A 56,506-nucleotide genomic window follows, 5' to 3' on the forward strand; every position below is an offset into this window, starting at 1 on the left:
CCGCTGGTCGACCTCTACCGGCAGGCCGGCGCGCGGGCCGGGCACGCCCCCGAGCGGCTGCAGGTGGGCCTGCACGTGTTCGGCTACGTCGCCGACAGCACCCGGGCCGCCGCGGACACGATCTACCCCGGCTGGCACGAGATGTTCACGAAGGTCTCCCGCGAGCGCGGCTTCCGGGCGCCCACCCGTGCCCAGTTCGACGCCACCAGCGGGCCCGACGGCGCCTTCTTCATGGGCGACCCCGACACCGTGGCCGAGAAGCTGCTGCGGATCTCCGCCCAGCTCGGCGGGGTGGACCGGGTCTCCATCCAGATGACCAACCCGCGGCTGGCGCACGAGGACCTGCTGCGCGGCATCGAGCTGCTGGGCACCGAGGTCGCCCCGAAGGTCGCCGCGGGCTGACCAGGGTCGGGTCCGGGTGCGCTCTCCGGGCCTTCCCCGATGTGCCGCGGGCCCGGCGGCGGGAGCCTGGTGCCATGACGATCCCGACCTCGTACACCGGCAACCGGCCGCCGCTGCGACGCAGCTCCACCGAGCGCATGCTCGGCGGCGTCTGCGGCGGGCTGGCCGCCTACACCGGCGTCGACGCGGTGCTGTGGCGCGCCGCCGCCGTCGCCCTGACCCTCGCCGGCGGCGCCGGCCTGGTGCTCTACGCCGTGCTGTGGGTGCTCACCCCCGCCGAGCCCCTGCCGCCCGGCGAGCAGCCGCGCCCGGTGGACCGGTTCGTCGACCGGCTGGCCGGCCGCCTCGACCGGGCGGGCTGACCCGCCCTCAGCCCGCGGGCGGGAACAGCGCCGCCAGCCCGACGCGCGAGCGCAGCCCGCGCTTGCGGTAGACGCTGCTCAGGTGGTGCTCGACGGTCTTCGGGCTGAGGAACAGCGCCGCGGCGACCTCCGCGTTCGAGGCGCCCCGCGCCGCCAGGACGGCGATCCGCGTCTCCTGCGCGGTGAGGGGCTCCTCGGGCAGCGGCCGGCGCGGGCGCGCGGTCCGCCCGGTGGCGCGCAGCTCGTCCTCGGCGCGCTGCGCCCAGGCCGTGAGGTCCAGCGCGGCGAAGGCGTCGGCCGCCGCGGCGAGCTCCGCCCGCGCCCGCGTCCGCTGCCCCGAGCGGCGCAGCCTCGCCCCGAACAGCAGCCGCGTGTGCGGGGTCTCGAAGGCGTCCGGCGCGAGCGCGTGGGCGGCGAGCGCCCCCTCGAACAACGCCGTCGCGGCGTCGTCGTCCGGGCAGGTCAGCGCCCGGCAGCGGGCCACCAGCGCGGCGGTCGGCGGCAGCGGCGACCGCGACACCCGCTCGTACTCCCCGGCGAGCTCCGCGGCCTCGGCGGCCCGGCCCAGCCCCGTCCACGCCTCGACCAGCAGCGGCGCCACGCCCAGCGGCTCGCCCAGCGCGCCGACCCCGCCGTCGGCGGCCAGCCGCCCCTCCAGCAGCCGGGCCACCGCGGCGAGGTCGCCGCGGCACAGCGCGCAGAACGCCTCGGAGAGGGTCAGGTGGGCCGCGACGGCGGCCGTGCCGGCCCGGGCGACCAGCGCGCGGGCGCGGTCCAGGTGCGCCGCCGCCTCCCCGTGCCGCCCGCGCGCCGCGGCCTCCTCCGCCAGCAGCTCCAGGGCCGGCGCGGCGTCGGCGACGTAGCCCAGCTCCTCGGCGAGCTCGACCGCCTCGCCGGCGTCGGCGTAGGCGCCCGGGTGGTCGCCCAGCAGCTCCGCCCGGCCGCGGGCGGTCATCGACAGGACGGCGACCAGCACCCCCAGGGCCCCGAGCTCCCGGGCCTCGCGCAGGCGGCGCTCCACCACGGGGACGGCGGCCGGCGGGTCGGGCAGCCAGCCCACCGCGAGGACGAGCAGCGGCAGCAGCCGGGGCTCGGCGCGCAGCCCCGGCTCGCCCTCCGCCGTCTCCAGTGCCCGGTGCAGGAGCCGCCGTCCGCGGTCGGGGTCGCCGGCGTGCAGGGCGGCGACCCCGGTGACCCACGCCGCGAGCACCTGCTGCAGGGGGTCGCCGGCGTCCGCGGCGGCCGCGATCCGCCGCGCCGTCGTCTGCACGCCCGTCACGTCACCGAGCCGGTGCTGGACGACGGCGAGGTCGGTGAGCACCCAGGCGGCGGTGCGGCCGGTGGCGAGGTCGGCGGCCGCGCGCAGCAGGTCGCCCGCGGCCGGCACCGAGCCGGTGTCCTGCTCGACCCGGCCCAGGACGTGCAGCACCTCCGCCCGTGCGGCCGCCGGCGCCGCGCCGCGCACGACGGCGCCGGCCAGCGCGCGCGCACGGACGGCGTCCCCGCCGACGGCGGCGTCCCGGACGGCGGCGGCGAGCAGCTCCGCGGCGCGGGCGGCGTCCCCGGTCAGCGCGGCCGCGCGCTCCAGCGCCGCCGACGACGCCGCGTACCCGCGCCGCGCCCGGGCCCGGCCGGCGGCCGCGGCCAGCTCGCCGGCCAGCGTCTCGTCGGGACCGGCGGCCGCCAGCGCGCGGTGCCACACCGCGGCGAGGTCGTCGCCGGTCCGGGCGGTCCCGGCCAGCAGGCGGTGCGCCCGCCGGCGCTCGGCGGGCGTCGCCCGGCGCCACACCAGGCTGCGCAGCAGCGGGTGCCGGAACGCCAGGGCGTCCCCGTCGCGCACGACGACGCCCCGCTCCTCCGCGGCGTCCAGGGCCGCGGCCGGGTCGGTGCCCGACCCGGCCAGCGCCGCGGCCACGGCGGCGGCGCTGCCGTCGTGGGCCGCGGCCAGCAGCAGCACCGCCTCCCGCGCCCCGGCCGGCAGCGCGGCCAGCTCCGGCTCGAAGGCCCCGGACAGCGCCGGGCCGACCGGCAGGTCCGCAGGCAGCGGCTCGGTGCCCGCCCGCTGCGCCGGCGACAGGGCCGCGGCCACCTCCAGCAGCGCGAGCGGGACCCCGCCGACCCGGCCGGCCAGCCGGCGCGCCACGGCGGGTGCGACGGTCCCGGCCAGCAGCGTGCGGGCGTCGTCGGCGGGCAGGGCGGTCACCGGGAGCACCTCGGCGCCGGGCAGCGGGCCGGCCCCCGGCCGCCGCGCCCCCAGCACCGCGACCCGGTCCCCGTGCACCCGGCGCGCGGCGAACAGCAGGGCGGCCGCGGACTCCGCGTCGGCCCACTGCAGGTCGTCGACCAGGACGAGCACCGGCGCGGCCGCCGCGGCAACGGCCAGCAGCGAGAGGGTCCCGGCCGCGACCAGGTGCCGCTCGCCCGGGACGTCGGCCGGCCCCCAGCCCAGCGCCGCGGCGAGCGCGGCCGCCTGCCCCGGCGGGACCTCCGGCAGCAGGGGGCGCAGCGGGCCGAGCAGCTCCAGCAGGACGGCCTGCGGCAGCGTCGCCTCGGACTCGATCCCGCGGGCGCGCAGCACCGTGCACCCGGCGGCCCGCGCGGCCGCGGCCTCCAGCAGGGCGGTCTTGCCGACGCCGGCCTCGCCCTCGACGACGAGCAGGCCCGGCCGGCCCGCGCGGGCGTCGTCGAGGAGCCGGTCGACGCGCGCGAGCTCCGCCGCCCGGCCCACCAGGTCGCGGGTTTCCCCCGACGCGAGGGCGCCGCCGCCGGCCGGAGGCTCGTCCGGCAGCCGCTCCGAGGGAGGACGCCATGACCCCGACCCCGACCCCGACCCCGAGTCCGGCCCGGCGGCCGTCGCCGACCGGCGCCCGGCTGCGGTGGATGGCCTGCTGGTTCGGGGCTCCGCTGGACCCCCGGCTGCTGCCCTGGCGGACACCGCGCTGACCCCCCCCCCGCTCAGCCGGCCGGCACGGCGGGGGCGGGCAGGATGCCCCGGCGCTGCGCCTCGAGGACCGCGGTCAGCCGGTCGTGGACGCCGAGCTTCCGGTACAGCCGCGCGGCGTGCGTGGTGACCGTACGGGTCGAGCAGCCCAGCCGGTGCGCCGTCGCGGTCGCCGTCAGCCCCTCGGCCAGGCACAGCAGGACCGCCGTCTCCCGGCAGGTGAGGCCCGCCGCACGGGCGTGCGCGCCGCCGTCCCCGTCGCCGTCCTGCCAGGCCCGCACCGTCCGCACGTGCCGGTCCAGCGCCCGCAGCACCGGCGCGACGCCGTCGAGCAGCTCGAGGTCGGCCGCGGTGAAGTCGCGGCGGGGCCGGCCGAAGGCGAAGCCGCAGACCTCGGCCGGCCCGCCCCGCAGGGGCAGGCTGACCAGCTGGTCCCAGCCGCACACCGAGGCGATGACGCCCCGGGCGGGGGACCGGCGCCAGCTCTGCCAGCCGCCGGCCGCCTCCTGGGCCGTCGCGGGCGTGAGGTCCCCGGCCGCGGCGGCGGTCAGCAGGGGGTGCACCGAGCGCATGCGGTGCGTGGCGTCGACCAGCAGCTCGAGCTGCTCGCCGGCGAGGCCGGTGGCGGTGATCTCCGTGGCGCCGGTGCGCCAGTCGGTGCGCTGCAGCACCGCGGCGGGCGCCTCCAGGCGGGGGCACAGGACGGCGAACACGGGGCCGGCGGGCAGCTGCGGGCCGACCATGGCGTCGAGCAGGCCCACCACCAGGTCGGTGAGCTCCCGGACCACAGGCTCCATCGCCGGCCTCCGACGATCCCGCGGGTCCCCGCCGGTCCCGCGTCGGTCGCGTGCGCAGCCCTCTGTGCAGGACGAGCGTGGCCGCACCCGCGGGTCGGCGTCAACGGAGATCCCCGCGCCGTCAAGGGGGCGCCGCACCCCGCCGCATACGCACAAGTGCGTACAGACGGTGCCGATCGGCCGTCCCTAGCGTCCGTGCCGCACCTACGGACCGACTACCAGGGGGAACCGTGTCTCTCCTCGTGCTGCACCTGCGGTGGAACGACGTCGAGCCGGCGCAGTACGAGGTGCTGCGCCGCGCCCTGCCGGAGGACGTCGACCGCCCGCCGCACTGCCTGTCCCGCCGGCACGTCCGGCAGCCCCGGTCGGTGATGGTCTACGAGGTGTGGGAGGACGCCCGGGCCGCAGAGGACGAGCTGGCCCGCATCCGCGCCCTGGTCGACGCCGGCCCCGAGCAGCCGCAGCGCGTCGTGTTCGTGCTGCCGGACGTGTTCGCCGCCGGCTTCCCGCGCCGGCCCGCCCGCCCGGCGGCCGTGCCGGAGGCCGTCGGCGCGCCGGTCGTCCCGGCCCCGCGGCAGCCGGAGTCCCCCGTCACGGTGCCGACGGCCTGAGCGCCGGGACCTCCGCCGGGGGCCGCCCCCGCAGGTGCTCGGCGAACCAGGCGTCGGTCCGGGCCCAGGCGTCGGCCGCGGCGGCGGGGTCCGGCCGGATCCGCAGCACGTCCCGCAGCAGGGGGCGCAGCACCCGCGGGCCGACCGGGGCGTCGTGCAGGAAGCCGTGGCCGGCGCCCGGGTACTCGCGGACGTCGTGCCGGACGCCGACCCGGGTCAGCACCGTCGTGAGCTCCGCGGCGGCGCCGCGCAGGCCCGGGTCGCGGCCGCCGTAGCCGGCCACCACGGGGCAGGCGCCGAGCAGCGCGGTGTGCGGGTCCCGCGGCAGCCGCGCGTAGAACACCGCCGCGGCGTCGAAACCGCGGGCCGCCAGGTGCAGCGCCAGCCCGCCGCCGACGCTGGACCCCAGCACGCCGACCCGGCCGGTGCAGTCCGGTCGCGCGGCCAGGTGCGCGCGGGCCGCCTCGGCGTCGGCGAACGGGCGCCCCTCGCCGGCGTCCACCGCGCGGAACGTCGGGACCACGGCCCGCCGCGCGCCGCCGTCGGTGAACAGGTCCGGCACGAGCGTCAGGGAGCCGGCGGCGGCCATCCGCTGCGCCTGCCGCCGCACCACACCGTCGACGCCGAAGGCCTCGTGCAGCAGCACCACACCCGGCCACGGCCCCGGGCCGTCGGGCACGGCGAGCAGCCCGCGCAGCCCCGGCGTCCCGCCCGGACCCGGGGGGATCGCGACGCCGGTCAGGGCGATCCGCTGGGCGTCGGTCACGGGCGGCCTCCCCGGGTGCTGCGGTCGGTGCCGGCCGATGCTGGCAGACGGGAGGACGGCAGGGGGTTGGCGCGCGCCGCCGGGTGTGAGGCAATCCCGGGCATGACGCGCGCGATCGTGGTCGGCGGCGGGGTCGCGGGGCCGGTGACGGCCATGGCGCTGCAGCGGGTGGGGATCGAGGCGACGGTGCACGAGGCCCACCCGGCTCCCGAGGGGGACGTGGGGACCTGGCTCGGCGTGCAGGTCAACGGGCTGGACGCGCTGCGCGCCGTCGGCGCCGAGGACGCCGTCCGGGCGGCGGGGTTCCCCACGCACACCATCGAGTTCCGCAGCGGGACCGGCCGGGTCCTGGGCTCGTCCACCACCGGGGACACGGAGGGACGGCGCGACGCGGGCATCTCGGTGAAGCGCTCGGACCTGTACCGGACCCTGCACGCGGAGGCGCTCCGGCGGGGCGTGGAGATCCGCTACCGCTCCCGCCTGACCGGGGCGGAGGACACCGGCGCCGGGGTCACCGCGGAGTTCGCCGACGGCCGGACGGAGACCGCGGACCTGCTCGTCGGTGCGGACGGCGTGCGGTCGGCGGTGCGGCCGCTGGTCGCCCCGGACGCCCTGCCGCCCCGGTTCGTGCCGGTGCTGGTCACCGCCGGGTACTCCTCGCACGTGCCGGCCGGCGCCGAGGTGGGCCGGCTGACCATGGTGTTCGGCCGCCGCTGCTTCGCCGGGTACCTCGCCGCGCCGGACGGCGGCACGTGGTGGTTCGCCAACCCGCCGCTCACCCGGGAGCCGGCCGACGGCGAGGTCGCCGGCACGCCCGACCCACGGTGGCGGGCGCTGCTCTACGACCTGCTCCGCGGCGACCGGTCGCCGCTGGTGGACCTGGTGGAGGCCACCCCCGGGCCGCTGCGCGGGTGGACGACGTACGACGTGCCCACCGTGCCCCGCTGGTCCCGCGGCCGCACCGTGCTGGTCGGCGACGCCGCGCACGCGACCTCGCCGGCCTCGGGCCAGGGCTCGTCGCTGGCGATGGAGGACGCCGTCGTCCTCGCCGCGTGCCTGCGCGACCTGCCGCTCGGCGACGCCCTGCGCGCCTTCGAGGAGCGGCGGCGGGCGCGCGCGGAGCGGGTGGTCGCCCAGGGCTTCCGCCGGAGCAGCGCGAAGCCGCCGCCGGCCGTGGGCCGCGCCGTCCGCGACGCCGTCCTGCCGCTGGTGCTGCGCCGCCACGACCCGGCGGCGTGGGTGCGGACCCACCGGGTCGAGCCGCTCGTCGGGACCGGGTGACCGCCGTCACCCGCTCGGGCCGGCGTCGTTGACCCCGGCGACCTGCCCCCGGCCCCGATGGAGTGGTCCGTGCGCCGACTGCTGACCGTCCTGCTCGCCGCGCTCGCCGGCGTCCTGCTCGTCGTCCCCCCGGCCTCGGCCGCGCCCCCGGGACCGCTGCGCTACGTCGCGCTCGGCGACTCCTACAGCGCGGCCTCCGGCGTGCTGCCCCCGGACCCCACCGCCGCGCCGCAGTGCCTGCGCTCCACCCGGAACTACCCGCACCTGATCGCGCAGGCGACCGGCGCGCAGCTGACCGACGTCACCTGCGGCGGCGCGGACACCTCGGACCTCACCACCGCGCAGCACCCCGGCGTGCCGCCCCAGCTCCAGGCGCTGTCCCCGGACACCCAGCTGGTCACCATGACCATCGGCGGCAACGACAGCGGGGTGTTCATCGAGTCGGTCCTGCGCTGCGGCACCGCCGGGCTGCTGACGCTGGGCCGCGGCAGCCCGTGCCGCGACACCTACGGCACCTCGTTCGAGGACACCGTCCGCACCACCACCCACCCGGCGCTGGTGCAGGCGCTGTCGGCGGTGCGCGAGGCCGCGCCGCGGGCCCGGGTCGCGATCCTCGGTTACCCCGCGATCCTCCCGCCGACCGGCGGCTGCTTCGACCGGATGCCGATCGCCGAGGGCGACGTCCCCTACCTGCACTCCCTGCAGACCACGCTCGACGACGCCGTCCGGCGCGCGGCCGCGGCCACGGGTGTCACCTACGTCGACCTGTCCCGCGCCTCGGCCGGGCACGACGCCTGTCAGCCGCTCGGCGTCCGCTGGGTCGAGCCGGTGCTGCAGGGCAGCAACGCGGTGGTCGTGCACCCGAACGCACTCGGCGAGGCGGAGATGGCCGCCCGGGTGATGTCGGTGCTGCGCCTGGGCTGACCCGGCTCCCGCACCCCGCCGGCGGCGTGGCCCGCCGCCGGCGGGGTACGGGGCGGGACACCACCAGACCCGGAGGAGGACCGATGAGCGAGACCGACCCGACCCCGCAGGCCGGCCCGGAGGACGAGGGCTCGCACGCGAGCGTCGGCCCGGACGTCGCCCACGCCGGCGGCGGTCGCACCGAGGGGGAGACCTCGGTCGACGACGCGATGGGCGCGGAGGCCGACCCGCCGCGCTGAGCCGCCCGCGGTGGGTCGGGCGCCGACGGAGGGGCCCGCCCACCGGGCGGGCCGGGACGGGGGCGGGGACGTGGACGTGCGCAGGCTGGTGATGGGCGACTGGACGCCCGTGCTCAGGGACGGCATCGACGTCCTGCGGCTGGTGCTGCTCGTGGGCGGGCTCGCCTACGCGGCGGCGGGGCGGGCGGGGGACGCGGCGGTCCTGCTGTTCCTGGGGGCGGTCACGGTCCTGGCGCGGCTGGTCGACCTGCCGCGGGTGTACGACCTCGCGCTGACCCTGGGGATGGTCCTGCAGGGCTTCGGCGAGACGCTGGGCCTCTACGACCGGTTCGTCCGCTTCGACGACCTGGTGCACGTCACGCTGCCGATGCTGACCGCGCCCGTCGTCTACATCGCGCTCGCCCGCCTCGACGTCGTCCCCGACCCCCGCGACGAGACCCACCTGCGCCACTACGTCGGGATCGCGGTCGTCACGACGGCCCTCGGCGTCACGATCGGGGCGCTGTGGGAGGTGTACGAGTGGCGGTCCGACGCGTGGTTCGGCACGCGTCTGTCGGAGGGCAACGACGACACCAACGGCGACCTCGTCCGCGACACCCTCGGCTCCCTGGTCGGTGCGGCGCTGCTGGTGGCGTGGGCCCGCTTCGGCTGGGGGTCGGTCCGCCGGATCCCGGGGGTGAACACCCACGAGGAGGTCAGTGCCTGAGCGGCCCCCGTGCACCGTGCTCACCCGCCGGCGGCTGCTCCTGGCGGCGGGCCGGGTCGCCGGGGCGGCCGTCCTGACCGGCTGCGCGGTCCGGCTCCCCGGCGCACCCGGCGGCGAGGGGGCCGCCGTCCTGACCGCCCGCCCGACCGCGCCACCGGACCTCCCGCCGCCGCCACCGGGCACCTCCGCGCTGGGCCTGGAGGAGACGCGCGACCCCCTGCTGCACGTCCCGGCCGCCGGGGTCCCCGGCCCGGCGCCGCTCGTCGTCGTCCTGCACGGCGCGGGGGGTGACGCCGCCGCCGGCCTCGGGCTGCTGCAGTCCCTCGCCGACGAGCGCGGCCTGGTGCTGCTCGCCCCGGCCTCCCGGGGCTCGACCTGGGACGCCGTCCTGCGCGGCTACGGGCCCGACGTCGCCGGGATCGACCGTGCGCTGACCGCCGTCCTCCGGCGGGTGCCGGTCGACGCCGGCCGGGTGGCCGTCGCCGGCTTCTCCGACGGCGCGTCCTACGCGCTGGGGCTGGGGCTGGCCAACGGCCTGCTGTTCCGGCGGGTCGTCGCCTTCTCACCGGGGTTCGTGCCCCCGGCGGCGCGCACCGGGCGGCCGCCGGTCTTCGTGTCCCACGGGACCGGCGACGACGTCCTGCCGGTCGAGCGGGCCAGCCGCGAGATCGTCCCCGCGCTCCGCGACGACGGGTACGACGTCACCTACCGCGAGTTCGCCGGCGGTCACGTCGTCCCGCCCGAGGTCGCCCGGGAGGCGGTCGACCGGCTCGGCGGGACCGGCGACTGACCGACCGTCAGCCGACCTCCCCGGCGAGCCGGCGGAGCGGGCCGGACCACGCCCCGGGGTGGGTCCAGACGAAGCTGTGCGCCCCCGGCACGGACGCGAACCGGCCGTCCCGGGCCAGCCGGCACAGTGCGCGGGCCCACTCCGCGGTGCACAGCAGGTCGTCCGCGCCGTGCAGCACGAGCACCGGGACGGCCAGCCGGGGGACGACGTCCTCGAGCCGGTCGGCCAGGTGGGCCCGGACGGCGTGCAGGACCCGGCGCGTGCCGGCCCGCTGCCGTTCCGGCCGGTGGGCCTCGTCGAGGTCCGGCGGCTCCCGCCGGTGGTTGCGGTACCAGGCCCGCAGCACCCCGCCGAGGCTGCGGAACGCCGGGTCGACCGTCGGGCTGGCCAGGACCAGGCCCCGCACGCCGGCCGGGCGGTGGAGCGCGGCCCGTGCCGCGACCTGGGTGCCGCCGGAGTGTCCGACCAGCACCACGCGGTCCAGTCCCGCGCCGGCGAGCCAGGCCACCAGCGCGTCCCCGAACTCGGCGACGTCCAGCTCGTGCGGCGGCTCCCCGCTGCCCGAGAAGCCCGGCAGCTCCACCAGGTGCGCCCGCGTCCACGCCCCGAGCGCGCGCAGGGCGGGGACGAGGTAGTCGCTCACGCCGATGCCCTGCACCAGCACCACCTCGGCGACGCCGTCGCGCGGCGTGCCCGCCGAGCGGCTGTGCATCCGCCCGAGCGGGGTCTCCCGGTCGGCCGGGAGGAGGTCGGTCGACAGCTGGCACCCCCGGTGGCCGGACGGCGTGCGCGAGGACTCGGCGCCGTCGCGGACCAGTGTGACCGCGCCCCCTCCCGCGTGCGCGACGTGCGGGCGGCTGGTTGGCTCGCGGCAGGCGGCCCAGCAGGCCGGCCGCCGGGGTCGGGGACTGGAGACCACCGTGGCCAGGACCATCGCAGGGATGTCCAAGCAGACGGCGGCGCGGGCGCTCGGCGGCGCCGGCATGGCGTTCGGGGCGGTCAGCGTCCTCGCCCCGCGGGCCGTCGCCGCAGGGTACGGCGTCCCCCCGACGCCGCAGGGGCTGCAGCTGCAGCGGCTGTTCGGCAGCCGCGCGCTGGCCCTCTCGGTGGCGGGGTTGACGGCGCGGACCCAGGAGGAGGTGGACCGGGGGCTGCTGCTGGTCGCCACGGCGAACCTCCTCGACGTGCTCACCGCGCTGGTCGCGGCCCGCGGCTCGGGCCGGTCGACCACGGTGCGGGCGGTGGCCAGCTCGGTCGTCTACGGCGGGGCCGCGCTGGCGGTGCGGGCGATGGAGCCCTGACCGGGGGAGCGGGCAAGCCGCTGCCCGACGTCGTCGCCCCCGGCCTCGACGTCCTGTTCTGCGGGATCAACCCGTCGCTGCTGTCGGCCGAGCGCGGCCACCACTTCGCCCGCCCGGGCAACCGGTTCTGGCCCGCACTGCACCTGGCCGGGCTCACGCCCCGCCGGCTGACGCCGGAGGAGGACCGCGAGCTGCCCCGCTACGGGCTGGGGGTGACCAACCTCGTCGACCGGCCCACGCGGACGGCGGCCGAGCTCACCCCGGAGGAGCTGCGGGCGGGCGCGGCGGCGCTGGCCGGCCTGGTCGCGCGCTGCCGGCCGCGGGTGCTGGCGGTCCTCGGGCTCACGGCCTGGCGGCTCGCCACCGGCGCGCCCCGCGCGGGCTGGGGCCGCCAGCCGGTGTCGGTCGGCGGCGCCGAGACCTGGGTGCTGCCCAACCCGAGCGGGCTGAACGCGCACTTCCAGCTGCCCGACCTCGCCCGCCTGTACGCCGGGCTGCGGCCGCCCGGCGGCTAGGCGACCGGGTCGGCGGTGCGGGTCTCCGCGGCGAGCCTGCCCACCATGGCCACCGCCTCGCCGCGGTCGAGGACGGCGCCCTCGGCCAGCGCGGTGTCGTACTCGACCTCGGCGAGGGCCTCGCGGGTGGCGGTGACGTAGCGCTGCCCGTCGACCGGGTCCATCCGCAGCGGGTCGTAGCCGACCTGCCGGGCGACGGCCTGCACCGCGCCGAGCAGCACCGCGGCGGTGCGGGGCCGGCCCGACGCGGTGACCGCGCCGACGGCGGCCAGCAGCCCGGCGAGGGTGCCGGTGGCGTCGCCCTCGCGGTGGGTCAGCTCGACCATCGCCCACAGGTCGGCCAGCGCCTCCGCGGCCCGGCCGACGTCGGTGAGCGCCTTCGCCCGGATCCACAGCACCGACGAGTGCGCCCACGAGTGGCCCAGCCGCAGCGCGAGCCGCTCGGCGCGGCCGAGGTGCTCCAGCGCGCCGTCGAGGTCGCCGGCGGCCCGCGAGAACTGGCCGAGGGTCATGGCGATCTCGACCTGCACCCACTCGATGCCCGACGCCTGCGCCAGCGCCAGGCCGCGGGCGATGTCCGCCCCGACCTCGCCGTCGGGGTCGGGCTGGCCGAGCAGCGCCCGCACGAAGCCGCGCAGCACCAGGGCGAGGGGCAGCACCGGGTCGGCGTCGTCGGCGGTCCCGGCGATCTCGCTGGTCCGCGCCCACAGCGAGGGCACGTCGCCGGACAGGTAGGCCAGCAGCGCGTCGGCGAGCAGCGCGCCACTGCGCACGCCGGCCGGCGCGCCGGGGGTGGCGTCCAGCGCGGCGGCCAGCCAGCGGCGGCCCTCCTGCACGTGGCCGCGCCGGTACCAGTACCAGCCCAGCGCCCCGCCGATCCGCAGCGCCGCCTCGCCCTGCCCGGTGGCCAGCGCGTGCCCGAGCGTCGCCCGCAGCGCCGGCTGCTCGGCGTCGAGCCGGCGGGCGCTCGCGGTCCACAGCGGGCTGCGCAGCGTCGGCTCCAGCCGTTCGGTGAGCGCGACGGCGAAGCCGGTCAGCCGGTCGCGCAGCCGCCGGGACGCCGGCTCGTCCAGCGCCTGCTCGGCGTACTGCCGCAGCGTCTCGAGCATCCGGTAGCGCCCGGCCGCGTGGTCGAGCTCGACCAGCGACTTGGCCACCAGCACCCGCAGCAGCTCCAGCGCCCGGCCGTCGACCTCCGGTCCGGCCACCGCCTCGACCAGGTCCGGGCCGAAGGTGCCGGGCAGCACCGAGACGGCCTGGAAGACGGCCAGCTCGGCGGGGGCGAGCAGGTCGACGCTCCACTGGACGGTGGCCGCGAGCGTGCGCTGGTGCGGCACGGCGGTGCGCCAGCCACCCGACAGCAGGGCGAACCGGTCGTCGACCCGGCCGGCGACCTCGGCCAGCGGGAGGGTGGTGAGGCAGGCGGCGGCCAGCTCCACGGCCAGCGGCAGGCCGTCGAGGGCGGCCACCAGCTCCCGGACGTGGGCCAGGTCCTCCGCGGAGGGGTCGGCCAGGTGCGGGGCGGCCAGCCGGGCGCGGTCGAGGAACAGCCGCTCGGCGTCGCTGCCGGGAGCGTCGGCGGGCATCGGGCCGCAGGGCAGCACCGCCTCACCCGGCAGCCCGAGCGGCTCGCGGGAGGTGGCCAGCACCCGCAGCTCGGGGCAGCGGGGGAGCAGGGCGGCGCACACCGCGGCGGCGGCGTCGACGACGTGCTCGCAGTTGTCCAGGACCAGCAGCAGCGGGCGGTCCTCCAGGGCGGTGGCGACGGCGCCCAGCGGGTCCCCGCCCGCCAGCGTCACGCCCAGCACGGTGGCCACCTGCCCGGCGACCAGCTCGGGGTCCTCGACGCCGGCCAGCTCGACCAGCGCGGCCGGCGGCGACCCGGCCGGCCGGCGGCGCGCGGCCTCCAGCGCCAGCCTCGTCTTGCCGCTGCCGCCGGGCCCGACCAGGGTGACCAGCCGCTGCCCGGACAGCGCGGCGGCCAGCCGGGCGAGCTCGGCGCCGCGGCCGACGAAGGCGGTGAGCGGGACCGGCAGGGGGCCCGGGGCGCGCACCGCCGGCGCCGGGGGAGCCGGCGCGGGCTCCGGCACCGGGGCGGGCACCGGGGCGGGCGCCGCGGCGGGCACCGGGACGGGCCCGGCCAGCGCCGGGTCCTGGCGCAGGATCTGCTCGTACAGCGACTGCAGCGGCCGGCCCGGGTCGACGCCCAGCCCGTCGGCGAGCAGCCGGCGGCCCTCGTCGTAGACCTCCAGCGCCTCGGCCTGCCGGCCGCTGCGGTACAGCGCCAGCATCAGCGAGGCGCGCAGGCCCTCGCGCAGCGGCTCGGCGCGGAGCAGCTCCCGGACGTCGTCGACGATCTCGGCGTGCCGGCCCAGCCGCAGGTCGAGCTCGGCGGCCAGCTCCCGGGCGGCCAGCCGCAGCTGCTCGAGCCGCTCGGACTCCTCGGCGGCGAAGGTGGCCGCGACGTCGGCGTAGGCCGGGCCGCGCCACAGCGCCAGCCCCTCGGCCACCGTCGCCCGGGCGCCCTCGGCCTCCCCGCGGGCGGCCAGGTCGCGGGCGGTGCGCAGCAGCTGGACGAACCGGACGGCGTCGACGTCCTCGGGGGCGACCTCGAGCCGGTAGCCGGGCTCCCGGGTGACCAGCAGCGTCCAGCGGCCGCCGGTGACGTCGGGCTCCAGCTCCCGGCGCAGCCGGGACACGATCGACTGCAGGGTGGCCGACACGGCGGTGGGCGGCCGGCCGCTCCACACGCGGTCGACGAGCAGGTCGACGGGGACGGTGCGCCCGGCGTCGACCAGCAGCGCGGCCAGGACGGCGCGGTGGCGCGGGGACTGCGGCGCGAGGAGCTGCCCGTCGCGCCAGACCTCCACGGGTCCGAGCACGCGGTACGAGGTGGCGGTCATCGCCGGGCAGGGTAGGGGCCCGGACACGCCCGCGGGGGCGCCCGCGACGCCGCGTGACCTGCCGGTGACCTCCCGGTCGCGGCCGTGACCTGCTGCCCAAGCGGCCGCCAAGGGCGCACCAAGGACCGCCGACGACCCTCCGGGTGGCACCGACCCCCGCACCTGGAGAAGCCCCGTGAGCACCCTGTCCGTCCCCTCCACGCCCGCGGCCCGCGCCGCGGACCCGCGGCCGGCCGTCCTGCCGCCCGACCTGACCGCCGCCCTGCGCGCCCGCCTCTCGCCGGCGGCCGTGCTGGCCGACGGGGCGGTGGTGCGGGCGGCGGAGGACGCCGACGTCGTGGCCGCGCTGCGGCTGGCCGGCCGGCACGGGGTGGCCGTGGCCGTCCGTGGGCCCGGCCGCACCGGCGCCGGCGCCCGCGCGCTGCAGGTGGACCCCGCGGGGCTCGCCGGGGTGCGCGTGTCGCCCGCCGGCTGGGCGCGGGTCGGCGCCGGCGTGCGCTGGCGGGACCTGGCCGCGGTGGCCGTCCGGCACGGGCTGACCCCGATCACCGGGTCCTCGGCCGCCGAGCGGGTCGCGGACACGGTCACCGGCGGCGGCGTCGGCCCGCTGGCCCGGACCTACGGCCTGGCCGGGGACCGGGTGCGGGCGGTGGAGGTGGTGACCGGCGACGGCGTGCTGCGCCGGGTCACCCCCGCCGACGGCGCCGGCCTGTACTGGGGCGTCCGCGGCGGCGGCGCGGCGCTCGGCGTCGTCACCGCCGTGGAGCTGGAGCTGCTGGCCGCCGGGCCGCGCTACGGCGGCGAGCTGCGCTGGCCCGCGGCCGACGGCGCGCGGGTGGCGGAGGCGTGGCGGACCTGGTCGGTGGCGCTGCCGCCGCAGGCGGGCACCTCGCTGGTGCTCACCCGGCCGGCGCGGGGCGAGGGGACGGTGGCCGTCCGGTTCGCCTGGACCGGCGAGGCCGACGACGGCGACGGGCTGCTCGACGTCCTGCGCGGGGCCGCACCGCCCGGAGCCGCCGACCTGGCGCCGCGCGGACCGGCGGGCCTGGCCACGCCCGCGCTGGAGGCGGGGGTGGAGTCCTCGCTGCTGCTCGACCGCCTCTCCGACGGCGCGGTCGCGGGGCTGCTGCGTGCGGCCGGCGGGAGCCGGCCGCGCACGGTCGAGGTGCGGCTGCTCGGCGGCGCGCTCGGCTGGGTGCCGCAGCGGCCCAGCGCCGTCTGCCACCGGGACGCGCGGCTGGCGGTGCGGGTCGTCGGCGGCGCCGGCGTCGAGGACCGGGCGGCCACCCGTGCCTGCGCCGAGGAGCTGGCCGCCGCGCTCGGCGGCGACCTCGGCGGCCGCGCGCCCGCGCACGGCTGGGGGGCGGCGCCCGACGTGCTGGCCCGCACCCCGACGCCCGCCGTCCGGGACCGGCTGGCCGCGCTGGCCGCGGCGACCGACCCGCACCGCATCCTCGAGGGCGCGGCGGGCCGGCGGGCGTGACCGGCGGGGCGGGGAGGCGGGGCCTCCCCGCCCCGGTCGGTCAGCGGGTCCCGGGCCGCGCGGGCGTCCCGGCGTTGAACACCTGCAGCGTGTAGGCGTCGAAGCGCCGCAGCCAGCTGCGGAGGGTGCGGCGGGGGGTCGTGCTCGTGGTCGTGCTCATGGCGTCTCCTCGAGGTGGGTCCGGGGGGACGTCGTCGTCCGTCGGCCGCGGGTGCGGCCGTCTCCCACGGTCCCCGCCGCGTGTGAAGCCCAGGTGAACGCGGGCCGTGACGCTCGTCGCGTCAGGCCGGCCGCCCGGACAGCGACCGCCGCACCGGCTCCGACGGGCGCAGCACGACCTCGAGACCGCGCCACGCCGCCGCCTCGAGGACGTCGGCGACGAGCTCGCGGCCGGAGGCCGACAGGGTGGTCACCGAGCGGGCGTCGACGACGTCGACGCGCACCGGCTCCGGGCCGTAGCAGCGCCAGAACGCCTCGACGGCGTCCGCGTCGACGACCCCGGCCAGGCAGAGGACCCGCCCGGCGGAGGTGTTGAGCAGGCGGACCACCCCGCGGCGGGCGGCTGCGGTCGGGGGCACCCGCCCAGTGTGCCGCCCGGGACGGCTACCGGCCCGCGCCCGCCGGCTCCGCCGTCGCGCCCGGCGCCGGCTCGGAGGCGAAGTCGGCCTGCCACAGGTCGGGGCCGAAGACCTCGTACTGGACGTCGCGGGCGGGCACGCCGCGGTCGATCAGGCCGCTGCGGACCGCGCGCATGAACGGCAGGGGCCCGCAGAGGTAGTACGCGGCGCCCTCGGGCAGGTCGACGTCGTCGAGGTCCATCGTCCCGTCGTGCACGCCGTCGACGGGCAGCGAGGTCTCCGCGCCCCGCTCGAACCAGACGTGGGCCGTGGCGTCCGGCAGCGTGCGGAGGTCCTCGAGGACCTGGTGACGCAGTGCGAAGGACTCCTCGTCCAGGTCGGCGTGCAGCAGCGTGACGGGCAGCGAGGAGCCCGCCGCGGCCAGGTGGGACAGCATCCCGGCCATCGGGGTGATCCCGATGCCGGCGCTGGCGAAGACGACCGGGCGGCCGGAGTCGTCGAGGACGACGTCGCCGAAGGGCGCCGACAGCGTCAGCCGGTCGCCGACCTGCACCCGGTCGCACAGGTGGTTGGAGACCTCGCCGTCGGGCTTGTCCCCGCCGCGCACCCGCTTGACCGAGAACTGGCGGTGCTCGCCGTCGTCGGCGCGGGTGAGGCTGTACTGGCGCGGCTGGCGCACGCCGTCGGGGAGCGGCACCTGCACGGTGACGTACTGGCCGGGCAGCGACGTCTTGACCAGCCGGTGGTCGATCCGCCGCACCCGGAACGTGACGACGTCGGGGGTCTCCTCGACCTTCTCGGCGACCTCCCAGTCCCGCCACACCGTCTCCGGGCGCACCCCCCGGGCGCTGTAGAGACCGCGCTCCTGGTGGATCAGCGCGTAGGCCATCAGCCAGTAGACCTCGTCCCAGGCCGCGGCCACCTCGGGGGTGACCGCGTCGCCGAGCACGTCGACGATCGCCCAGAACAGGTGCTCGTGGACGACGTCGTACTGGGCGGGGGTGATCCCGAGCGAGACGTGCTTGTGCGCGATGCGCGACAGCAGCTGCTCGGGGAGCTGCTCCGGCGTCTTCACCAGGGTGCCGGCGAACACGGCGACGGAGCCGGCCAGCGCGACCTGCTGTTCCCCGGTGGCCTGGTTGCCGCGGTTGAAGACCCCGTCGAACAGCTCGGGGTGGGCGCCGAACAGGTGCCCGTAGAAGCGCCGGGCGATCTCCTGGATGTGGTCGGCGACCACGGGCAGGGTCGCCTCGATCACGGGACGGGAGCGGTCAGACAGCATGCGGTCCTCCTCGGCCGGCCGACGGGCGCGGTGACCTGCTGAGTCCCCGTGTCCGTGCCCGCCCGTCGTCGCCGTCCGCGGGGCCGGGGTGCCCCCACCGGCGCGCCCCTGCGACCGACCCTGCCAGGAGCGGGTCCGGAAATCGACCGGAGCGGTGCCGCAGAGGGCTAGCCGCCGTCCGGAGGGCTCGCTAGTGTGCGCCAGGTCACACGGCCGAGCGGACGGCCCACGGGGGGCGACTGTGGACATTCCTGCGATGCGCGCGAACTTCGCCAAGGCCGCGGCTGCCGGCGACGAGGCGCCGCTGTGGTTCTACTCCCACCTGTTCCTCGCCCATCCCGAGACCCGGCAGATGTTCCCGGTCTCGATGGCGCACCAGCGCGACCGGCTCTTCGCCGCGCTCGGCGAGGTGGTGGGACGGGTCGACGACCTCGACTCCCTCGTGCCGATCCTGCAGCAGCTGGGGCGCGACCACCGCAAGTTCGGGACGGTGGCCGAGCACTACCCCGCGGTGGGAGCGAGCCTGCTCGCCACGCTGCAGCACTTCGACGAGGACTGGAACGACGCGCTGGCCGCGGACTGGGCGGCGGCCTACGAGCTGGTCGCCTCGGTGATGGTCGCGGCCGCCGACGAGATGGCCGACGAGCCGCCGTGGTGGGACGCCGAGGTCGTGGCGCACGAGCGGCGCACCGTCGACACCGCCGTCCTGCGGCTGCGGACCAAGATCCCGCTGTCCTACCGCCCCGGGGCGTCGATCTCGCTGGAGACCGAGCTGCGGCCGCGGCTGTGGCGCTACTACTCGCCGGCCAACGCCTGCCGGCCCGACGGCGAGATGGAGATCCACGCGCGGGCCCAGGCCGGCGGGCCGGTCAGCACCGCCCTCGTGCGGCAGGTCGACGTCGGGGACGTGCTGCGGCTCGGGCCCCCGGTGGACCACCTGCGCTTCGATGCCGACTCCGACCGCGACCTGCTGCTGGTGGCGGGGGGCACGGGGCTGGCGCCGCTCAAGGCGATCGTCGACCACGTCGCCCGGAACGGCACGCCCCGGCGGGTGGACCTGTTCGTCGGCGTCCGCGCCGAGAGCGACCTGTACGACCGGGCGGACCTGGAGCGGCTCGAGCGGGAGAACCCCTGGCTCACCGTGACCGTCGCCGTCTCCGAGGACGGGAACTCGCAGTGGGCGCACGGCGACGTCGGCGAGGTGGTGGCGCGCTCCGGGCCGTGGGGCAGTCGCGAGGCCTACGTCGCCGGTCCCCGGGCGATGGTCGACGACACCGTCGAGCGGTTGCTGCGGCACGGCCTGCCCCGGGACCGCATCCGCACCGAGGTGTTCGCCCCCAGCCGTCCCGGACCCGATGTCGATGGAGAGGTGACGTCATGACGACCGAGCAGGTGGCCTCCAACGGCCGGCGGCTGACGCCCGCGGACGTGCGCGAGGTGCGGTTCGCCCGGTCGTCGATGCTGCACCCCGGCTACAGCGACGCCGAGGTCGACCGGTTCCTGGACCGGGTGGGCGAGGAGCTGGCCCGCCTGCACGCGGAGAAGGCCGAGCTGCGCGGCCGGGTGCAGGAGCTGCAGGCCCAGGTGGGCGAGGAGAAGCCCCGGGAGGAGCCGACGGCGCAGGCGGTGAGCCTGCTCGCGGTCGCCCAGCAGACCGCCGACCAGTACGTGGCGGAGGCGGAGACGTTCAGCCGGGTGATGGTCAGCGAGGCGCAGCAGCAGTACGACGAGCAGCTGCAGTCCGCGCGCGAGAAGGTCGGCGCGATGATCCAGGCCGCCCACGAGGCCGCGGCCCGGATCGTCGCCGAGGGCGGCGCACCGGCCGCCGCGGGGGACGCTCGCACCGCCGAGGAGCTGCAGGAGCAGGTCGCCTACCTGCAGGCGTTCGGCCAGGCGTGCCGGACGCAGCTGCGGTCCTACCTGGAGGCGCTGATCGGCGAGGTGGAGCGGGCCTGGGGCCACGCCGACCCGACGGCCGTGCCGGTGCTGGACTCCAGGGCCCCGGTGACCCGGCCGGCCCCGCCACCCAGGGGCCCGGCGGCCGGGGCCGGGCCCGCCCCGGCCCAGGAACCACCCACGGTCGAGGCCGCCGCGGTGCTGCTCGGCGAGCAGTCGCTGGGGCCCGGGTCCGCCGACGGCGCACCCGCCCAGGTGGCCGCGGAGGGTGCCGGCGACCGGTCCTGACCCCCGCGGCGGTCCGCGGGACCGTCGGCCCGGTCGGGGAGACTGCGGCGGTGGACCGGGTCCTGCTGCGCCGCCGCGGGGACGCGGTGGCGGTGCACGAGGCCGACGGCGCCGTCGCCGAGGTCCCCGCGGACGGGCTCGCGGCGCTGGTGCGGGAGCGCGAGCGGGCCGGCGTCCGGTGGGTCTGGGACGACACCACCCGCTGGTACCCGGCGCTGCTGGCCGCCGGTGTCCGCGTGGCGCGCTGCACCGACCTGCGGCTGTGCGCCGCCGTGCTGCGCGGCTCCCCGCTCGCCGGTCCCGGGCCGGCGGCGGACCCGGGCTGGGCGGCGCTGGAGCCGGTGACCGCGGACGACCCGGCGCTGTTCCACCTGGCCGACCCCGCCGACGCGCTCGACCCGGTCGCCGAGGACCGCCGCCAGCAGGCCGTGCTCGCCGCGTCCCCGCAGCGCGCGCGGCTGGGCCTGCTGCTGGCCGCCGAGTCCTCGGGCGCGCTGGCCGCCGCGGAGATGACCCACGCCGGGATGCCGTGGCGGGCCGACACCCACGACGCGCTGCTCACCGGGCTGCTCGGCCCGCGCCCGCCCGCGGGCCTGCGGCCGGCGGTGCTGGAGGCGCTGGCGGGGGAGGTCCGCGCCGCGCTCGGCGCCCCCGAGCTCAACCCGGACTCCCCGGCGGCGCTGCTGAGAGCGCTGCAGGTCGCGGGGCTGCCGGTCGAGGACACCCGGTCGTGGACCCTGGAGCGGGTCGAGCACCCGGTCGTCGCGCCGCTGCTGGAGTACAAGCGGCTGGCCCGGCTGCTGGCGGCCAACGGCTGGAGCTGGCTGGACGCCTGGGTGCGCGGCGGGCGGTTCCGGCCGGTCTACCTCCCCGGCGGGGTGGTCACCGGGCGGTGGGCGTCGTCGGGCGGGGGCGCGCTGTCGGTGCCGGTGCAGGTGCGCCCGGCCGCGGTCGCCGACGGCGGGTGGGTCCTGGTGGTCGCCGACGTCGCCCAGCTCGAGCCGCGGGTGCTCGCCGGCATGAGCGCCGACACCGCGCTGGCCGCCGCGGCCCGCTCACGGGACCTGTACGCCGGGATGGTCGACACCGGGGTGGTGGCCACCCGCGCCGAGGCCAAGGTCGGGGTGCTGGGGGCGCTCTACGGCGGGACCCGCGGCGAGAGCGGGCGGATGGTGCCGCGGCTGGCCCGCCGCTACCCGCGGGCGATCGGGCTGGTGGAGGAGGCGGCGCGGGCGGGGGAGCGCGGCGCGGTCGTGTCCACGCTGCTCGGCCGGGGCTCCCCGCCGCCGGGCGCCGCGTGGGCCGAGCGCGACGCCGACCTCGGCGAGGCGCCCGAGCCCCGCGGCCGCGACTCCGACCGCGCCCGCCGCGCGTGGGGCCGGTTCACCCGCAACTTCGTCGTGCAGGGCACCGGCGCGGAGTGGGCGCTGTGCTGGCTGGCCGACCTGCGCAACCGGCTCTGGCAGCTGGGGGAGGGGCGGCTGGAGGAGCGGCCCCACCTGGCGTTCTTCCTGCACGACGAGGTCGTCGTCCACACCCCGGCCGGCCTCGCCGACGACGTCGTCGCGGAGGTCCGGGCCGCCGCGGCCACGGCCGGGCGGCTGCTGTTCGGGGAGTTCCCGCTCGACTTCCCGCTCGACGTCGCGGTCGTGCGGTCCTGGGCCGACGCGGGCTGAGCCGGCCGCGTGACGGGCGCGCGGCGGGCAGGGGTCCGGGATCGTCCCCAGGAGGTCCCGTGTCCGACGAGTGCTGAGCGTCAGGCGGTGGCTGAGCGTCAGGCGGCGGTGGAGGTCTCCAGCAGGCGCCGCAGCGCCTCCTCGAAGTACTCCTCGTAGAGGTCGCGCACGAGGTCGGTGCGGTCCTCGGCGACGGCGGCGTTCACCCGCCGGACGTAGTGCTCGTGCAGCGTGGTCATCGAGGTGTCCACGGCGGTCTCCCTGGAGGTCGGCTGCCTCCAGTGTCCGCCGGTCCGGGGCGGCGGGGGCGCAGGCCGGACTGCTCGTTCGGTCACACGCGCGGCCCTCCCGCCGCGCCCGCCGCGGTGGCAGGGTGGGTCCGCCCCGGACAGCGCCGTCCGCCCCGCCCGCACCCGAGGAGCCCCACCGTGGACCGCGACCTCTACGGCACCGACGGCACCGACCCCGAGGAGGCCACCGGCCTGCTCGAGGCCGAGGACACCCTCGAGGACCCCCGCCGCCCGCGCGACCTGGACACCGGCTGGTCGCCGCCGGAGCGGCCCTGGGGGGTGGACGACTGGGGCACCACCGAGCGGGAGGAGGCCACCGGCGAGAGCCTCGCCGGGCGGCTCGCCCGCGAGCTGCCGGACCGGTCCTGGGACGACGCCGACGGCGACGGCCTCGGTGACCTCACCGGCAGCGACGGCGAGCTGCTCGACGACGAGGTCGGCGACGCCCGCGCGGGCCGGCTGGCCGAGGTCGGCGACGACGGCGTCGTCGACCGGGAGGACGAGCTGCTGGGCGAGGACCTCGGCATCGACGGCGGAGCGGCCTCGGCCGAGGAGGCGGCGGTGCACCTGGTGCGCCGCGGCGACGACTAGCGCCCGTCCGGCGGCTGCCGCGCGCCGGACCCCTGCCTACGCCCCGCTCCTCGGCTCGGGCGGCGCCGCGGGCGGAGTGCCCCGGGACGGTCCCTGGTCCTCCCGCTCCCGCCACGGGGATCGGCGCAGCTGCTCGGCGAGAGCGTGGACTGCGGACGGTCCGAAGCGCTTCGCCCAGCGGTCGAGCCAGTCGTGGTCGTCCAGGAAGAACTTCCAGTCGCTGAGGACCCCCTGCCTCACGAACACGAACGGCACGGGCGACCGGAACGGGCGGAAGCCGGCGTTGTGGATGGCGGTCCCCTCGTGGCCCCGGTAGAACGGTCCGAACACGATCCCGTCCCGGGTGTACGCCGGGACGGCGAGCTGCCGCAGGGCGTCGTCGAAGACGCTCCCCGCACGGTCGGCCGGCAGGTCCGGGAAGACGACGACGATCACCTTGTGGTCCACCTCGTCGCCGTCCGTGGGGGCGGTGTCCAGGAACCGACGCCGGTAGCCGCTCAGGACCTCGACGACTCGTGACCCGTCCCCGTCGGCGATCCGCTCGGGCGCGAGCCAGAGCGTCCTGCGCGACAGGGCTCCCGGCACGAAGGGACAGACGGGCCCGGGGCGGCCGAGGTCCTCGTGGGGCTGGTGATGAAGGTCCGGATCCACTGCGCGACGGCGCGGAGCGCGTCCAGGTCGGCCTGCGCGAGCCGACTCGTCCTCCCGGTGTCCTCGAGGTCCTCGAGGAGGAACAGGTCAGTGGTCTGGGTGGTCATCACACGTCCTCCTGGAGCGGACTCCGACGACGGCGTCACGGGGGCGGCGGGTCGAACGCCGCCGCGACGCCACCGGACGGGCCCGACGGCGCCGTGGCGGCCACGGTCGAGCTCGTCGACGTCCGTGAGGTGTCCGGGTGGACCGTCTCCACCCGGCCGTGCGGGGACGGCGCAGACCGGTCGGACCCGGGAGCGCACCGCGGGCGCGATCCGGACCCCGGGACGGAACCCACCCTGGACCCGGTCATCGCGAGGCAGCAGGGACGAAGGGCCTGCCGTGGCATGTCAGGACCCGGAGTCACGCCTCTGCTCCCGGGAGGCACTCCCGAGCCCGGGCGGATCCGGTCCGGCACCGGAGGCGCGCAGGCGGGCCGCCAGGACCTCCTCGGGCAGGACCGCCTGCTCCGTGGAGCCGCGGCCGAGCTCCCGGCCGTTCGCGTCGACGGCCCGGCACGCGCAGGTCAGCCGGTTGCCGCGGACCGCGGTGCAGCGGGCGGTCACCCGGACCCGGTCGCCCACCCACGCCGGCGCCCGGTGCTCGACCGACACCGCGGTGCCCACGCCGGCCTCGCCCGGCTCGAGGTGGCCGAGCAGCAGCTTCCGCCCCGCCTCCTCGAAGTGCTTGGCCATCGCGTAGGTGGCGTAGACCGGGTGCACCGGGCCGAGCTCGTCGAAGTGCACGGTCATCGCCGCGGTGACGACGACGTCGAGGACCGCGGTCTCGCCGACGGCGACCGGGCGCACGGCCGTCAGGCGTCGAAGTCGACGGTGACGGCGTCCGACCGTGGCAGCGACTGGCAGGTCAGGACGTATCCGGCGTCGACCTCGGCGGGCTCGAGCGCGTAGTTGCGGCGCATCTCGACCTCGCCGTCGGTCACCCGCGCCCGGCAGGTGCCGCACACGCCGCCCTTGCAGGCGAACGGCAGGTCCGAGCGCACGCGCTGGGCGGAGTCCAGGACGGGGACGTCGCGGGGCAGCGCCAGCCTCGTCGAGCGGCCGTCCAGCACCACGGTGACCTGGGCGCTCGGGCCCGTGACCGTCTCCTCGTCGCCGCGCACCGGCTCGGGCGGGACGTCGTCGACGTAGAACAGCTCCTGGTGCACCTTCTCGGCGGGGACACCGAGCTCGGCCAGCAGCGCCCTGGCGTCGCTGACCATCCCGTGCGGGCCGCACAGCCACCAGTGGTCCACGTGCGGGGCGTCGACGAGGGCGCCGACCAGCGTGCGCAGCCGGTCCCGGTCGAGCCGGCCGCTGGTGAGCTCGGTGTCGCGCGGCTCGCGGGACAGCACGTGCACCAGCTGCAGCCGGGGACCGAAGCGGTCCTTCAGGTCGGCGAGCTCGTCGGCGAACATCACCGTGTTCGTGCGCCGGTTGCCGTAGAACACGGTGACGGTGGACTCGCCGTCGCGCAGCACGGTGCTCGCCAGGCTCAGCGCCGGGGTGATCCCGGAACCGGCGACGACGAACACGTGGTCGGCCGGCTGCGACAGGTCGGCGGTGAACGTGCCCGACGGCGGCAGCACCTCGACCGTGTCGCCGGGCCGCACCTCGTGCACCAGCCAGGAGGAGAAGAAGCCGCCGGGCACCTCGCGGACGCCGACGCGCGGAGCGGCGCCCACCGGCGCGCAGATCGAGTAGGAGCGGCGCTCGTCGCGGTCGCCGTCGACCCGCCGCAGGGTGAGCGCCTGACCGGGGCGGAACGCGTAGTCCTCGGCCAGGTCCTCGGGGACGTCGAAGGTGACCGCCACCGCGTCGTCGGTGAGCCGCTCGACGCCGGCGACCCGCAGCGGGTGGAACCGCGGACGCCGGCGGGCCGGTGCGCTCACTCAGATCTCCTTCACGTGCTCGAACGGCTCGCCGCAGTCCCGGCAGCGGCGCAGCGCCTTGCACGCCGTCGCGCCGAACTCGCTGATCTCGACGGTGTCGGGGGAGCCGCACAGCGGGCAGGACGCGGTCCGGCGGGTCGGGCCCAGCTGCAGCGGGATCGGCCCGGCGGTGCGCTCGGGCGCCCTGCCCGGGGGCGCGATGCCGGCCGCGGCGAGCTTGCGGCGGCCCTCCTCGGTGATCCAGTCGGTGGACCAGGCGGGGGAGAGCACGGTGCGCACCTCGACGTCGTCGAACCCGGCGGCGTGCAGGGCGTGCAGCAGGTCCGCGCGCATGACGCCCATCGCGGGACAGCCGGAGTAGGTCGGGGTGATGTCGACGACGACGGTGTCCTCGTGCACGCGGACGTCGCGCAGCACGCCGAGGTCGGCGAGCGTGAGCGTGGGCAGCTCCGGGTCGGTCACGGTCTCGGCGACCGCCCGGGGGTCCACGTGCGCGGTGGCGGCCATCCCCGTCACCAGGTCGCCGCCGGGTGCCGGCGGGCGAGGCCCTGGAGGCCGGCGAGCAGCTCGGTCAGCTCGGGGCCGTGCTCGCCGACCCGGCCGCGCGGCGGCGCGTCGGCCGGCCAGTCCGGGACCGTCAGGGTCGCCCGCTGCAGCACGGTGGTGAGCACGTCGCGCACCTCGTCGCGGACGGCGGCCGGGTCGACGGCCACCCCCGCCGCGACCAGCCGGGTCTCGACGTCGGTGGCGGTGGACAGGTCCGCGAGGTGCGGCCACACGGCGTCGACGCCGGCCTGCGCGCGGCGGTGCGACTCGGCGGTGCCGTCGCCCAGGCGCAGGACCCAGCGGGCGGCGTGGTCGCGGTGGTAGGTCAGCTCGTGCACGCCCTTGGCGGCGATCGCGGCGAGCACCGGGTCGCGGGAGTCCCGCAGCCGGGCGAACACCGCCAGCCGGACGGTGGACGCTGCGAGCAGCCGGACCATGGTCCGTGCGAAGTCGCCGTTCCCGGCCGCGACCAGGCCGGTGCAGCGGAACTCGTCGGGGTCGCGGAAGTAGGCGAGCGCGTCCTCGTCGGGGATCGACGCGCCGGCCCGCTCGCGGGACCGGCCGAGGACGCCGGCCGACCCGGCGCGGGCCAGCAGCAGCCGGGCCTGGCCGAGCAGGTCCAGGCCGACGTTGCCGAACGCGACCTCCTCCTCGAGCTCGGGTGCCGCGGTGATCCACTGGGTCAGCCGCTGGGCGAGCACCAGCGCGTCGTCGCCGAGCATCAGGCAGTAGGCGCCCAGGTCGGCGGGGTCGACGCCGTCGGGGACGGTGGTGTCCACCCCGGCCAGCGGGTCGTCGAACCCGGTGCCGAACGCCCAGTGCCCGGCGTCGTCGTGCGCGTTGGTCAACGCGTCGTACACCGTCTCCTCGTGCGCCATGCCGACGGAACCCCTCCCTGAGTTCGTGCGCAGCGGTCGGCCCCCGCCCTGGAGGGGGTCCTTCCTACATGTGCGGGACGTCCTCCGGGATCTCGTAGAACGTCGGGTGGCGGTAGACCTTGTCGCCGCTCGGGGCGAACATCGGGTCCTTCTCGTCGGGGCTGGACGCGGTGATGTCGGCGGCCCTGACCACCCAGATGCTCACGCCCTCGTTGCGCCGGGTGTAGAGGTCGCGGGCGGCGTGCACGGCCATCTCGTCGTCGGGCGCGTGCAGCGAGCCGACGTGCACGTGGTTGAGGCCGCGCTTGCCCCGCACGAACACCTCGTACAGCGGCCAGTCGCGGCGGCTGACCGACGGCGCCGGCGTCGTCGGCACCTCCGGCCCGGTCGGGACCGCGCCGTGCCCGCCCTCGGCGGTCAGGTCGGTGCTCACGCGTGCTCCTCGGCCGGTCGCCCGCCGCTGTGCTTGCGTGCGTAGGCGGTGGCCGCCTCGACCACCCACGCGTTGTCGTCGCGGGCGGCGCGGCGGCGGGCGATCCGGACGGCGTTCACCGGCCCGTCCCCGCTGATCACCCGCTTGAGCTCCGACCAGTCGATCGGGCCGTACCGCCAGTGCCCGGTCTCCTCGTCGAGCGCCAGGTCGGGGTCGGGCAGCGTGACGCCGAGGACCTGCGCCTGCGGCACGGTCATGTCCACGAACCGCTGGCGCAGCTCGTCGTTGGTGTGCCGCTTGATGCCCCACGCCATCGACTGCGCGGTGTTCGGGCTGTCGTCGTCGGGCGGGCCGAACATCATCAGCGACGGCCACCACCACCGGTCGACGGCGTCCTGCACCATCGCCCGCTGCTCGGGCGTGCCGCCCATCATCGTCATCAGCAGCTCGTAGCCCTGCCGCTGGTGGAACGACTCCTCCTTGCAGATGCGGATCATCGCCCGGGCGTAGGGCCCGTAGGAGGAGCGGCACAGCGGCACCTGGTTGCAGATCGCCGCGCCGTCGACCAGCCAGCCGATCACGCCCACGTCGGCGTAGGTCAGCGTCGGGTAGTTGAAGATCGAGCTGTACTTCTGCTTCCGCTCGATCAGCTTGTCGGTGAGGTCGGCCCGATCGGCGCCGAGCGTCTCGGCCGCCGAGTAGAGGTACATGCCGTGGCCGGCCTCGTCCTGCACCTTGGCCAGCAGGATCGCCTTGCGGCGCAGGCTCGGGGCGGCGAGCAGCCAGTCGCCCTCGGGCTGCATCCCGATGATCTCCGAGTGCGCGTGCTGGGCGATCTGGCGCACCAGCGTCCTGCGGTAGCCCTCGGGCATCCAGTCGCGCGGCTCGATCCGGCGGTCGGCGGCGATCGTCGCGTCGAACTGCTGCTGCAGCGCGGTCTCGTCGACGGCGGCGCGGTCCCCGACGGGTGCGGCCATTGACGTCCTCCCATTTACTGACCGAGCGGTCAGGAATAGTGTGACCCACGGCACCGGGAGAGACAAGCGCGGAACGAGGACGGCGGTCATGACGGCGACCAGGACGACCACGACGGCGCAGCGGCTGGGCGAGGCCCCCGACCCCGCGACCCTGGACCCCGCCGAGCGGATGGGCGCCGACGAGCTGCGGGCGCTGCAGCTCGAGCGGCTGCGCTGGTCGCTGCGGCACGCCTACGACCACGTCCCCCACTACCGCCGCGCCTTCGACGCCGCCGGCGTGCATCCCGACGACTGCCGGGAGCTGGCCGACCTGGCCCGCTTCCCGACGACGGGCAAGGCCGACCTGCGCGAGAACTACCCGTTCGGCATGTTCGCCGTCCCGCGGGAGCAGGTGCGCCGCGTGCACGCCTCGTCGGGCACCACCGGCAAGCCGACCGTCGTCGGCTACACCGAGCGCGACCTCGCGACCTGGGCCGCGGTCATGGCCCGCTCCATCCGCGCCGCCGGTGGCCGGCCCGGCGACGTGCTGCACAACGCCTACGGCTACGGCCTGTTCACCGGCGGCCTCGGCGCCCACCACGGCGCCGAGGCGCTGGGCTGCACCGTCGTCCCCGTCTCCGGCGGCATGACGCCGCGCCAGGTGCAGCTGATCACCGACTTCGCGCCCCGGGTGATCATGGTGACCCCGAGCTACATGCTCACCGTGCTCGACGAGTTCGAGAAGCAGGGGCTGGACCCGCGGGCCGCGAGCCTGGAGATCGGCGTCTTCGGCGCCGAGCCGTGGACCGAGCAGATGCGCCGCGAGATGGAGGAGCGCGCCGGCATCCACGCCGTCGACATCTACGGGCTGTCCGAGGTGATGGGCCCCGGCGTCGCCCAGGAGTGCGTGGAGACCAAGGACGGCCTGCACGTCTGGGAGGACCACTTCTACCCGGAGGTCATCGACCCGGTCACCGGCGAGGTGCTGCCCGAGGGCGCGGAGGGCGAGCTGGTGTTCACCTCGCTCACCAAGGAGGCCATGCCCGTCGTCCGCTACCGCACCCGCGACCTCACCCGGCTGCTGCCCGGGACGGCGCGGCCGGGCGTGCGGCGGATGCAGAAGGTCACCGGCCGCACCGACGACATGATCATCCTGCGCGGTGTGAACCTGTTCCCCACGCAGATCGAGGAGGTCGTGCTGCGGACGCCGGGCCTGTCGCCGCACTTCGCCCTCGAGCTGGTCACCCGCGGCCGGATGGACCACCTGGTCTGCCGCGTCGAGGCGCGCCCGGACTGCCCGCCGGAGCGCCGGGAGCCCGCGGCCGCGGAGGTGGCGACCGGCGTCAAGGACACCGTGGGCTGCACCGTCGAGGTCCTCGTCGTCGACCCGGAGACGCTGCCCCGCTCGATGGGCAAACTGCAGCGCATGACCGACAACCGCAACCGTCCGTGACGGAACTCGCGAGGGCCCGCCGAGGGCGCCCCGGGCACTCGCTGGACTCGCTGCTGGACGTCGCCGTCGCGGTGTTCAACGAGCGCGGCTACGACGCCACCAGCATGGACGAGCTGGCCGGCCGGCTCGGCGTCACCAAGTCGGCGATCTACCACCACGTGCCCGGCAAGGTCGAGCTGCTGCGCCTGGCGCTGGACCGGGCGCTGGACGCGCTGTTCGCCGTCACCCGGGAGCCCGCCGCGCGCACCGGCCGGGCGATCGACCGGCTCGAGCACGTCGTCCGCGGGTCGGTGCGGGTGCTGGCCGCCGAGCTGCCGTTCGTGACCCTGCTGCTGCGGGTGCGCGGCAACTCCCCGGTCGAGCAGGCCGCACTGCAGCGCCGGCGGGAGTTCGACCGGATCGTCACCGAGCTGGTGCGCGCCGCGGAGGAGGAGGGCGACGTGCGTCCCGACGTCGACCCCGCCGTCACCAGCCGGCTGCTGTTCGGCACGGTCAACTCGCTGACCGAGTGGTACCGCCCCGGCGGCAGCCTGTCGCCGGAGGCGCTGGCCGACGCGCTGGTCCGGACGGCGTTCGAGGGCCTGCGCGCCCGTCCCTGAGGCGCGCGGGCCTCAGCCCTCGCCGCCCAGCTCGGCGTACTCCAGGTCCGTCAGCCGGCGCCGGTCCTCCTCGAGGTCGACGACCTCCTCCGCGGTCGGCCCGACGACGTCGGTCGTCCCCCGGGGGACGGGGACGGTGGGTTCCGGGTACTGCCACTGGTCGCTCATGGCGGGGTCCCTCGGTCGCCGCCCGGCGGGCCGCCGGGACGGGGGTGGGGCCGGGTGCTCGGCCGGGGGAGCGGAGCCGGGGGCGTGGCCTCCCGACGACGACACCCGCCCGCGCGGCTCCGTGCCCCGGGAGGCTACGCGCCGCCGGGTCCCGGCGCCCCGGTCCGAGGTCCCCGGTCCGGAGCGTCCTCGCCCGTCCGGCCGGCCGGACGGGCGCGCAGCGCCTCCACCTCGGCGGTGAGCGCGCCGACCTGCTCCGCGGCCCGCCGCGCCGCGGTCTCGGACTCGGCGGCGCGGCGGGTGGCGTCCTCCGCCCGCTCCGCGCTCCGCGCCGCCCCGGTCAGCGCCTCGCGCAGGCCCCGCTCGGCCGCGGTCGCGCGGTCGGCCGCCTCCCGCGCCAGGGTCCGGGCGTCCTGCTCGGCGCGCCGGGCGGCGTCGCGGTCCCGCTCGGCGTCGCGGACCTGCTCCCGGGCGGCGGCGGTGGCGGCGCGCGCCTCGTCCCGGGCGGCCGCCGCCTCGTCGCGCTCCCGCGTCCGCGTCCCCACGTCCGCGGTGAGCGTGCGTTCGGTGACGTCCCACCGCGCGCGGGCCGCCACGAGCGCGTCGTGCTCGCGGGCGGCGTCCGCCCGGGCACGCCGCCCGTCCTCCCGCGCCGCCGCGGCGTCCCGTTCGGCCGCCCGCCGCCGGTCCGCGGCCTCCGCGGCCTCCCGCCGGGCGACGTCGCGTTCCCCACCGGCCCGGTCGCGCGCCGCCTCCGCCTCCTCCCGCGCGCTCTCGGCGGCCCGGCGGGCCCCGTCGGCCTCCCGGACCCGGCGCGCGGCCTCCGCCTCGGCGGCGGCGATCCGGTCCTCGGCGTCGGCGCGGGCGGCCGCGGCCTCCCGCTCGGCCGCCTGCCGCGCCTGCTCGGCGTCGGCGCGCTGCGCCGCGGCGGCGCGGGCGCGCTCCTCGGCGTCGAGGCGGGCGGCGTGCGCGGCGTCGACGTCGGCCGAGGCGCGGGCCAGCCGGGCCTCCACGGACGACTCGTCGCGGTACTGCTCCAGCGCCTCGGTCGCGGCGGCGAGGAGCGCGGCCTGGGTCTCGGCCGTCCGGGCGGCCTCCCGGGTGGCGTCGGCCCAGCGGCCCACCAGCTGCCGGACCCGGCCCTCGGGCGGCAGGTCCTGGACCAGGGCGGCGGTGGTCGCCGCCAGCCGGGCGGCCGCCGTTCCGGCCGCCCGGGCGCGCGCCTGCCGGGCGGACTCGGGGTTGTGGTCGGGCCGCTCGCAGAACCGGGGGGAGGGGCCGCTGCGTCCGGGCGTGCGCGGCCGCGGTGGTGACGGACACCCCGGATAGGCGCACGTGGAGGTGGTCGTCCCGCCGGGTGCCTCCGTCATGCGGTGACGATAGATGGACAACGCCCATCCATGTATCCGGGCGATGACGTGGAAGGTGACTTCACTTCCGAGAAGCCCCTACTCTGCGAAGTGAAATTCCGCGGCGGACGGAGGGGCCCGGCATGGCCGTACAGGCCGGTCCCCACCCCAGGGAGAGGGGGGTCGTCCCGGCGACGGACCTGACGGCGGTCGGCACCTACCTCGCCGCGTCCCTCGCCGGCAGCACCCGGGCGGCCTACGCGCGCGACCTCGCCGCCTGGGCCGACTGGTGCCGCAGCCGGTCCCTGCCGTCCGCGCTGCCGGCCGACCCGCTCACCGTCGCCGCCTGGCTCGCCGCGATGGCCGACGCCGGGCACAGCCCGCGTTACGTCGCCCGCCGGCTGTCCGCGCTCAACGACGCCTCCCGCACCGCCGGGCACCCCGCGCCCGGCGACAGCGAGGGGGTGCGCCGCACGCTCAGCGGCATCCGCCGCACCGCCGCCCGCGCCGGCGTCCGCCCGCGCCGGGCCCGCGCGCTGGACACCGCGACCGTCCGGGCGCTGGTCGAGGACCTCCCGGACTCCCTCGCCGGCGTGCGCGACCGGGCCCTGATCCTGCTCGGGTACGCCCTCGGCCTGCGGGCCTCCGACCTGGTCGGGCTGCGGGTCGAGGACCTCGTCCCGGCCGGGCACGGCGGCCTCGACGTCCTCCTCCGGTTCTCCAAGACCGACCAGGAGGGCGCGGGGGAGACGCTGGCCCTGGCGCCGGGCGTGCGCGCGGCCACCTGCCCGGTGCGCGCCGCGCGGGCCTGGCTGGCCGCGCTGGCCGACCGGGGCGTCACCTCCGGCCCGCTGTTCCGGTCGCTGGGCAAGGGCCGCGCCCCGCGGCTGGGCGCGACCGCGCTGACCACCCGCAGCGTCGACCTGGTCCTGGAGCGCGCCGCCGAGCGGGCCGGCGTCCCCACCGAGGGCCTGTCCCCGCACTCGCTGCGCCGCGGCTTCGCCACCACGGCCTACGCCCGCGGCGTGCCGGAGAAGGAGATCAGCCGCACCGGCCGGTGGCGGTCGCTCGTCGTCCGCACCTACGACGACTCCAGCCGCTGGGCCGACCCCGCCTCGGGCGCGCTCGGCCTCTGAGGGCTACACGTAGCGCTCCCGGCGGAGCCAGGCGAAGGCCGCCCAGCCGGGCAGGACCGGCAGCCAGAAGGTGGCGATCCGGTAGAGGAACACGGCGGGGACGGCGACCGTGTGGTCCATCCCGACGCCGACCAGCCCGGCGATCAGGGCGGCCTCGAGCGCGCCCAGACCGCCGGGCGTCGGCGCGGCCGCGGCGACCGCGGCGCCGAGGAGGTAGACCGCGCCCACGGCGACCGGGCCGACGTCGCCGCCCAGCGCCCGCGTGGACAGGTAGAGGCAGGACAGGTAGCCGAGCGTGGTCAGCGCCGAACCGCCCAGCAGCAGCACCACCCGGCCGGGACTGCGCAGCGCGCCGGCCAGGCCGTGGGCCGAGCGGCGCAGCGGCGGCACCAGCCGCACGGCCGCGAACCGCCGCACGGCCGGGACCGCCGCGGCGGCGAGGGTGACGGCGAGCACCGCGAGGGCGCCCCACACAAGGGCCGGTGACTCCACCGGCCGGGCCAGGTCGGGCAGCGACCGGCCGGCCCAGATCCCGAACACCAGCAGCAGCACCACGTGGACGACGGTCCCGGCCGCGTAGCTGAGCCCGACGCCGGACGTGGCGACCGCGACGTCGAGGCCGCACCGCTGCAGGTAGCGCACGTTCAGCGCCATCCCGCCCAGCCCGGCGGGCACCAGCCGGCCGGCGAACGAGGAGGCGAGCTGGGCGACGAAGGTCGGCACCGGCCGCAGCCGCACGGCCACCGCCCCCGCGAGGCTCGCCGCGGCGCCCACGTAGGTCAGCAGCGAGGCCACGAGGACCGGCGGCACCCACGCCCAGTCGGCGTCCCGCACGCGCTCGGCCATCCCGGCGACGTCGCCGAGCTGGGGGACGAGCAGGTAGGTGGCGAGGGCGAGCACGCCGACGACGAGCAGCGTCCGGGGCCGGACGCGCTCCAGGTCCGCCAGCGGGGGCTCCGGGACGCCGCACCGCTCGCTGACCGCGGCGCGCAGCCGGGCCGCCAGGTGCCGGTCGCGCCGGAGCGCGTCGCGCGTGGCGCCGCTGAGCGAGTCCGGTTGCAGCCGGGGCAGCGCCGCGGCCACCGCGTCGGGCCCCAGCACGGCGACCGCGGTGTCGACGGCCGGTCCCACCCCGGCCTGCAGCGCGAGGGCGACGAGCAGCTGGGCCACGTCCGCGTCGAGCAGCGCGGGGTCCGCGGCGACCTCGCTGAAGCCCCAGTCGATCAGCCACGGCGTGCCCGACGGGTCGAGCAGCACGTTGGCCCGGCGCAGGTCGCGGTGGGCCACCCCGTGCCGGCGCAGCACGGCCACCTGCTCCCAGATGCCGCGCAGCACCCGCTGGGTCACGGCCGCGTCGGGCACCCGGTCCAGGGTCGCGCCGTCGACGAGGTCGTAGGACAGCAGCCACGAGTCGCGGCCGACGGGGGCGATCGTGCGGAGGCGGGGGGTCCGGCCGCCGGCGTCGCGGACCAGCAGCGACACCATCGCCTCGTGCTCCACGGTGCGGCGCAGCGAGGAGAACGGGCGCTCGTCGCCGACGTCCTTCAGCCGGAGGAACCGGTAGGCGCGGAACAGCAGGTCCGCCGCCCGGTTCTCCGCACCCATCACCTTGGCGAACACGCGGTCCCCGTCGCGCAACCGGGCGGTCCAGGGCACCGAGCCGCGGGCGTCGACCACCGCCGGTGCCACCTCCACCGGGTCCAGCCCGCTGCCGGCCAGGGCCGCGGCCACGGCGCCCCGCGTCGGCCGGGCGACGGGACGGCCGAAGGCCAGCAGGGTCGCGGAGCCGACCGCGGCGCCGAGCACCAGCGACACGGCGAGGGTGGCCGGGAACGCGCGGGGCCCGAGCAGCTGCAGCAGGACGGTGAGCGCGAGGACCAGGGCCCCGGCCCGCCGCCACCGCCGGGACACGAACGGCGCCAGCACCACGAACGACGCCGCGGTCACCGCCGGCCCGTGCACGCCGAGCGCGCCGCGCAGGTCTCCCGGCTCCCCGCCCAGGGCCTCCGCCGCCGCGCGGGTCAGGAGGACCGCGGCGGCGGCGCCGGTGAGCAGGTAGCCGAACAGCCGGGGACGGCGGAGCAGCAGCGGGGCGGTCGCCGCCGCGGCCAGCGAGACCGCCACGAGCACGGTCACCGCCCCGGTCAGGGAACGCTCCAGGGCCGGGGCGGCCGAGGTCAGCCGCGCCACCAGGTCGGCGTCGAGCGCGGCCGCCGCCTCGCGCGACCACGCCGCGACCAGGCCCAGCAGCAGCGTGACCGTCGTCAGGACGGCGGTGCGCAGCACGTCGCTGGGGGACCGCTCGTAGCCGGTGACCTCCTCCTCGGAGGGGTCCGCGCCCCGGACGGCGGGCGGCCCGGCGGCCGGCCCCGGGGGAGGCGCCTCCGCCACCGGCGCCGACGGGCCGCCCGTCCGGGGTGTTCCGGGACCGGGCATCGCTGGCTCCTCCGCACGTCGGGGCAGGGCTCACGGCGGGCCACAGTCTGGCCCGCCGGGCGCGCGCGGGGACCGGACGGCGACGTCCCTCGGACGGGCGCGGGCGTACTACCGTTTCCCGCACCGGCACCACGTCGGGATGCAGGACCGCCCCGGTGCCGGAGTGCAGTGCCGGGTGATGGCGATGAGGGCTCCAGTCGCAGTTCCCCTGACCGTGCTCCTCCTGGCAGCCGCCTGCGGCGGCTCCGGGGAGGGCGACGTGGAGGCGGCGGACCGCACGGTCGCCGGCGCACCGACGCTGCAGGGCAGCGTCGGGACCGAGGACTCGCCGGACGCCTTCGAGATCGCCCTGGTCGACGAGGACGGCGCGCCGGTGACCGAGCTGCCCGCCGGGCAGTACAACGTCGTCGTCACCGACCACAGCGACGTCCACGGCTTCCACCTCGGTGGCGGGGACGGCGCGGTCGACGAGAAGACGAGCGTCCTCGAGACCGGCGAGACCACCTGGGTGGTCGACCTCCGGCCGGGCGAGTACCGCTACCTGTGCGATCCGCACCCGAGCATGCACGGCACGTTCACGGTGATCTGACCGGACGGCCGCGGCGCTGGTCGGTCACCGCCGGTCGCCCTAGACTCCGCGCCCAACGGCCGCCAGCCACTCCACCGGGAGGTGGGCCCGTGGACGCACCGTCCGGCCCGGTCCCCAGCCGCCGCGCGCGCACCCCGGCCCCGCGGGACGAGCCGTGAGCCGGCCCGCGCTGCTCGCCGTCGACGACGACGGCCCGGTGCTGGCCGCCGTCGAGCGCGACCTGCGGGAGCGCTACGGCGAGCAGTACCAGGTGTACACGGCGTCCTCCGGGGACCAGGCGCTGGACCTGCTGCGCCGGCTGCGGCTGCGCGAGGAGCCGGTGGCGCTGCTGCTGGTCGACCAGCGGATGCCCGGGATGAGCGGCGTCGAGCTGCTGGCCGCCAGCCGGCGGCTGTACCCGGACGCCCGGCGGGTGCTGCTCACCGCCTACGCCGACACCGACGCCGCGATCAAGGCGATCAACGACGCCGACGTCCAGCACTACCTGCTCAAGCCCTGGGACCCGCCGGAGGACCGGCTCTACCCGGTGCTCGACGACCTGCTGCAGACCTGGCGCCGGCCCCCGCCGGTGGCCAACCTGCGCCTGGTCGGTGACCGCTGGTCGCAGGCCAGCCACGCGGTGCGCGAGTTCCTCACCCGCAACCTGGTGCCCTACCGCTGGCTCGACGTCGAGGCCGACCCGCAGGCGCGGGAGCTGCTCGAGGTGGCGGGCGTCGACGCCGGGTCGCTGCCGGCCCTCGTGCTCGACGACGGCGAGGTGCTCGTGCAGCCGGACCTGCACGAGGTCGGCGCGCGGATCGGGCTGCGGGCACGGGCCGAGCGCGCGGCCTACGACCTCGTGGTGGTGGGCGCCGGGCCGGCCGGGCTGGCCGCCGCGGTGTACGGCGCCTCCGAGGGCCTGGCCACGCTGGTCCTGGAGTGCAGCGCGCCCGGCGGGCAGGCCGGCACGAGCAGCCGGATCGAGAACTACCTGGGCTTCCCGGTCGGGCTCTCCGGCGCCGACCTCACGCTGCGGGCCCGCGAGCAGGCCGTCCGCTTCGGCGCGGAGATCCTGGTGCCGGCGGAGGTGGTGGGCGTGCGCCGGGCCGACCCGTACACGGTGGTGCGCCTGGACGACGGCGGGGAGGTCAGCGCCGGCATGCTGATCATCGCCACCGGCGTCGAGTACCGCACCCTCGACGTCCCGGGCGCCGCGGGGCTCACCGGCGTCGGCGTCTACTACGGCGCCGGGCGGGCCGAGGGGGTGGACCACGCGGGCGGCCACGTGTTCGTCGTCGGCGCCGGCAACTCGGCCGGGCAGGCCGCGCTGTTCCTCGCCACGTTCGCCGCGTCGGTGACGCTGCTGGTCCGGGGCGGGGACCTCGCCGCCTCCATGTCCCGCTACCTGGTCGACCGGCTGATCGCCTCGGAGAAGGTCGCGGTCGAGTACCACACGCAGGTGGCCGGCGCGCTGGGCACGCGGCGGCTGGAGGGCCTGCGGCTGCGGACCGGGACCGAGGAGCGCGAGGTCGCCGCGGACGCCCTGTTCGTCTTCATCGGGCAGGCACCGCGCACCGGGTGGCTGGACGGCCTGGTCCGCCGCGACGACGGCGGGTTCGTGCTCACCGGCGTGGACCTCGGGCCGACGCCGGAGTGGCCGCTGGAGGTCCCGCCGCTGCCCCTGGAGACGTCCGTGCCGGGGGTGTTCGCCGCCGGCGACGTGCGGCACGGGTCGGGCAACCGGATCGCCGCGGCCGTGGGGGAGGGCGCGATGGCGGTCCGCTTCGCCCACCAGCGGCTGGGCGCCCGGTGACCCGCACGGCCCCCGACGCCGTGGCCCCCGACGCCGCGGACGCCGACGTCGCCGCGGCGCTGCGCCGCTCGCGGCTGTTCGAGCACCTCCCGGAGGACGACCTCGCGGCCCTGGCCGACGCCAGCCGCGGCGTCGACCTGGCGGCCGGCGAGGTGCTCATGGCGGAGGGCTCGCCGCCGGAGGCCATGTACGTCGTGCTGGAGGGCGACCTCGAGGTGAGCCGGGAGGTGGGCGGCTCGGAGGTGCTGCTCAACGTGTGCGGCGCCGGTGACCTCGTCGGCGAGCTGGGCCTGGCCCACCGCCGGCCCCGCTCGGCCACCGTGCGGGCGCGGACGCCCAGCCGCGTCCAGCGGATCGGCGCCGACGCGCTGGACCGGCTGCTCACCCACCCGGCGTCGGCCCGGGCGATGCTGCTGGCCGCCACCCGGCGGCTGGACCGCGAGGAGGGCCTGGTCCGCCAGCACGAGCGGATGGCCGCGCTCGGCGCCCTGTCCGCGGGCCTGCTGCACGAGCTCAACAACCCGGCGGCCGCCGTCCAGCGCGGCGTCGCCCGGCTGCGGACCCTGCTGTCCGGCGACGACGACCCCGACGCCCCGCTGCGCGCGCTCGCCGGCGCGGTGCCCGTCCCGGACGACCCGCTGGCGCGCGGGGACGCCGAGCGGGCGCTCGCCGACGTCCTCGCCGCGGCGGGCGTCGACCGCGGCTGGGCGGTCGCCCCCGACCTGGTGCGGCTGGGCGTCGACCCGGCGGGCCTGGCCGCCGCGCTGGCCGCGCTGCCGGCCGCCGGGCGCGGCCGGGCGGTGCGCGGACTGGCCCGCTCGGCCGAGGTCGCCGCCCTGCTGGAGGAGGTCGCGGCCGGCGCCGACCAGCTGTCCCGGATCGTCTCCGGGGTGCGCCCGCTGGCCTACTCCTCCGACCAGTCGCTGGCCGACGTGGACGTGCACGCGAGCCTGCAGCAGGCGCTGGTGCTGCTGCGCCACAAGGTGCCCCCCGGCGTCCGGGTGGTCGTGGACCTCGACCCGCGGCCCCAGACGGTGCAGGGCTGGGCCGCGGACCTGGCGCTGGTGTGGACCAACCTGCTCGACAACGCGCTCGCCGCGGTGGACCCGGACGGCACGGTCACGGTGCGGACCCGCGGGGAGGACGACGCCGTGGTGGTCGACGTGGAGGACACCGGGCCGCCGGTGCCGCCGGAGGTGCTCGCGCGCGCCTTCGACCCGTTCTTCACCACCAAGCCGGTCGGCCAGGGCACGGGGCTGGGCCTGGCGACGTCGCTGGCGGTGGTCGCCCAGAAGCACCGCGGCCGGCTGACGCTGACCTCCGAGGACGGCGTGACCCGGGCGCGGGTGGTGCTGCCGCGCCGCCGCTGAGCGCCGGTCAGCCGGCCAGCAGCTCGTCGGCCGCGGCCGTCTCGGGGGTCGCCGTCGTGGCCGGCAGGTCCGCGCGCGCCTCCGCGACGAAGGTGCGCCAGTCCTGCGGCCGGACGTCCGCGGGCAGCCGGGCGAGGTCGAGGGCGGCGCGCAGCCGGGACAGCCGGGCGCCCTGCGCCGTCGCGATCCACAGCGCCTCGGTCAGGTCGGCCGCCGCCCGGGCGGGGTCGCCGCCGCGGGCGAACGTGGACCGGGCCCGCTGACGCAGCAGCTCCGGCAGGTGGAGGTCCTCGCCGCTGTCCCGGGCCGCGGCGAACGCCGCGGCCAGGTGCTCGTCGGCCCGGTCCGGCTCGCCGGCCTCCTCGTCCAGCCGGGCGAGGAGGGCCAGGTGGCAGGCGGCGAAGGCCCGCTGGCCGATGAGCGCCAGGGCCGCGAGGGACTCCTCGAGGAATTCCCGGTCCGGTGCGCCGCCGGGGGTGCCGGTGGCCGCCCAGGCCGAGCCGAGCGCCGTCCACAGGGCGTAACCGTGCTCCCGGCCGATGGCAACGGCCTCCTGACCCAGGCGCCGGGCCTCCCCGTCGTCGCCGAGCAGACGACGGACCCAGGCGCCCCAGGCCACCCGGGCGAAGGCGCGGCTGTACGGACCGTGCGGAGGACCGAGCGCCTCGGCCCCCCGGAGGGCCTGCTGCTGCACGCGCTCGCCCTCGGCCACCTCGCCGCGCGCGGTGAGCACGGCGGCGAGGGCGGCGGCCACGCCGGAGACCGGGTCGTTGGGCAGCGGCCAGATCGGGGAGACCGGTCCTCCGGCGGGCCGGGCGGCGAAGCCGGCCAGTGCCCGCTCCAGGTGCTCCTGGGCCGTGACCAGGTGCCCCCGGTAGAACTCGTGGACGCCGGTGACCGCGTCGAGCTCCGGCCCGAAGGCCGCGAACGCGGGCTCGCGGACCATGGCGGCGAGCTGGTCGAGCACGCCGCGACCGGTGGTCAGCCGGCCGCTGGTGAGCCAGTACGCCCACAACGCGATCAGCGCGGGCAGCGCCTCCGGGCGCCCGAGCCGGGTGGCGAGCTCCTGGGCCCGCCGGTAGTCGGCCTCCACCTCGGGATCCGCATAGCCCCGCATCGCGCTCCTGGACAGGCCGCGCAGCATCCGGGCGCCCAGCTCGGCCAGGTCGCGCTCCTCGGACGGAGGCAGGGGCGCCACGAGCTCCAGCTCCCGGGTGAGCAGCCGCATAGCCTCGGCGTGGGCGCCCTGGGCCTGCTCGGCCTGCGCGGCCTCGACGTAGCGGCCGGCGGCGGGCATCGCCGCACCGGCCAGGTCCAGGTGCTGCGCCACCAGCGCCGGCTCGGCCCCCTGCGCAGCCAGCGCCTCGGCCACGGCGGCGTGGGTGCGGCGGCGCACGTCGAGCACCTGGGTCTCGTAGGCGGCGTCGCGCATGAGCGCGTGCCGGAACCGGTAGGCGCCCGTCGCCAGCCCCGCCCGCTCGATGACGCCGAGGTCCGAGAGCACGCGGACCTGTTCGTCCACGGCGTCCGGGTCGCCGACCGCCGCGGCGACGGTCGCCGGGTCGAAGGTGGGCCCGATCGTGGCGGCGGTCTGGACCACCCGCAGGTCGACCCCGGGCGCCTTCAGCCGCCAGGTCAGCAGCTCCTGCAGCCGCAGCGGGATCGGCTCGGCGCGCCGCGCCTCGAGGCCGGAGCGGGTCAGCTCCTCGACGAACAGCGGGATCCCCTCGGCGTGCTCGACGATGGCCGACCGCACCGCGTCGTCGAGGTCGCGGCCGGCCGTGAGGTTGCCGACCAGCCGGTCGGCGGCCCGGTCGTCGAGCCGCCCGAGCGGGACCACGCGGGCCGCGCCCCGCCACGGGACCGCGGTCTCGTCGCGGCTGGTGGCGAGCAGCAGCAGGCCGGGCGGGCGGCGCGCGGCGACGCGGCCCAGCAGGTCGACGGTGGAGGGGTCGGCCCAGTGCAGGTCCTCGGCCACGAGCAGGTGCGGCCGCCGGACGGCGGCCGCTGCCATCCACTCGACGAGCCGGTCGAGGGTCTCGTCGAGGAGGGCGCCCGGGTCCAGCTCGGGTGCCGGGAACTCCGGCGTCGGGGGCAGCCCGGCCAGCGGGCCGATCAGCGGGACGACGACCGCCGGGTCCAGCCCGAGGGACTCCAGGTGGGTGACCAGCGGGCGCAGCCGGTCCCCGCCCTCGCCCGCCCGGCTCACCAGGCGCTCGATCATCCGCGCGATCGGCCAGAGCGAGACGTTGGCGTGGTAGGGCAGGCAGGCGGCGCCGACCACCCGGCCGCCGCTGGCCTCCACCCGGTCGAGGACCTCCGCCGCCAGCCGCGACTTGCCGATGCCCGGCTCGCCGACGACGAGGAACGCGGCGCCGGTGTCGCCCCGCCGCACGGCGTCCCACGCCGCCAGCAGGCGGGCGCGGGGCTCGTCCCGCCCGACGAGGCCGGCCTTGCGGTACCGCTCGGACTGGAAGCGGGCCGCGGCGTAGCGGGGCCGGTCGACGCGGAACACCTCGACCGGCCGGCTGATCCCCTTGAGCGCGCGCTCGCCCAGCGACTGCAGGTAGAAGTCGGCGTCGACCAGCTGCTGGGTGACGTCGCTGATCACCACCGTGCCCGGGTCGGCGGTCTGCTGCACCCGCGCGGCGAGGTTGGGCACCAGGCCGACGACGGAGTCCCGCTCGGCGACGGCGCCGTCGTCGACCAGGTCGGTGACCACCACCCGGCCGGTGTGGATCCCGACCCGGACGTCCAGGGCCACGCCGAACCGGTCGGTCAGCCGCTCCCGGGCGTCGTGCAGCGCCACCACCAGGTCCAGGCCCGCGAGCACCGCCCGCCGGGCGTCGTCCTCGTGCGGGACCGGGTGGCCGAAGCCGGCGAGGATGCCGTCGCCGGAGTAGTGCATGAGGGTGCCGCCGTACCGGTCGACGGCCTCGCGGGCGGCCGCCCGGTAGAAGGCGAACAGGTCCCGCAGCTGCTCGGGCTCCACCTGCTCGGACAGCAGCGTGGACCCGACCAGGTCGGAGAACAGCAGGGTCATGAGGGCCCGCTCGCCGGCCGGGCCGACCTGGCGGCTCGCCACCCGCTGCAGGACGAGCGCGGCGCGCCGGTTGTCCGGGTCGACGGCGCGGACCTCCTCGGCGGTGGTCCGCGCGGGCTCCAGGTCCCCGGCGGCCAGCGACGCCTCGGCGGCGGTGAGCAGCCGCTCGAGCAGGCGCGCGAGCCGAGTCTCGGCCGAGAGCGCCACCCCGGCGGTCACGCCCGGCCGCCCGGGGGACCGGGGAGCGGTGGGGTCATGGGAACCCGCCTCGCTGCACGCGTCGAGCACTGCCGGGTCGAGCATCCGCAGCACGGGCCGCCGTGCCGTAGAGGCATAGGTCCCGAGGGCGGTACCGGGCGGGGACGGAAGTCCGGTGACAGTCCCCGGCGCCGGTGCTCCAATGGGCCCGCACGGGGCGGAGGAACCACGGAGGTCCGCGGTGGACCCTGTCCCCACGGCCGTGCGGCCCGCGACCGGGCGGCGCGAGCTGCTGCCGGCCATGCGGGCGCTGTTGCTCGCCTTCAGCGTCCTCACCGCGCTCGGTTTCGTCGCGCTGTTCGTCCTGTCGACGCGGACGAGCGAGAGCTTCGCCTGGACGATCCAGCCGCCGGCGACCGCGGCCTTCCTCGGCGCGGGCTACGCGGCCGGTTTCACCCTCGTGGTCCTGTCGCTGCGCGACCCGGTGTGGGCGCACAGCCGGGTGCCGGTGCTCACCATCCTGGTGTTCACCGTGCTCACGCTGGTCGCCACGCTGGTGCACGTCGACCGGTTTCACTTCCAGGACGAGTTCGCGGCGGCGCCGCTGCTCGCCCGCGGGGCCGCCTGGTTCTGGACCGCCGTCTACGTCGTCATCCCGCTGGCGATGCTCGTCGTCCTGCCGGTCCAGGAGCGGGCGCCGGGCACCGACCCGCCGCGGACCCGGACGGTGCCGGTCGTCCTGCGGACGGCGCTGGCGGTGGAGTCGCTGGTCCTGCTGGCCGTGGGCGCCGCGATCTCGATCGCGCCGTCGTCGGCGACGACGCTGTGGCCCTGGCCGCTGACCCCGCTGACCGCCCGGGTGGTGGGGGCCTGGCTGGTCGCCTTCGGCGTCGCCACCGCCCTGGCGGCGCTGGCCGGGGACCTCGAGCGGCTGCGCACCGCGGCGATCGCCTACACGGTGTTCGGCGTCCTGGAGCTCGTGGTCGTCCTGCTGCACCGCGGCGACGTCGCGTGGGACGGGCCGGCCGCCTGGCTCTACGTCGCCGTCGCGGCCGCGATCGCGCTCACCGGCGGGGCGGGCTGGCGCCTGGGCCCGCAGCCGGCGGGGCTGCACCGGGCCTGAGCCCCGGCCGCCGGGCGGCGGCCGGGGCCCCGGGCCTCAGGCGCGGCCGAACAGCTTGCGGTCGTACCAGGCCGACAGCACCGGGTAGCGGGCCGGCAGCAGCCGGACCAGCCGGTCGACCAGGACGGCGTCCTTGCCGACCCGCACGCGCGGCTTCCCGGCCTCGACGCCGTCGACGACGATCCGCGCCGCCTGCTCGGCGGGCATCGTCAGCAGCTTCTCGTTGTAGACGCGGTTGCGGGCCAGCTCCGCGGGGGAGAGCTCGAGGCCCTGCGCCCGGGCCTCGGCCACCGTCGCCGACGCGATGTTGGTCCTCACCCCGCCCGGGTGGACGACGGTGACCCGCACCGGGTGGCCGCCGGCGATCATCTCGGTGCGCAGCACCTCGGTGAAGCCGCGGACGGCGAACTTGCTCGCGCAGTACGCCGACAGCGTCGGCTGGGCCATGAACCCGTTGAGGCTGGACACGTTGACCACGTGCCCGTCGCCGGAGGCGATCAGGTGCGGCAGGAACGCCTTGGTGCCGTTGATGACGCCGTGCAGGTTGACCCCGAGCGTGCGGTCGTAGGTCTCCCAGTCGGTGTCGAGCACCGAGCGACCGCCGCCGGAGATCCCGGCGTTGTTGTAGACCTGGTGCACCACGCCGAAGTGGGCCGCGACCGCGTCGGCGTACGCGACGACGGCCGCCCGGTCGCTGACGTCCAGGCGGGCGGTGTGCACCTCCGCGCCCAGCGCCTTCGCCCGGTCGGCGGTCTGGCCCAGGCCCAGCTCGTCGACGTCGGACAGCGCCAGCCGCGCCCCCCGCTTCGCCAGCTCGAAGGCCAGCTGCCGGCCGATGCCGGACCCGGCGCCGGTGACGACGGCGACCTTGCCGCGCACGCTGCTCATCGGTTCCCCCCTGGGAGGTCGGCGCCCGCGGACCGGGCGGTGTCGTCGCGGCCCGCTCCGCGGGCGAGGTCGGTGGTGAGCTCGACGAGCCGGTCGACGACGCCGGGCGCGAGGTGGTGGCCCATGCCGGGGATCTCGACGTGCCGGGCACCGGCGATCGCCTCGGCGGTGGCGCGCCCGCCGCTGGGGTGGACCATCCGGTCGACGTCGCCGTGGACGACCAGCGTGGGCGCGGTGATCCGCGCGAGGTCGGCGGTGCGGTCGCCGGAGGCCTGGATGGCGCCGATCTGGCGGGCCACCTCCCGCGACCGGTCGCCGCCGCCGCGCTCCCACAGCGCGGCCGCCCAGGCGCGCTCGAGGTCGTCGTCGGGCGGGAAGCCGGGGCCGCCGATGTGGCCCAGCATCGCCAGGTGCCGCTCGACCGACTCCTCGACGCTGCGCGGCGCGGCCCGCGCCAGCCGCAGGATCGTGGAGCGGGCCGGCTGCCCGACCCGGCGCGACCCGGTGGTGGAGAAGATCGAGGTCAGGCTGGCCACCCGGTGCGGGTGCCGGGCCGCGACGACCTGCGCGATCATCCCGCCCATCGACATGCCGACCAGGTGCACCCGGCCGAGGCCGAGGGCGTCGAGCAGGCCGACGGTGTCGGCGGCCATGTCGGTGAGGTCGTAGGCGTCCGGCCGGGGCCGGGCCAGCAGCTGCCGCGCGCGGCCCGGCGGCGGGGTGGCGATCCGGCCCGACCGGCCGGCGTCGCGGTTGTCCATCCGCACCACGCGGAAGCCGCGGCCGGTGAACCCGTCGACCATCCGCTGCGGCCACGAGGTGAGGTCCAGCCCGAGGCCCGCGACGAGCACCAGCGGCTCGCCGTCGTCCGGGCCGTCGACGCGGTGGCAGATCCGCGGGCCGGCCGGCAGGTCGGCGAAGCGGTCCTCCGCCGCGACGCGGGCCGGCGCCTCCGCCGCGACGCGGGCCGGCGCCTCGGCCGCGGTCACGCGGGCACCGCCGCGGCGGTCACGCGGTCGGCCGCCCGGGTGAGCCGGAGCTCGGGGTCGACGACGCTGTCGGCCCGGAGCAGCTTGACGTCGGAGTGGTAGTCCATCGAGGTCAGCCACGGCATCCGGTCGCCCTGCCGCGGCAGCCGGCCGACGGCGCGCTGGATGTAGCCGGCGGCGAAGTCGAGGAAGGGCCGGGTGGGCATGTCCGGGTCGGCGAGCACCGGCCGCGCGGTGTCCAGGCCGCGCTCGTCCATGTGCCTGAGCAGCCGGACGAAGTGCTCGCAGAGCAGGCCGACCTTCAGCGTCCAGGACGAGTTGGTGTAGCCGATCGCGTAGGCGAGGTTCGGCACCCCGGACAGCATCATGCCCTTGTAGGAGACCGTCTCCGACAGGGTCACCGGCGCGCCGTCGACGGTGATCGCGACGCCGCCGAAGGCCTGCACGTTCAGCCCGGTCGCGGTCACGATCACGTCGGCGTCCAGGTGCCGCCCGGAGGCGAGCCGGATGCCGGTCTCGTCGAAGGTGACGATCCGGTCGGTGACGACGTCGGCCTTCCCCTCGCGGATGGCGCGGAACAGGTCGCCGTTCGGGACGGCGCACAGCCGCTGGTCCCACGGGTCGTACGGCGGGTTGAAGTGCGTGTCGACGTCGAAGCCCTCGGGCAGCTGCTTGGTGTTGACCCAGCGGATGACCCTGCGGGCGGCCTTCGGGTGCTTCTGGCAGAAGCTCCAGATCGCCCGCTGCTGGGCGATGTTCTTGCGGCGGGTCAGCGCGTAGCCGCGCTCGTCGCCGAACCACCTCCGCAGCAGCGCGGCGACCTTGTCCTCGCGGGGCACCGGCAGCACGTAGGTGGGGGTGCGCTGCAGCATCGTCACCGACGCGGCGGTGCCGGCGATGGCCGGCACGATCGTCACGGCGGTGGCACCGGAGCCGACGACGACGACCCGCTTGCCGGTGAGGTCGAGGTCCTCGGGCCAGGACTGCGGGTGGACGATCTCGCCGCGGAAGCGGTCGCGCCCCTCGAAGACGGGGGTGAAGCCCTCGTCGTAGCGGTAGTAGCCGCCGGCGCAGAACACCCAGCCGGCGGTCAGCTGCAGCCGCTCGCCGGTGTCGGTGCGCTCGACGTCGACCGTCCAGCGGGCGTCCTCGCCGGACCACGCCACCGCCAGCACCCGGTGGTGGTAGCGGATCCTCTCGTCGAGGCCGTTCTCGGTGGCGGTCTCGCGCAGGTAGGCCAGGATCTTCGGCGCGTCGGCGATCGACTGGCGGTCCCGCCACGGCTTGAACTCGTAGCCGAAGGTCGACAGGTCAGAGTCCGAGCGGATGCCGGGGTAGCGGAACAGGTCCCACGTGCCGCCGGAGGCGCCGCGCGCCTCGAGGATCGCGAAGCTCTTCTGCGGCAGCTCGGTGGTCAGGTACCGGCCGGCGCCGATGCCGGAGATCCCGGCGCCGACGATCAGCACGTCGAGGTGCTCGACCGGCGTCTGCGTGGTGGTCAATGCGGTGCTCCGTCCTCGGGACACGGGTGCAGCGGCCTACGAGACTGCGTGGTCCCGGTCACCCGGTGCAACGGCGAAGTGCACCATCCCGATACTGGCGCGGTGCAGACTGCAGCAGAGGGTGCGGACTGGCCGGCCGTCTCCCCTCGGATCCGGGAGCTGTTCCGCCGGGGCGCGGAGGTGGCCCTCGACCCCCGCGCCGACTGGATCGAGGAGCTGCACCGGGCGTCGCTGGGCACCGAGCGGATGCGCCCGGTCGCCGAGGACCCGGTGCTCGCCGCCGCCACCCGGCGGGCCAACCTGGCCAACCTGCTGCACTGGGCGGCGGCCAACGTGCAGCACCCTGGCCGGCGGGTGCCGGCCAACACCGGCGGGGAGGTGCTGGACGCCGCCCGCGACCTGGTCCGGCGCGGGCTGGACCAGAGCGGGCTGGACGCCTACCGGACGGCGCAGGGCGTGGCCTGGCGGCGGTGGATGGAGATCTGCTTCGAGCTGACCGGCGACCCGGCCGAGCTGCGCGAGCTGCTCGACGTGTCGGCGCTGTCGATCACCACGTTCATCGACGACACGGTCGCGGCGCTGTCCGAGCGGATGGCCGCCGAGCGGGCCGAGCTCACCCGCGGCGCGCACGCCGAGCGCCGGGCCACGGTCACGCTGCTGCTGGAGGGCGCGCCGATCGGCCGGGCCCGCGCGGAGGCGCAGCTGGGCTACGGGCTGACCGGTCCGCACACCGCCGCCGTCGTGTGGACCGGGTCCGGCAGCGCGGCGCCCGGCCAGCTGGAGGCCGCCGCGGAGGCGGTCATGCGGGCGGCCGGCGCGACCCGGCGGCTGACCGTCGTCGCCAGCGCGGCCGCGCTGTGGGTGTGGCTGCCGGTGGGCACCGCGCCGCGGGCGGCGGAGCTGGCCGGGCCGCTGGCCGCGCACCCCGACGTCCGGGTGGCGGTGGGCCGGCCGGGCCGCGACGTCGACGGCTTCCGCCGCAGCCACCTGGACGCCGCGACGGCGCAGCGGATGCTGGCGCGGCTGACCTCCCCGCAGCAGGTGGCCCGCTACGAGGACGTGCAGCTGGTGGCGCTGCTGACCACCGAGCCGACCCAGCTCGAGGAGTTCCTCGCCGGCACCCTGGGCCGGCTGGCCACCGCCGACCCCGACACCCGCGAGACGGTGCTGACCTACGTGCGGGAGCTCGGCAACGCCTCCCGCACCGCCGAGCGGCTGTACACCCACCGCAACACCGTGCTGCGCCGGCTGGCCCGCGCCGACGAGCTGCTGCCCCGGCCGCTGGCCGAGAACGTCCTCGGCGTGGCCGCGGCGTTGGAGGTGCTGCGCTGGCGCGGCGCGGCGGACTGACGCCCGGCCGGAGCGGACCGACGCGTACCGGTCCGGGGTCGTGACGTCCGTCACTCCGAGGTGGACGATGGGCGGACAGCAGGTGTCGCGCAGGGGGGAGCCCCGGGATGAGCGTCCTCCACCGAGCCGCCACCGCCCGGCGCGCCCTGGCCGCCACGGCGCGCCTCGCGGTGACCGGCGCGCAGGTCGCCGCCGCGCCGGCCGTGCTCACCGCCGGCCTGCTCGGCGTCTCCACCCGCGCCGCGGTGCGCACGGCGGAGGACCTGACCAGCCGGGTCACCGGCCGGCCGGTCGACCTCACCCAGGCCGCCGTCTCCGGCGTCCGGGCCGCCGGCACGCTGCTCACCGGCGCCGACCCGCTGCCCACCGGCCGGCTGCGGGAGCTCGCGCGGGTCGCCGCCGGCATGTTCGAGCCCGACGGCGGGCGGCACACGCCGCGGGTGTGGGCCGACGGGGACCTGGTGCAGGTCGAGCTGCCCGAGTGCGCCCCCGGCGCGCCGCCCGACGCCGGCCGCACGCTGCGCGCGCGCCTCGAGCGGCTCGAGGGCGTGCAGTGGGCCACGGTCAACGAGGTCCTCGGCCGGGCGCTGGTCGCCGTCGACACGCGGCGGGTGGGCGTGGACGACGTCGTCGGGACGGTGCGCACGCTGCAGGACGCCGGCGACCGGCGGGACGTCCTGCGCGAGCCGGCCGACCACCCCGCCGACCTCGAGCCGCTCCTCGCGACGGCGACGGCGCTGGCGGTGGACGCCCTCGGCGTCCTGACCGCGCTCACCGCCCGGGCGCTGCCGATCCCCGCCCTGTCGCGGCACGCCACGCTCGCGGTCACGCTGGTCGACACGCAGGACTGGATCACCGAGCTGCTCGCCCGGCGGATCGGCCGGTACGGCACCCGCCTGGTCCTCGAGGGGCTCTCCGCCGTGCTGCACTCGGCCACCCAGAGCCCGGTCGTCCCGGCGCTCAACGCGGCCGCCTCCGCCCAGCAGGTGCTCGAGGTCCGGGCCCGGCGGCAGGTGTGGCGGCGCCGGGAGGAGCAGCTGTGCCGGCCCGAGCCGGACGGGACCGAGCCGGAGGACCCGGCCCCGGCCGCCCGCGCCGGGGAGCGGCCGGTGCCCCTCCCGCCCGGCGCGGTCGACCGCTACCAGGGCCGGATGGGCCCGACGACGACCGGCGCCGTGCTGGCCGTCCTCGCCCTGACCGGCCGCCCCGGCCGCGCCGCCGACCTGGTCAAGGCGCTCACGCCCAGGGCCGCGCTGGCGGGCCGCGAGTCCTTCGCCGCCACCCTCGACTGGCTGCTGTGCCGCGCGGGTGTGCTGCCCCTGGACGGCACGGCCTACCGCCGGCTCGACCGCGTCGACTGCGTGGTGGTCGACGGGGCGACCCTGTGCACCGGCCCGCCGGTCGTCCTGGAGGCCACCGCCGAGGCCGACGGGTGGGACACCGCCGCCGTGTGGACGGCGGCGGCGCGGCTGCTGGCCGACGGCGACGGCGCGGGCGGCACCCGGCTCGGCCCGCCGCGGGGAGCGCCGGACGCGCCGGGGGCGGCGCTGCGCACGCTGTACGCCGGGCGCCGGCGGGTGGGCACCGTCCTGGTCGCCCCCGAGCTCGACCCGCACGCCGAGGCGCTGCTGACCGCCGCCGCCGGCACCGGCGCACGCCTGGTGCTCACCGCGCACGCCGGCAGCCGGGAGATCGCCGGTGTCGCCGGGGAGATCGCGCCCGCGGACGAGCCGCTGGCCGGCGTCGTCCGCCGGCTGCAGGCCGACGGGCACGGGGTGCTGCTGGTCTCCTCCGCCGACGCGGCCGCGCTGCTGGCCGCCGACGTCGCGGTGGCCCCCGTGCGGCCCGACCGGGCGCCGGCCTGGGCGGCGGACCTGGTGACCGGGACCGGCCTGGCCGACGCCTGCCGGGTGGTGCGGGCCGTGACCGACGCGCGGCGGCTGGCCCGCCGGTCGGTGCAGAGCGCGGTCACCGGCAACGTGCTGGGCGGGCTGCTGGCCGCCGTCGGCTCGGCCCGCGGCGGGCAGCGGCGGGCGACGACCCCGGGCAAGTCCGCGACGCTGTGGACGATGCTCGACGGCACCGTGACGGCGGTCCGCGCCGCCCGCCGGCCCCCGCCGCCCCCGTCGGTGCACACGCCGTGGCACGCCCTCGACCCCGACGACGTCCTGCGCCGGCTGGCGGACCTGCCCCGGGACGGCGACGCCCCGCCCGGCCCGCTGACCCGCGCGTGGCGGCGGGTGGGCGGCACGGCCGTGGTCCGGGTGCCCGTCCGGTTCGGCCGCACCGTCGCCGCGGAGCTCGCCGACCCGCTCACCCCCGTCCTGGGCGCCGGCGCCGGCGCCACCGCCGTGCTGGGCGAGACCGCGGACGCGTTCCTGGTCGGCGGGGTCACGGTCGGCAACGCGCTGCTCGGCGCGGCGCAGCGGATGCGCGCGGAGACGGCGCTGGCCTCACTGCTGCTGCAGCAGGACGCCCGCGTCCGCCGGGAGGCCGACGGCGGTGAGGAGGAGGTGCCGTCGAGCGCGCTGCGGGTGGGTGACGTGGTCCTCGTCGGCTCCGGTGACGTGGTGACCGCCGACGCGCGGCTGCTGGCCGCCGAGGACCTCGAGGCCGACGAGTCCAGCCTCACCGGCGAGTCCCTCGCGGTGGCCAAGTCGGTGGCCCCGACGCCGGGCGCCGAGGTGCCCGACCGGCGCTGCATGCTCTTCGACGGCACGACCGTCGTGGCCGGCACCGGCCGCGCGGTCGTCGTCGCCGTCGGCCCGGCCACCCAGGCGGGCCGGGCGGCGCGGGCGGCCGGGCGCGGGGCGCCGCCGGCCGGCGTCCAGGCCCGGCTGGCCGAGCTCACCCGCTCGGTGCTGCCGCTGACGCTGGCCGGCGGCGGGACCGTCGCCGCCCTCGGCGTGCTGTGGCGGCGGCCGCTGCGCGAGGCGGTCAGCTCCGGGGTCGCGGTCGCCGTCGCGGCCGTCCCCGAGGGGCTGCCGCTGGTCGCGACCGTCGCCCAGCAGGCGGCGGCCCGGCGGCTGTCGCGGGACGGGGTGGTGGTGCGCAGCGCCCGGGTGCTGGAGGCGCTCGGCCGGGTGGACACCGTCTGCTTCGACAAGACCGGCACGCTGACCGAGAACCGGCTGCGGGTGGCCCGGCTGCTGCCCCTCGGGGACGGTCCGGACGACGGCGAGGACGGCCTGCTGCGCCTGGCCGCGGCCGGGATCGGCGCCGGCGACACCGACGCGCACGAGACCGACCGCGCCGTCGACGCCGCCGCCACCGACCGCGGCATGGCCGGCGGCGGCGAGCCGGAGGCCTCGGTGCCCTTCGCCACCGGCCGCGGGTTCTCGGCGGCGCTGCGCTCGGGCCGGCTGGTGGTCAAGGGCGCGCCGGAGGTCGTGCTGCGGCTGTGCACCGACCCGGGCGACGCCGCGGACCGGGTGCGGGAGCTGGCCTGCGACGGGCTGCGGGTGCTCGCCGTCGCCGACCGCGCGGTGGACGGCCGGCCCGACGACCTCGAGGCGGCGGCGACCGGGCTGACCCTGCGCGGCCTGGTGGGCCTGGCCGACACCGTCCGCGGCTCGTCGGCCGCGGCGGTCGAGCAGCTGACCGCGGCAGGCGTCCGGGTGCTCGTGGCCACCGGCGACCACCCGGAGACCGCCGCCGCGATCGCCGCCGAGGCCGGGGTCCCCGACGCCGGCCGGGTGGTCACCGGCGCGCAGCTGGCGCGGGCGTCGGAGTCCGAGCGGACCGCGCTGGTGCGCGAGGCGGCGGTGTTCGCCCGGCTGACGCCGGAGCAGAAGGTGCTGCTCGTCGGCGCCCTGCGCCGCGCCGGCGCCACGCTGGCCATGACCGGCGACGGCATCAACGACGCCGCCGCGATCCGGCTGGCCGACGTCGGGGTCGGGGTGGCCGGCGCCGAGTCGCCCGCCGCCCGCAGCGCCGCCGACCTCGTGATCACCGACCGGGACCTGACCCGGCTGGTCGACGCCGTCGCCGAGGGCCGCGCGCTGTGGTCCCGCGTCCGGGACGCCGTCGCCATCCTCGTCGGGGGCAACGCCGGCGAGGTCGCGTTCACCGTGCTCGGCTCCGCGCTGGGCGGCCGCGCGCCGCTGGGCACCCGGCAGCTGCTGCTGGTCAACCTGCTCACCGACATGTTCCCGGCGCTGGCCGTCGCCGTGGCCCGCCCGCGGGCGGCCGCCCCGGCCGCGGACGGCGGGCCGCTGGCCGGCCACCCGCTCGCCCCGGTGCTGCTCGCCGGCCCGTACCGCGGCTTCGCCGACGCGGTGCGCCGCCTGGTCGCCGTCCGCGGGGTGGCCACCGCCGCCGGCGCGACCGGCGCGTGGGCCACCGGCCGCGTCACCGGCCTGCGCCGGCGGGCCAGCACGATGGGGCTCGCCGCGCTGATCGCCACCCAGCTCGGGCAGACCGCCTGGGCCGGGCGGCGCAGCCCGCTGGTGCTGGCCACCGCGGCCGGGTCGCTGGTTGCCCTGGCCGCGGTCGTGCAGACCCCCGGGCTCAGCCGGTTCTTCGGCTGCACCCCGCTGGACCCGCTGTCCTGGCTGGTCGTCCTCGGCTGGGCCGCGGCCGGCACCGCCGGCGCGGAGGTCGTCCCGGCCCTGGCCCGCCGGTGGCCGGGTCAGGACGCGACGCGCTCCGGCGCGCCCGACCGGGAGGACCGGGTCATCGCCCAGCCGGCCAGCGCGGCCACCGGGAACATCAGCACCCCGTAGACCGCCGCCGGGACGGCCAGCTCCACGCTGCCGAGGACGCTGATCGCCACCGTGATCGCCAGCGTGCTGTTGTGCACGCCGATCTCGAAGGCGCAGGCGACCGCCTGCCGGTGGCCGACGCCGAGCGCGCGCGGCACGGCGAACCCGGCCAGCAGGCTGAGCGCGCAGAAGGCGAGCGCGACCAGCCCGACCTCGCGCAGGTACCCGGCCACGTCCTCCCGCTCGGCCACCACGGTCCCGGCGATCACCAGGGCGAGCACGACCGCGGACAGCACCCGCACCGGCCGGTCCATCCGCTCGGCGAACGCCGGCGCCGCCCGCCGCACCAGCATGCCGAGCGCCACCGGCACCAGCACGATCGCGAACACCTGCACGGTCTTGCCGAACTGCAGGCCGATCGACCCGGCGCCGGGCGGGTCGAAGACGGTCACGGCGAGGTTGGTCACCAGCGGCAGCGTCACGACGGCGAGCAGCGAGTTGACCGCCGTCAGCGAGACGTTGAGCGCGACGTCGCCACGGAACAGGTGGCTGAACAGGTTCGCCGTCGTCCCGCCGGGCGAGGCGGCCAGCAGCACCATCCCCACCGCCAGCACGGGCTCCAGGCCGGTGGCCACCACGAGGCCGAAGCACAGGGCCGGCAGGACCAGCAGCTGCAGGCCGAGGGCGACGACGGCGGCGCGCGGCCGGCGGGTGACCCGCGCGAAGTCGTCGACGGTGAGCGACAGCCCCAGCCCGAACATGATCACGGCCAGGGCGGCGGGCAGGGCGACGGTGCTGAGGGCCGAGTCCACGGGCGACCTCCGGAACGGCCGCGGCCCCGTCGCCGCGGATCGCCCGGATCCTGGCGGACCGGAGTCCGGCCGCGCGAGCACCGGCACGCGTCCGGGGGAGCCGCCGTGGGCGGTCCGGTGGTTGACGGGGCGTCCGGACGGGAACCCACCCGGGGTCGCCCACCCGGCAGGGGGAGCGGCCGCGCAGCTCCCGGTGGGGGCCGGAGGAGGCGGGGCGCACCCGCCCGCGTCGGACGGGACGGAGTCGGGCAGTGACCACGGTGCAGCGGGGGAGCCGGACCCTGGGGGACCGCTACGAGCTGCAGGAGGTCATCGCCACCGGCGGCATGGGCCTGGTCTGGCGGGGCCGGGACCACCTGCTCGCCCGGCCGGTCGCGGTCAAGGTGCTGCGCAGCGAGTACGCCGACGACCCGACCTTCCTCGCCCGCTTCCGCAACGAGGCCCGGCACGCGGCGGCGCTCACCCACCCCAACATCGCCACCGTCCTGGACTACGGCGAGGGCACCGACGACGCCACCGGCGAGCACCTGGCCTACCTGGTGATGGAGCTGGTCGAGGGGGCGCCGCTGTCCACCCTCATCGAGACCGAGGGCCCGCTGGACCCCGGTGCCGCCCTCTCGGTGCTGCGCCAGGCCGCGGCCGCCCTCGCCGAGGCGCACCGCGGTGGCGTCGTCCACCGCGACGTCAAGCCCTCGAACATCCTCGTGCGGCCCGACGGGCGGGTGAAGCTCACCGACTTCGGCATCGCCTGGTCGGCCGAGTGCGTGCCGCTCACCCAGACCGGCCAGGTCATCGGCACCGCGCAGTACATGTCCCCGGAGCAGGCCGCCGGCGAGCGGGTCGGCCCGGCCAGCGACGTCTACGCCCTCGGCCTGGTCGGCTACGAGTCGCTGACCGGCCACGCCGCCTTCACCGGCACCAACCCGGTCACCGTCGCGCTCAAGCAGGTCCGCGAGCAGCCCGAGCCGCTGCCCGACGACCTGCCGCCCGACGTCAAGGAGCTCATCGGTGCCGCGCTGACCAAGGACCCCGGCGCCCGCCTGCCCGACGGCGCCGCCTTCCTGGCCGCGGTCGAGGAGGCCCTGGACCCCCGGGCCGCCCCCGTGCCGCCCACCCGCCCGGTGGCGGCCGCCGCCCCCGTCCCCGGGCCGGTCCCGGAGCCCGCGCCGGTCCCCGGGCCGGAGCCGCGCCGGCGCCGGCGGGCGCTGGTCCTGCTGCCGCTGCTGCTGGTCGCGCTCGTCGTCGGCGGCGTGCTGTTCACCACGACCCGCGCCGGTGACGTGCCGGTGGCCGACGCCGCCGAGACGCAGCAGGCCGGGATCGTGCTGCGGGCCGCGGACTTCCTCGGCCGCCCGGTGGCCGAGGTCACCGACGACCTGACCGCCCTCGGTCTCACCGTCGGCCAGCGCGGCGAGCAGACCCCGGACGCGGCTCCCGGCACCGTCGTCGGCCTGGACCCGGTGGACGTGGAGCTGGCCGCCGGCGACCGGGTGCAGGTGGTCGCCGCCGTCGCACCCGACACCGCGGTGCCCGAGCCCGAGGCGCCCGCCGCCGGGCCCGGCCCGTCCGGTGGGTCCGCGCCGGAGGCCCCCGCGGCGACGCCGGAGGCGCCCGCCGCGGACAGCAGCACCCCCGGGACCCCGACGCCGGAGGCCCCGGGCCCGGAGGCCACCACCCCCGAGGTCACGACCCCCGAGGTCACGACCCCCGAGGTCACGACCCCCGAGGCGCCCGCTTCCGAGGCGACCACGCCCGAGGCGACCACGGCGGAGGGCCCCGGGTCCGCGGGCACGGCGCCGGAGAGCACGCCCGAGGCCCCGGAGAGCACCCCGTCCGGCAGCACGACGCCGGAACCGCCGGCGCCGGCGACCGGGACGCCCGGGGACACCGCCCCGCCGGCGACGGGGGAGTCCCCGGCCCCGGACGCGGGGACGACGTCGACCGGTGGGGCGCCGGCGACCTCCCCGGCCCCGGACGCCGGCGCCGGCGGGACCGTCCCGCCGGAACCGGCCTGGGACGGCTCCCCGGCGGGACCGTCCCGGTGAACCCGGGGCTAGGGTCCGACGCCATGTCGACGAGGTCGCGGGTCGAGCCGACGGGGAGCGTCCGGGAGCTGGGTCTGCCCGCGCGGGCGGTGGGCGCGCTGACCCGCGCCGGGATCACCACCGTCGAGCAGCTGTCCGCGCTGACCCGCCGCGAGCTGGCCGCCGTCCCCGGGCTGGGGCCGGCGATGGTGGCCGCCGTCCGCGCGGTCGTCCCCGAGCCCGTGGCGGTGGGGCTGTGGCCGCTGCCCGACGAGGACGACGCGCCGCCGTCCCCGGCGATCCCGTCGTTCGACTCGTTGCGCGCCCCGCGCCGCCGGACCGCGTTCGACGTCCTCGTGCCCGAGGAGGACCCGGGGGAGCCCGCCGGTCCGTCGGTGGTGGCGCCGTCGGACGGGGCCTCCGGCGGGACGCCGGAGGAGGACGAGGAGCCGACCCCCGCCGGGCCGCCCCCCTCCGCCGCGCCGGCCGCCCCGGCGCCGCGGCCGGCCGAGTGGGCCGACCTCGCCGCCCTCGGCGCGCGCGGCGTCCGGGCCGCCGCGGTCCTGCCCTGGCGGGTGACCGGGTGGTGGCTGCGCCTGCCGCTGCGCGTCGTCGGGCGGCTGCGCACCCGCCCCTGACCGGCGTGTGGTCCCCGCCACGGAACGCGGCCGCGGTTTGTCACGGACGGGTAACGGCCGTTACCGTGGCCGAGGCCGTCCGGCCCCGTCCCCGCCAGGGGACCCGGGCGGTCGCCGCCGAGTCGCCCCCTGGGCGAGCCGGGGACCCACCGCAGTACTGGGGTGAATCCCGCACCGGACCCGTGCGTCCGGGCGGGTAGGGCTGCTTCCCGCCCGAACCCGTCAGCTAACTCGGCAGGCGGCTGACGGGAGACCTGCACCCATGCCCTCGAGCACCACCCCCGGCCGCCCCGGCGCGTCCGCAGACCGTTCCGACCGCCGCCGC

General features: G+C 78.1%; 50 protein-coding genes and 1 riboswitch (2 of these 51 running past the window's edge). Of the genes, 27 read left to right on the forward strand and 23 right to left on the reverse strand.

Annotation, left to right across the window (positions count from 1 at the left end):
- Positions 1 to 402, forward strand: the 3' portion of a protein-coding gene (locus ACI8AB_RS08565; protein ID WP_456949767.1) for an Atu2307/SP_0267 family LLM class monooxygenase. The gene continues 627 nt to the left of window position 1, outside the view; 402 of the gene's 1,029 nt are visible here — the last part of the coding sequence; the start codon falls outside the window, past its left edge; its stop codon occupies positions 400 to 402.
- Positions 403 to 476: 74 nt separating this feature from the next.
- On the forward strand, positions 477 to 764 hold the full coding sequence (locus ACI8AB_RS08570; RefSeq protein ID WP_387993053.1) for a PspC domain-containing protein: 288 nt from the start codon (positions 477 to 479) through the stop codon (positions 762 to 764).
- 7 nt (positions 765 to 771) lie between these two features.
- Here ACI8AB_RS08570 and ACI8AB_RS08575 read toward each other — a convergent pair whose 3' ends face one another.
- Both ACI8AB_RS08575 and ACI8AB_RS08580 read right to left on the reverse strand, forming a co-directional pair.
- The gene (locus ACI8AB_RS08575) at positions 772 to 3,492 is read right to left on the reverse strand and encodes an AAA family ATPase (protein WP_456949768.1); all 2,721 of its coding nucleotides are present in this window, start codon (positions 3,490 to 3,492) and stop codon (positions 772 to 774) included.
- A 227-nt stretch (positions 3,493 to 3,719) separates the two neighbouring features.
- Entirely contained in the window at positions 3,720 to 4,502 is a 783-nt protein-coding gene (locus ACI8AB_RS08580) for a helix-turn-helix transcriptional regulator (RefSeq protein WP_456949769.1), read from the reverse strand.
- 230 nt (positions 4,503 to 4,732) lie between these two features.
- On the opposite strand from ACI8AB_RS08580, the gene ACI8AB_RS08585 reads away from it, so the two are divergent.
- A complete protein-coding gene (locus ACI8AB_RS08585; protein WP_456949770.1) occupies positions 4,733 to 5,113 on the forward strand; it encodes a hypothetical protein in 381 nt (126 codons plus the stop codon).
- Here ACI8AB_RS08585 and ACI8AB_RS08590 read toward each other — a convergent pair.
- Complete coding sequence (locus ACI8AB_RS08590; protein WP_456949771.1) at positions 5,094 to 5,879, reverse strand: dienelactone hydrolase family protein; 786 nt, start codon at positions 5,877 to 5,879, stop codon at positions 5,094 to 5,096. The genes ACI8AB_RS08585 and ACI8AB_RS08590 overlap by 20 nt on opposite strands.
- A 102-nt stretch (positions 5,880 to 5,981) precedes the next feature.
- Between ACI8AB_RS08590 and ACI8AB_RS08595 the strand changes: the two genes are divergently transcribed.
- The 5 genes from ACI8AB_RS08595 (at position 5,982) to ACI8AB_RS08615 (ending at position 9,819) form a co-directional block, all read left to right on the forward strand.
- The gene (locus tag ACI8AB_RS08595; RefSeq protein ID WP_456949772.1) at positions 5,982 to 7,160 is read left to right on the forward strand and encodes an FAD-dependent oxidoreductase; all 1,179 of its coding nucleotides are present in this window, start codon (positions 5,982 to 5,984) and stop codon (positions 7,158 to 7,160) included.
- A gap of 69 nt (positions 7,161 to 7,229) precedes the next feature.
- Positions 7,230 to 8,084, forward strand: a complete 855-nt coding sequence (locus ACI8AB_RS08600; protein WP_456949773.1) for an SGNH/GDSL hydrolase family protein — start codon at positions 7,230 to 7,232, stop codon at positions 8,082 to 8,084.
- A gap of 83 nt (positions 8,085 to 8,167) precedes the next feature.
- On the forward strand, positions 8,168 to 8,323 hold the full coding sequence (locus tag ACI8AB_RS08605) for a hypothetical protein (protein WP_456902178.1): 156 nt from the start codon (positions 8,168 to 8,170) through the stop codon (positions 8,321 to 8,323).
- 76 nt (positions 8,324 to 8,399) lie between these two features.
- Positions 8,400 to 9,029, forward strand: coding sequence for a hypothetical protein (locus ACI8AB_RS08610; RefSeq protein WP_456949774.1), 630 nt, complete (start codon positions 8,400 to 8,402; stop codon positions 9,027 to 9,029).
- Positions 9,022 to 9,819, forward strand: a complete 798-nt coding sequence (locus tag ACI8AB_RS08615; protein WP_456949775.1) for an alpha/beta hydrolase — start codon at positions 9,022 to 9,024, stop codon at positions 9,817 to 9,819. Before ACI8AB_RS08610 ends, ACI8AB_RS08615 begins: the two co-directional genes overlap by 8 nt.
- Positions 9,820 to 9,826: 7 nt before the next feature.
- Here ACI8AB_RS08615 and ACI8AB_RS08620 read toward each other — a convergent pair whose 3' ends face one another.
- Complete coding sequence (locus ACI8AB_RS08620; protein ID WP_456949776.1) at positions 9,827 to 10,753, reverse strand: alpha/beta fold hydrolase; 927 nt, start codon at positions 10,751 to 10,753, stop codon at positions 9,827 to 9,829.
- 7 nt (positions 10,754 to 10,760) lie between these two features.
- On the opposite strand from ACI8AB_RS08620, the gene ACI8AB_RS08625 reads away from it, so the two are divergent.
- Positions 10,761 to 11,120 carry a hypothetical protein gene (locus ACI8AB_RS08625; RefSeq protein ID WP_387989016.1) on the forward strand — a complete coding sequence of 120 codons (360 nt, stop codon included), beginning with the start codon at positions 10,761 to 10,763 and terminating at the stop codon, positions 11,118 to 11,120.
- Between the two features lie 20 nt (positions 11,121 to 11,140).
- On the forward strand, positions 11,141 to 11,635 hold the full coding sequence (gene mug, locus ACI8AB_RS08630) for a G/U mismatch-specific DNA glycosylase (protein ID WP_387989012.1): 495 nt from the start codon (positions 11,141 to 11,143) through the stop codon (positions 11,633 to 11,635).
- Here mug and ACI8AB_RS08635 read toward each other — a convergent pair.
- Positions 11,632 to 14,538, reverse strand: coding sequence for a BTAD domain-containing putative transcriptional regulator (locus tag ACI8AB_RS08635; RefSeq protein ID WP_456949777.1), 2,907 nt, complete (start codon positions 14,536 to 14,538; stop codon positions 11,632 to 11,634). The genes mug and ACI8AB_RS08635 overlap by 4 nt on opposite strands.
- A 175-nt stretch (positions 14,539 to 14,713) precedes the next feature.
- Here ACI8AB_RS08635 and ACI8AB_RS08640 point away from each other — a divergent pair, with 175 nt between their 5' ends.
- Positions 14,714 to 16,021: an FAD-binding oxidoreductase gene (locus ACI8AB_RS08640; protein ID WP_456949778.1), complete on the forward strand. Its 1,308-nt coding sequence runs from the start codon at positions 14,714 to 14,716 to the stop codon at positions 16,019 to 16,021.
- A 281-nt stretch (positions 16,022 to 16,302) separates the two neighbouring features.
- On the opposite strand, the gene ACI8AB_RS08645 is transcribed toward ACI8AB_RS08640, so the two are convergent.
- The gene (locus ACI8AB_RS08645) at positions 16,303 to 16,599 is read right to left on the reverse strand and encodes a hypothetical protein (protein WP_456949779.1); all 297 of its coding nucleotides are present in this window, start codon (positions 16,597 to 16,599) and stop codon (positions 16,303 to 16,305) included.
- 25 nt (positions 16,600 to 16,624) lie between these two features.
- Entirely contained in the window at positions 16,625 to 17,881 is a 1,257-nt protein-coding gene (locus ACI8AB_RS08650) for an FAD-binding oxidoreductase (RefSeq protein ID WP_456949780.1), read from the reverse strand.
- Positions 17,882 to 18,137: 256 nt separating this feature from the next.
- On the opposite strand from ACI8AB_RS08650, the gene ACI8AB_RS08655 reads away from it, so the two are divergent.
- The 3 genes from ACI8AB_RS08655 to ACI8AB_RS08665 are packed head-to-tail and all read left to right on the forward strand — an operon-like array spanning position 18,138 to position 21,741.
- On the forward strand, positions 18,138 to 19,262 hold the full coding sequence (locus ACI8AB_RS08655) for a globin domain-containing protein (RefSeq protein WP_456949781.1): 1,125 nt from the start codon (positions 18,138 to 18,140) through the stop codon (positions 19,260 to 19,262).
- Positions 19,259 to 20,065: a DivIVA domain-containing protein gene (locus ACI8AB_RS08660; protein ID WP_456949782.1), complete on the forward strand. Its 807-nt coding sequence runs from the start codon at positions 19,259 to 19,261 to the stop codon at positions 20,063 to 20,065. The genes ACI8AB_RS08655 and ACI8AB_RS08660 overlap by 4 nt, the downstream gene beginning before the upstream one ends.
- A gap of 50 nt (positions 20,066 to 20,115) precedes the next feature.
- The gene (locus ACI8AB_RS08665) at positions 20,116 to 21,741 is read left to right on the forward strand and encodes a bifunctional 3'-5' exonuclease/DNA polymerase (RefSeq protein ID WP_456949783.1); all 1,626 of its coding nucleotides are present in this window, start codon (positions 20,116 to 20,118) and stop codon (positions 21,739 to 21,741) included.
- 98 nt (positions 21,742 to 21,839) lie between these two features.
- Here ACI8AB_RS08665 and ACI8AB_RS08670 read toward each other — a convergent pair whose 3' ends face one another.
- Positions 21,840 to 21,992, reverse strand: coding sequence for a hypothetical protein (locus ACI8AB_RS08670; protein ID WP_456949784.1), 153 nt, complete (start codon positions 21,990 to 21,992; stop codon positions 21,840 to 21,842).
- A 177-nt stretch (positions 21,993 to 22,169) separates the two neighbouring features.
- On the opposite strand from ACI8AB_RS08670, the gene ACI8AB_RS08675 reads away from it, so the two are divergent.
- Complete coding sequence (locus tag ACI8AB_RS08675) at positions 22,170 to 22,622, forward strand: DUF5709 domain-containing protein (protein ID WP_456949785.1); 453 nt, start codon at positions 22,170 to 22,172, stop codon at positions 22,620 to 22,622.
- 36 nt (positions 22,623 to 22,658) lie between these two features.
- On the opposite strand, the gene ACI8AB_RS08680 is transcribed toward ACI8AB_RS08675, so the two are convergent.
- The 7 genes from ACI8AB_RS08680 to paaA form a co-directional block, all read right to left on the reverse strand.
- The gene (locus ACI8AB_RS08680) at positions 22,659 to 23,273 is read right to left on the reverse strand and encodes a DUF6875 domain-containing protein (RefSeq protein WP_456949786.1); all 615 of its coding nucleotides are present in this window, start codon (positions 23,271 to 23,273) and stop codon (positions 22,659 to 22,661) included.
- A 392-nt stretch (positions 23,274 to 23,665) separates the two neighbouring features.
- Positions 23,666 to 24,124, reverse strand: coding sequence for a thioesterase family protein (locus tag ACI8AB_RS08685; RefSeq protein ID WP_456949787.1), 459 nt, complete (start codon positions 24,122 to 24,124; stop codon positions 23,666 to 23,668).
- Between the two features lie 5 nt (positions 24,125 to 24,129).
- Positions 24,130 to 25,206, reverse strand: coding sequence for a 1,2-phenylacetyl-CoA epoxidase subunit PaaE (gene paaE, locus ACI8AB_RS08690; protein WP_456949788.1), 1,077 nt, complete (start codon positions 25,204 to 25,206; stop codon positions 24,130 to 24,132).
- Entirely contained in the window at positions 25,207 to 25,713 is a 507-nt protein-coding gene (gene paaD / locus ACI8AB_RS08695; RefSeq protein WP_456949789.1) for a 1,2-phenylacetyl-CoA epoxidase subunit PaaD, read from the reverse strand.
- Between the two features lie 5 nt (positions 25,714 to 25,718).
- Positions 25,719 to 26,630, reverse strand: a complete 912-nt coding sequence (gene paaC, locus ACI8AB_RS08700) for a 1,2-phenylacetyl-CoA epoxidase subunit PaaC (protein ID WP_456949790.1) — start codon at positions 26,628 to 26,630, stop codon at positions 25,719 to 25,721.
- Between the two features lie 64 nt (positions 26,631 to 26,694).
- Complete coding sequence (gene paaB / locus ACI8AB_RS08705; RefSeq protein ID WP_387988876.1) at positions 26,695 to 27,063, reverse strand: 1,2-phenylacetyl-CoA epoxidase subunit PaaB; 369 nt, start codon at positions 27,061 to 27,063, stop codon at positions 26,695 to 26,697.
- Positions 27,060 to 28,040 carry a 1,2-phenylacetyl-CoA epoxidase subunit PaaA gene (gene paaA / locus ACI8AB_RS08710; protein ID WP_456949791.1) on the reverse strand — a complete coding sequence of 327 codons (981 nt, stop codon included), beginning with the start codon at positions 28,038 to 28,040 and terminating at the stop codon, positions 27,060 to 27,062. The genes paaB and paaA overlap by 4 nt, the downstream gene beginning before the upstream one ends.
- An 88-nt stretch (positions 28,041 to 28,128) precedes the next feature.
- On the opposite strand from paaA, the gene paaK reads away from it, so the two are divergent.
- Together paaK and ACI8AB_RS08720 are read left to right on the forward strand one after the other, a co-directional pair.
- Positions 28,129 to 29,472, forward strand: a complete 1,344-nt coding sequence (gene paaK / locus ACI8AB_RS08715; RefSeq protein WP_456949792.1) for a phenylacetate--CoA ligase PaaK — start codon at positions 28,129 to 28,131, stop codon at positions 29,470 to 29,472.
- Complete coding sequence (locus tag ACI8AB_RS08720; protein WP_456949793.1) at positions 29,469 to 30,071, forward strand: TetR/AcrR family transcriptional regulator; 603 nt, start codon at positions 29,469 to 29,471, stop codon at positions 30,069 to 30,071. The genes paaK and ACI8AB_RS08720 overlap by 4 nt, the downstream gene beginning before the upstream one ends.
- 12 nt (positions 30,072 to 30,083) lie before the next feature.
- Here ACI8AB_RS08720 and ACI8AB_RS08725 read toward each other — a convergent pair whose 3' ends face one another.
- Both ACI8AB_RS08725 and ACI8AB_RS08730 read right to left on the reverse strand, forming a co-directional pair.
- Positions 30,084 to 30,239, reverse strand: coding sequence for a hypothetical protein (locus ACI8AB_RS08725; RefSeq protein WP_456949794.1), 156 nt, complete (start codon positions 30,237 to 30,239; stop codon positions 30,084 to 30,086).
- A gap of 134 nt (positions 30,240 to 30,373) precedes the next feature.
- The gene (locus tag ACI8AB_RS08730; RefSeq protein WP_456949795.1) at positions 30,374 to 31,609 is read right to left on the reverse strand and encodes a hypothetical protein; all 1,236 of its coding nucleotides are present in this window, start codon (positions 31,607 to 31,609) and stop codon (positions 30,374 to 30,376) included.
- Between the two features lie 122 nt (positions 31,610 to 31,731).
- Between ACI8AB_RS08730 and ACI8AB_RS08735 the strand changes: the two genes are divergently transcribed.
- The gene (locus ACI8AB_RS08735) at positions 31,732 to 32,724 is read left to right on the forward strand and encodes a site-specific integrase (protein ID WP_456949796.1); all 993 of its coding nucleotides are present in this window, start codon (positions 31,732 to 31,734) and stop codon (positions 32,722 to 32,724) included.
- 3 nt (positions 32,725 to 32,727) lie between these two features.
- On the opposite strand, the gene ACI8AB_RS08740 is transcribed toward ACI8AB_RS08735, so the two are convergent.
- Positions 32,728 to 35,160 (reverse strand): lysylphosphatidylglycerol synthase domain-containing protein, encoded by a 2,433-nt coding sequence (locus tag ACI8AB_RS08740; RefSeq protein ID WP_456949797.1) that lies wholly within the window; start codon positions 35,158 to 35,160, stop codon positions 32,728 to 32,730.
- Between the two features lie 259 nt (positions 35,161 to 35,419).
- On the opposite strand from ACI8AB_RS08740, the gene ACI8AB_RS08745 reads away from it, so the two are divergent.
- From ACI8AB_RS08745 to ACI8AB_RS08755, 3 genes are all read left to right on the forward strand, one after another.
- On the forward strand, positions 35,420 to 35,749 hold the full coding sequence (locus ACI8AB_RS08745; RefSeq protein WP_456949798.1) for a cupredoxin domain-containing protein: 330 nt from the start codon (positions 35,420 to 35,422) through the stop codon (positions 35,747 to 35,749).
- A 154-nt stretch (positions 35,750 to 35,903) separates the two neighbouring features.
- Entirely contained in the window at positions 35,904 to 37,541 is a 1,638-nt protein-coding gene (locus ACI8AB_RS08750) for an FAD-dependent oxidoreductase (protein ID WP_456949799.1), read from the forward strand.
- Positions 37,538 to 38,911: a sensor histidine kinase gene (locus tag ACI8AB_RS08755; protein WP_456949800.1), complete on the forward strand. Its 1,374-nt coding sequence runs from the start codon at positions 37,538 to 37,540 to the stop codon at positions 38,909 to 38,911. Before ACI8AB_RS08750 ends, ACI8AB_RS08755 begins: the two co-directional genes overlap by 4 nt.
- Before the next feature lie 7 nt (positions 38,912 to 38,918).
- Here the strand turns inward: ACI8AB_RS08755 and ACI8AB_RS08760 are convergent, their stop codons facing one another.
- Positions 38,919 to 42,173 (reverse strand): ATP-binding protein, encoded by a 3,255-nt coding sequence (locus ACI8AB_RS08760; RefSeq protein WP_456949801.1) that lies wholly within the window; start codon positions 42,171 to 42,173, stop codon positions 38,919 to 38,921.
- A 220-nt stretch (positions 42,174 to 42,393) separates the two neighbouring features.
- On the opposite strand from ACI8AB_RS08760, the gene ACI8AB_RS08765 reads away from it, so the two are divergent.
- On the forward strand, positions 42,394 to 43,275 hold the full coding sequence (locus ACI8AB_RS08765) for a hypothetical protein (RefSeq protein ID WP_456949802.1): 882 nt from the start codon (positions 42,394 to 42,396) through the stop codon (positions 43,273 to 43,275).
- 36 nt (positions 43,276 to 43,311) lie between these two features.
- Here the strand turns inward: ACI8AB_RS08765 and ACI8AB_RS08770 are convergent, their stop codons facing one another.
- From ACI8AB_RS08770 to ACI8AB_RS08780, 3 genes are read right to left on the reverse strand one after another with little or no spacing between them, the layout of a single operon-like run.
- Complete coding sequence (locus ACI8AB_RS08770; protein ID WP_387988889.1) at positions 43,312 to 44,163, reverse strand: SDR family NAD(P)-dependent oxidoreductase; 852 nt, start codon at positions 44,161 to 44,163, stop codon at positions 43,312 to 43,314.
- The gene (locus ACI8AB_RS08775) at positions 44,160 to 45,152 is read right to left on the reverse strand and encodes an alpha/beta fold hydrolase (protein ID WP_456949803.1); all 993 of its coding nucleotides are present in this window, start codon (positions 45,150 to 45,152) and stop codon (positions 44,160 to 44,162) included. Before ACI8AB_RS08775 ends, ACI8AB_RS08770 begins: the two co-directional genes overlap by 4 nt.
- Complete coding sequence (locus tag ACI8AB_RS08780; RefSeq protein WP_456949804.1) at positions 45,149 to 46,654, reverse strand: flavin-containing monooxygenase; 1,506 nt, start codon at positions 46,652 to 46,654, stop codon at positions 45,149 to 45,151. The genes ACI8AB_RS08775 and ACI8AB_RS08780 overlap by 4 nt, the downstream gene beginning before the upstream one ends.
- 102 nt (positions 46,655 to 46,756) lie before the next feature.
- Between ACI8AB_RS08780 and ACI8AB_RS08785 the strand changes: the two genes are divergently transcribed.
- Positions 46,757 to 48,004, forward strand: coding sequence for a PucR family transcriptional regulator (locus ACI8AB_RS08785; protein ID WP_456949805.1), 1,248 nt, complete (start codon positions 46,757 to 46,759; stop codon positions 48,002 to 48,004).
- A 107-nt stretch (positions 48,005 to 48,111) separates the two neighbouring features.
- On the forward strand, positions 48,112 to 52,728 hold the full coding sequence (locus ACI8AB_RS08790) for an HAD-IC family P-type ATPase (protein WP_456949806.1): 4,617 nt from the start codon (positions 48,112 to 48,114) through the stop codon (positions 52,726 to 52,728).
- Here the strand turns inward: ACI8AB_RS08790 and ACI8AB_RS08795 are convergent.
- Positions 52,635 to 53,519 (reverse strand): bile acid:sodium symporter family protein, encoded by an 885-nt coding sequence (locus tag ACI8AB_RS08795; protein WP_456949807.1) that lies wholly within the window; start codon positions 53,517 to 53,519, stop codon positions 52,635 to 52,637. The genes ACI8AB_RS08790 and ACI8AB_RS08795 overlap by 94 nt on opposite strands.
- 251 nt (positions 53,520 to 53,770) lie before the next feature.
- Between ACI8AB_RS08795 and ACI8AB_RS08800 the strand changes: the two genes are divergently transcribed.
- The 3 genes from ACI8AB_RS08800 to ACI8AB_RS08810 form a co-directional block, all read left to right on the forward strand.
- Entirely contained in the window at positions 53,771 to 55,564 is a 1,794-nt protein-coding gene (locus ACI8AB_RS08800; RefSeq protein WP_456949808.1) for a protein kinase domain-containing protein, read from the forward strand.
- A 23-nt stretch (positions 55,565 to 55,587) separates the two neighbouring features.
- Entirely contained in the window at positions 55,588 to 56,181 is a 594-nt protein-coding gene (locus tag ACI8AB_RS08805; protein ID WP_456949809.1) for a DNA-directed RNA polymerase subunit alpha C-terminal domain-containing protein, read from the forward strand.
- A gap of 105 nt (positions 56,182 to 56,286) precedes the next feature.
- Positions 56,287 to 56,437, forward strand: a riboswitch (cyclic di-AMP (ydaO/yuaA leader).
- A 6-nt stretch (positions 56,438 to 56,443) separates the two neighbouring features.
- Positions 56,444 to 56,506, forward strand: partial view of a hypothetical protein gene (locus ACI8AB_RS08810; RefSeq protein WP_456949810.1) — the start only. Its footprint extends 837 nt past the window's final position; the window shows 63 of its 900 coding nt (coding positions 1–63); the start codon lies at positions 56,444 to 56,446; its stop codon lies off the right edge, out of view.

This window comes from Geodermatophilus sp. SYSU D00698 (genome assembly GCF_054050335.1).

Excerpts from the sequence above, each read along its gene's own strand:
- ACI8AB_RS08620 (WP_456949776.1), bottom strand. The coding sequence starts at position 10,753 with ATGGTCCTGGCCACGGTGGTCTCCAGTCCCCGACCCCGGCGGCCGGCC.
- ACI8AB_RS08605 (WP_456902178.1), top strand. The coding sequence starts at position 8,168 with ATGAGCGAGACCGACCCGACCCCGCAGGCCGGCCCGGAGGACGAGGGC.
- paaA (WP_456949791.1), bottom strand. The coding sequence starts at position 28,040 with ATGGCCGCACCCGTCGGGGACCGCGCCGCCGTCGACGAGACCGCGCTG.
- ACI8AB_RS08655 (WP_456949781.1), top strand. The coding sequence starts at position 18,138 with ATGCGCGCGAACTTCGCCAAGGCCGCGGCTGCCGGCGACGAGGCGCCG.
- ACI8AB_RS08790 (WP_456949806.1), top strand. The coding sequence starts at position 48,112 with ATGAGCGTCCTCCACCGAGCCGCCACCGCCCGGCGCGCCCTGGCCGCC.
- ACI8AB_RS08735 (WP_456949796.1), top strand. The coding sequence starts at position 31,732 with ATGGCCGTACAGGCCGGTCCCCACCCCAGGGAGAGGGGGGTCGTCCCG.
- ACI8AB_RS08730 (WP_456949795.1), bottom strand. The coding sequence starts at position 31,609 with ATGACGGAGGCACCCGGCGGGACGACCACCTCCACGTGCGCCTATCCG.
- ACI8AB_RS08635 (WP_456949777.1), bottom strand. The coding sequence starts at position 14,538 with ATGACCGCCACCTCGTACCGCGTGCTCGGACCCGTGGAGGTCTGGCGC.
- paaD (WP_456949789.1), bottom strand. The coding sequence starts at position 25,713 with ATGGCCGCCACCGCGCACGTGGACCCCCGGGCGGTCGCCGAGACCGTG.
- ACI8AB_RS08595 (WP_456949772.1), top strand. The coding sequence starts at position 5,982 with ATGACGCGCGCGATCGTGGTCGGCGGCGGGGTCGCGGGGCCGGTGACG.
- ACI8AB_RS08650 (WP_456949780.1), bottom strand. The coding sequence starts at position 17,881 with ATGCTGTCTGACCGCTCCCGTCCCGTGATCGAGGCGACCCTGCCCGTG.
- ACI8AB_RS08570 (WP_387993053.1), top strand. The coding sequence starts at position 477 with ATGACGATCCCGACCTCGTACACCGGCAACCGGCCGCCGCTGCGACGC.
- ACI8AB_RS08660 (WP_456949782.1), top strand. The coding sequence starts at position 19,259 with ATGACGACCGAGCAGGTGGCCTCCAACGGCCGGCGGCTGACGCCCGCG.
- ACI8AB_RS08740 (WP_456949797.1), bottom strand. The coding sequence starts at position 35,160 with ATGCCCGGTCCCGGAACACCCCGGACGGGCGGCCCGTCGGCGCCGGTG.
- ACI8AB_RS08725 (WP_456949794.1), bottom strand. The coding sequence starts at position 30,239 with ATGAGCGACCAGTGGCAGTACCCGGAACCCACCGTCCCCGTCCCCCGG.
- ACI8AB_RS08770 (WP_387988889.1), bottom strand. The coding sequence starts at position 44,163 with ATGAGCAGCGTGCGCGGCAAGGTCGCCGTCGTCACCGGCGCCGGGTCC.
- ACI8AB_RS08805 (WP_456949809.1), top strand. The coding sequence starts at position 55,588 with ATGTCGACGAGGTCGCGGGTCGAGCCGACGGGGAGCGTCCGGGAGCTG.
- paaK (WP_456949792.1), top strand. The coding sequence starts at position 28,129 with ATGACGGCGACCAGGACGACCACGACGGCGCAGCGGCTGGGCGAGGCC.
- ACI8AB_RS08580 (WP_456949769.1), bottom strand. The coding sequence starts at position 4,502 with ATGGAGCCTGTGGTCCGGGAGCTCACCGACCTGGTGGTGGGCCTGCTC.
- paaC (WP_456949790.1), bottom strand. The coding sequence starts at position 26,630 with ATGGCGCACGAGGAGACGGTGTACGACGCGTTGACCAACGCGCACGAC.
- ACI8AB_RS08625 (WP_387989016.1), top strand. The coding sequence starts at position 10,761 with ATGTCCAAGCAGACGGCGGCGCGGGCGCTCGGCGGCGCCGGCATGGCG.